The sequence below is a fragment of the Tritonibacter mobilis genome (assembly GCF_001681715.1).
GTDB classification, from domain to species: Bacteria; Pseudomonadota; Alphaproteobacteria; order Rhodobacterales; family Rhodobacteraceae; genus Epibacterium; species Epibacterium mobile.
The window spans coordinates 110,743-166,867 of the sequence record NZ_LNWY01000019.1; the positions used below are offsets into that span (position 1 = coordinate 110,743).

General features: G+C 60.4%; 54 protein-coding genes (1 of these 54 cut by a window edge). 26 read left to right on the forward strand and 28 right to left on the reverse strand.

Going from position 1 to position 56,125, the window contains the following annotated elements; all coding sequences use genetic code 11:
* Positions 1-2,580: the 3' portion of a TIGR02302 family protein gene (locus UB90_RS18510; protein ID WP_065324986.1), read on the forward strand. 84 nt of this gene lie to the left of the window's left edge; the window shows 2,580 of its 2,664 coding nt (coding positions 85-2,664); its start codon lies off the left edge, out of view; it ends in the stop codon at positions 2,578-2,580.
* A 182-nt stretch (positions 2,581-2,762) separates the two neighbouring features.
* On the opposite strand, the gene UB90_RS18515 is transcribed toward UB90_RS18510, so the two are convergent.
* Positions 2,763-3,797 carry a zinc-ribbon domain-containing protein gene (locus UB90_RS18515; protein WP_065324985.1) on the reverse strand — a complete coding sequence of 345 codons (1,035 nt, stop codon included), beginning with the start codon at positions 3,795-3,797 and terminating at the stop codon, positions 2,763-2,765.
* 226 nt (positions 3,798-4,023) lie between these two features.
* Between UB90_RS18515 and UB90_RS18520 the strand changes: the two genes are divergently transcribed.
* The 4 genes from UB90_RS18520 to UB90_RS18535 are packed head-to-tail and all read left to right on the forward strand — an operon-like array spanning position 4,024 to position 6,920.
* Positions 4,024-4,701 carry a cell division ATP-binding protein FtsE gene (locus UB90_RS18520; RefSeq protein ID WP_009175666.1) on the forward strand — a complete coding sequence of 226 codons (678 nt, stop codon included), beginning with the start codon at positions 4,024-4,026 and terminating at the stop codon, positions 4,699-4,701.
* A complete protein-coding gene (locus UB90_RS18525) occupies positions 4,698-5,591 on the forward strand; it encodes a cell division protein FtsX (protein WP_065324984.1) in 894 nt (297 codons plus the stop codon). The genes UB90_RS18520 and UB90_RS18525 overlap by 4 nt, the downstream gene beginning before the upstream one ends.
* Complete coding sequence (locus UB90_RS18530; protein ID WP_065324983.1) at positions 5,588-6,337, forward strand: lysophospholipid acyltransferase family protein; 750 nt, start codon at positions 5,588-5,590, stop codon at positions 6,335-6,337. Before UB90_RS18525 ends, UB90_RS18530 begins: the two co-directional genes overlap by 4 nt.
* A complete protein-coding gene (locus UB90_RS18535) occupies positions 6,315-6,920 on the forward strand; it encodes a pyridoxamine 5'-phosphate oxidase family protein (RefSeq protein WP_065324982.1) in 606 nt (201 codons plus the stop codon). Before UB90_RS18530 ends, UB90_RS18535 begins: the two co-directional genes overlap by 23 nt.
* Positions 6,921-6,941: 21 nt before the next feature.
* On the opposite strand, the gene UB90_RS18540 is transcribed toward UB90_RS18535, so the two are convergent.
* The 11 genes from UB90_RS18540 to sucC all read right to left on the reverse strand — a co-directional run bounded on the left by UB90_RS18540 (position 6,942) and on the right by sucC (position 18,595).
* Complete coding sequence (locus UB90_RS18540) at positions 6,942-7,475, reverse strand: hypothetical protein (protein ID WP_227512127.1); 534 nt, start codon at positions 7,473-7,475, stop codon at positions 6,942-6,944.
* Positions 7,476-7,530: 55 nt separating this feature from the next.
* Complete coding sequence (locus tag UB90_RS18545) at positions 7,531-7,845, reverse strand: EthD family reductase (RefSeq protein WP_009175624.1); 315 nt, start codon at positions 7,843-7,845, stop codon at positions 7,531-7,533.
* 91 nt (positions 7,846-7,936) lie between these two features.
* Positions 7,937-9,334: a dihydrolipoyl dehydrogenase gene (gene lpdA, locus UB90_RS18550; RefSeq protein WP_065324980.1), complete on the reverse strand. Its 1,398-nt coding sequence runs from the start codon at positions 9,332-9,334 to the stop codon at positions 7,937-7,939.
* Positions 9,335-9,475: 141 nt separating this feature from the next.
* Positions 9,476-10,036, reverse strand: a complete 561-nt coding sequence (locus UB90_RS18555; protein WP_065324979.1) for a L,D-transpeptidase family protein — start codon at positions 10,034-10,036, stop codon at positions 9,476-9,478.
* Positions 10,033-10,443, reverse strand: a complete 411-nt coding sequence (locus tag UB90_RS18560; protein WP_065324978.1) for an MAPEG family protein — start codon at positions 10,441-10,443, stop codon at positions 10,033-10,035. Before UB90_RS18560 ends, UB90_RS18555 begins: the two co-directional genes overlap by 4 nt.
* On the reverse strand, positions 10,440-10,832 hold the full coding sequence (locus tag UB90_RS18565) for a hypothetical protein (RefSeq protein ID WP_065324977.1): 393 nt from the start codon (positions 10,830-10,832) through the stop codon (positions 10,440-10,442). The genes UB90_RS18560 and UB90_RS18565 overlap by 4 nt, the downstream gene beginning before the upstream one ends.
* A 50-nt stretch (positions 10,833-10,882) precedes the next feature.
* On the reverse strand, positions 10,883-12,388 hold the full coding sequence (gene odhB, locus UB90_RS18570; RefSeq protein ID WP_065324976.1) for a 2-oxoglutarate dehydrogenase complex dihydrolipoyllysine-residue succinyltransferase: 1,506 nt from the start codon (positions 12,386-12,388) through the stop codon (positions 10,883-10,885).
* A gap of 14 nt (positions 12,389-12,402) precedes the next feature.
* Positions 12,403-15,357, reverse strand: coding sequence for a 2-oxoglutarate dehydrogenase E1 component (locus UB90_RS18575; RefSeq protein WP_065324975.1), 2,955 nt, complete (start codon positions 15,355-15,357; stop codon positions 12,403-12,405).
* Between the two features lie 241 nt (positions 15,358-15,598).
* Complete coding sequence (sucD, locus tag UB90_RS18580; RefSeq protein WP_005623893.1) at positions 15,599-16,486, reverse strand: succinate--CoA ligase subunit alpha; 888 nt, start codon at positions 16,484-16,486, stop codon at positions 15,599-15,601.
* A gap of 18 nt (positions 16,487-16,504) precedes the next feature.
* Positions 16,505-17,344: a glycosyltransferase family 25 protein gene (locus tag UB90_RS18585; RefSeq protein ID WP_065324974.1), complete on the reverse strand. Its 840-nt coding sequence runs from the start codon at positions 17,342-17,344 to the stop codon at positions 16,505-16,507.
* 57 nt (positions 17,345-17,401) lie between these two features.
* Complete coding sequence (gene sucC, locus UB90_RS18590) at positions 17,402-18,595, reverse strand: ADP-forming succinate--CoA ligase subunit beta (protein WP_005623885.1); 1,194 nt, start codon at positions 18,593-18,595, stop codon at positions 17,402-17,404.
* Between the two features lie 355 nt (positions 18,596-18,950).
* Between sucC and UB90_RS18595 the strand changes: the two genes are divergently transcribed.
* Entirely contained in the window at positions 18,951-20,099 is a 1,149-nt protein-coding gene (locus UB90_RS18595; protein WP_065324973.1) for a glycosyltransferase family 2 protein, read from the forward strand.
* Positions 20,100-20,137: 38 nt separating this feature from the next.
* Here the strand turns inward: UB90_RS18595 and mdh are convergent, their stop codons facing one another.
* Together mdh and UB90_RS18605 are read right to left on the reverse strand one after the other, a co-directional pair.
* Positions 20,138-21,100 (reverse strand): malate dehydrogenase, encoded by a 963-nt coding sequence (gene mdh, locus UB90_RS18600; RefSeq protein WP_009175577.1) that lies wholly within the window; start codon positions 21,098-21,100, stop codon positions 20,138-20,140.
* 597 nt (positions 21,101-21,697) lie between these two features.
* Positions 21,698-22,009, reverse strand: coding sequence for a hypothetical protein (locus tag UB90_RS18605; protein ID WP_005623876.1), 312 nt, complete (start codon positions 22,007-22,009; stop codon positions 21,698-21,700).
* A gap of 353 nt (positions 22,010-22,362) precedes the next feature.
* On the opposite strand from UB90_RS18605, the gene UB90_RS18610 reads away from it, so the two are divergent.
* From UB90_RS18610 to UB90_RS18690, 15 genes are all read left to right on the forward strand, one after another.
* Positions 22,363-23,217 (forward strand): HpcH/HpaI aldolase/citrate lyase family protein, encoded by an 855-nt coding sequence (locus UB90_RS18610; RefSeq protein WP_065324972.1) that lies wholly within the window; start codon positions 22,363-22,365, stop codon positions 23,215-23,217.
* Between the two features lie 65 nt (positions 23,218-23,282).
* Positions 23,283-23,831, forward strand: coding sequence for an NnrU family protein (locus UB90_RS18615; protein WP_065324971.1), 549 nt, complete (start codon positions 23,283-23,285; stop codon positions 23,829-23,831).
* A gap of 4 nt (positions 23,832-23,835) precedes the next feature.
* Complete coding sequence (locus UB90_RS18620) at positions 23,836-24,039, forward strand: DUF1737 domain-containing protein (protein WP_005623868.1); 204 nt, start codon at positions 23,836-23,838, stop codon at positions 24,037-24,039.
* A gap of 1 nt (position 24,040) precedes the next feature.
* Positions 24,041-25,081, forward strand: a complete 1,041-nt coding sequence (locus tag UB90_RS18625) for a MaoC family dehydratase (protein ID WP_065324970.1) — start codon at positions 24,041-24,043, stop codon at positions 25,079-25,081.
* Between the two features lie 91 nt (positions 25,082-25,172).
* Positions 25,173-25,748, forward strand: a complete 576-nt coding sequence (locus tag UB90_RS18630; protein ID WP_065324969.1) for a histidine phosphatase family protein — start codon at positions 25,173-25,175, stop codon at positions 25,746-25,748.
* 222 nt (positions 25,749-25,970) lie between these two features.
* Positions 25,971-26,354 carry a succinate dehydrogenase, cytochrome b556 subunit gene (gene sdhC, locus UB90_RS18635; RefSeq protein WP_005680101.1) on the forward strand — a complete coding sequence of 128 codons (384 nt, stop codon included), beginning with the start codon at positions 25,971-25,973 and terminating at the stop codon, positions 26,352-26,354.
* Between the two features lie 13 nt (positions 26,355-26,367).
* Positions 26,368-26,739 (forward strand): succinate dehydrogenase, hydrophobic membrane anchor protein, encoded by a 372-nt coding sequence (locus UB90_RS18640; RefSeq protein WP_005680103.1) that lies wholly within the window; start codon positions 26,368-26,370, stop codon positions 26,737-26,739.
* 24 nt (positions 26,740-26,763) lie between these two features.
* Positions 26,764-28,572, forward strand: a complete 1,809-nt coding sequence (gene sdhA / locus UB90_RS18645; RefSeq protein ID WP_009175752.1) for a succinate dehydrogenase flavoprotein subunit — start codon at positions 26,764-26,766, stop codon at positions 28,570-28,572.
* On the forward strand, positions 28,573-29,415 hold the full coding sequence (locus UB90_RS18650) for a sulfotransferase family protein (protein ID WP_227512128.1): 843 nt from the start codon (positions 28,573-28,575) through the stop codon (positions 29,413-29,415).
* A complete protein-coding gene (locus UB90_RS18655; protein ID WP_065324966.1) occupies positions 29,412-30,278 on the forward strand; it encodes a hypothetical protein in 867 nt (288 codons plus the stop codon). The genes UB90_RS18650 and UB90_RS18655 overlap by 4 nt, the downstream gene beginning before the upstream one ends.
* 129 nt (positions 30,279-30,407) lie before the next feature.
* Complete coding sequence (locus tag UB90_RS18660; protein ID WP_005651340.1) at positions 30,408-31,187, forward strand: succinate dehydrogenase iron-sulfur subunit; 780 nt, start codon at positions 30,408-30,410, stop codon at positions 31,185-31,187.
* Positions 31,188-31,711: 524 nt separating this feature from the next.
* Positions 31,712-31,897, forward strand: coding sequence for a hypothetical protein (locus tag UB90_RS18670; RefSeq protein ID WP_065324964.1), 186 nt, complete (start codon positions 31,712-31,714; stop codon positions 31,895-31,897).
* A 678-nt stretch (positions 31,898-32,575) separates the two neighbouring features.
* A complete protein-coding gene (locus UB90_RS18680) occupies positions 32,576-34,093 on the forward strand; it encodes an ABC-F family ATP-binding cassette domain-containing protein (RefSeq protein WP_065324962.1) in 1,518 nt (505 codons plus the stop codon).
* 229 nt (positions 34,094-34,322) lie between these two features.
* Positions 34,323-35,540 (forward strand): type III PLP-dependent enzyme, encoded by a 1,218-nt coding sequence (locus UB90_RS18685; RefSeq protein ID WP_009175646.1) that lies wholly within the window; start codon positions 34,323-34,325, stop codon positions 35,538-35,540.
* A gap of 149 nt (positions 35,541-35,689) precedes the next feature.
* Positions 35,690-36,547, forward strand: a complete 858-nt coding sequence (locus tag UB90_RS18690; RefSeq protein ID WP_065324961.1) for an urea carboxylase-associated family protein — start codon at positions 35,690-35,692, stop codon at positions 36,545-36,547.
* 121 nt (positions 36,548-36,668) lie between these two features.
* Here the strand turns inward: UB90_RS18690 and deoD are convergent, their stop codons facing one another.
* The 3 genes from deoD to UB90_RS18705 all read right to left on the reverse strand — a co-directional run bounded on the left by deoD (position 36,669) and on the right by UB90_RS18705 (position 39,828).
* Entirely contained in the window at positions 36,669-37,373 is a 705-nt protein-coding gene (deoD, locus tag UB90_RS18695; protein ID WP_009175579.1) for a purine-nucleoside phosphorylase, read from the reverse strand.
* An 18-nt stretch (positions 37,374-37,391) separates the two neighbouring features.
* On the reverse strand, positions 37,392-37,712 hold the full coding sequence (locus tag UB90_RS18700; protein WP_005634757.1) for an H-NS histone family protein: 321 nt from the start codon (positions 37,710-37,712) through the stop codon (positions 37,392-37,394).
* A 130-nt stretch (positions 37,713-37,842) separates the two neighbouring features.
* A complete protein-coding gene (locus UB90_RS18705) occupies positions 37,843-39,828 on the reverse strand; it encodes a protein meaA (protein ID WP_065324960.1) in 1,986 nt (661 codons plus the stop codon).
* Between the two features lie 177 nt (positions 39,829-40,005).
* Between UB90_RS18705 and UB90_RS18710 the strand changes: the two genes are divergently transcribed.
* The 5 genes from UB90_RS18710 to UB90_RS18730 all read left to right on the forward strand — a co-directional run bounded on the left by UB90_RS18710 (position 40,006) and on the right by UB90_RS18730 (position 46,333).
* Positions 40,006-41,436: a 1-acyl-sn-glycerol-3-phosphate acyltransferase gene (locus UB90_RS18710; RefSeq protein ID WP_009175610.1), complete on the forward strand. Its 1,431-nt coding sequence runs from the start codon at positions 40,006-40,008 to the stop codon at positions 41,434-41,436.
* A gap of 125 nt (positions 41,437-41,561) precedes the next feature.
* Positions 41,562-42,842: a crotonyl-CoA carboxylase/reductase gene (gene ccrA, locus UB90_RS18715; RefSeq protein WP_065324959.1), complete on the forward strand. Its 1,281-nt coding sequence runs from the start codon at positions 41,562-41,564 to the stop codon at positions 42,840-42,842.
* A 442-nt stretch (positions 42,843-43,284) separates the two neighbouring features.
* Entirely contained in the window at positions 43,285-44,004 is a 720-nt protein-coding gene (locus UB90_RS18720) for a helix-turn-helix transcriptional regulator (protein WP_065332051.1), read from the forward strand.
* A gap of 41 nt (positions 44,005-44,045) precedes the next feature.
* Complete coding sequence (locus tag UB90_RS18725) at positions 44,046-45,599, forward strand: ATP-dependent DNA helicase (RefSeq protein WP_204161359.1); 1,554 nt, start codon at positions 44,046-44,048, stop codon at positions 45,597-45,599.
* A complete protein-coding gene (locus UB90_RS18730; protein ID WP_065324957.1) occupies positions 45,596-46,333 on the forward strand; it encodes an SDR family oxidoreductase in 738 nt (245 codons plus the stop codon). The genes UB90_RS18725 and UB90_RS18730 overlap by 4 nt, the downstream gene beginning before the upstream one ends.
* Before the next feature lie 138 nt (positions 46,334-46,471).
* Here UB90_RS18730 and UB90_RS18735 read toward each other — a convergent pair whose 3' ends face one another.
* The 11 genes from UB90_RS18735 to UB90_RS18780 all read right to left on the reverse strand — a co-directional run bounded on the left by UB90_RS18735 (position 46,472) and on the right by UB90_RS18780 (position 56,079).
* A complete protein-coding gene (locus tag UB90_RS18735; protein WP_065324956.1) occupies positions 46,472-47,239 on the reverse strand; it encodes a TIGR02186 family protein in 768 nt (255 codons plus the stop codon).
* Positions 47,239-48,156 carry a sulfite exporter TauE/SafE family protein gene (locus tag UB90_RS18740; RefSeq protein ID WP_005640868.1) on the reverse strand — a complete coding sequence of 306 codons (918 nt, stop codon included), beginning with the start codon at positions 48,154-48,156 and terminating at the stop codon, positions 47,239-47,241. The genes UB90_RS18735 and UB90_RS18740 overlap by 1 nt, the downstream gene beginning before the upstream one ends.
* Before the next feature lie 214 nt (positions 48,157-48,370).
* Positions 48,371-49,378, reverse strand: coding sequence for an ABC transporter permease (locus UB90_RS18745; RefSeq protein WP_065324955.1), 1,008 nt, complete (start codon positions 49,376-49,378; stop codon positions 48,371-48,373).
* A complete protein-coding gene (locus tag UB90_RS18750) occupies positions 49,378-50,472 on the reverse strand; it encodes an ABC transporter permease (RefSeq protein WP_065324954.1) in 1,095 nt (364 codons plus the stop codon). The genes UB90_RS18745 and UB90_RS18750 overlap by 1 nt, the downstream gene beginning before the upstream one ends.
* On the reverse strand, positions 50,473-52,002 hold the full coding sequence (locus tag UB90_RS18755; protein ID WP_065324953.1) for an ABC transporter ATP-binding protein: 1,530 nt from the start codon (positions 52,000-52,002) through the stop codon (positions 50,473-50,475). It abuts the gene before it with no gap.
* A 191-nt stretch (positions 52,003-52,193) separates the two neighbouring features.
* Positions 52,194-53,189 (reverse strand): BMP family lipoprotein, encoded by a 996-nt coding sequence (locus tag UB90_RS18760; RefSeq protein WP_005640862.1) that lies wholly within the window; start codon positions 53,187-53,189, stop codon positions 52,194-52,196.
* Positions 53,190-53,325: 136 nt separating this feature from the next.
* A complete protein-coding gene (rimI, locus tag UB90_RS18765) occupies positions 53,326-53,763 on the reverse strand; it encodes a ribosomal protein S18-alanine N-acetyltransferase (RefSeq protein ID WP_009175685.1) in 438 nt (145 codons plus the stop codon).
* Positions 53,756-54,403, reverse strand: coding sequence for a tRNA (adenosine(37)-N6)-threonylcarbamoyltransferase complex dimerization subunit type 1 TsaB (gene tsaB / locus UB90_RS18770; protein ID WP_065324952.1), 648 nt, complete (start codon positions 54,401-54,403; stop codon positions 53,756-53,758). Before tsaB ends, rimI begins: the two co-directional genes overlap by 8 nt.
* Positions 54,404-54,490: 87 nt before the next feature.
* Positions 54,491-54,880, reverse strand: a complete 390-nt coding sequence (locus UB90_RS22600; protein WP_456293455.1) for a GFA family protein — start codon at positions 54,878-54,880, stop codon at positions 54,491-54,493.
* Positions 54,870-55,433: a NifU family protein gene (locus UB90_RS18775; protein WP_005653064.1), complete on the reverse strand. Its 564-nt coding sequence runs from the start codon at positions 55,431-55,433 to the stop codon at positions 54,870-54,872. Before UB90_RS18775 ends, UB90_RS22600 begins: the two co-directional genes overlap by 11 nt.
* Before the next feature lie 328 nt (positions 55,434-55,761).
* Entirely contained in the window at positions 55,762-56,079 is a 318-nt protein-coding gene (locus tag UB90_RS18780; RefSeq protein ID WP_065324951.1) for a hypothetical protein, read from the reverse strand.
* Positions 56,080-56,125: the final 46 nt, after the last annotated feature.

A 56,125-nucleotide genomic window follows, 5' to 3' on the forward strand; every position in this document is an offset into this window, starting at 1 on the left:
CTCTTGCTGACAAGGCTCGGACTGGTCTCAGAGCGGCTGTGGCGCTGTTTCTGGCCGCTTGCAACCATCCTGTTTCTCGCCGCCGGTCTGGTCTTTCTTGGCATCCTTGATTGGATGCTTCTGGAAGCCGCTTGGGCGCTTGCGGTGCTGGTGGTTGTGGGGGCTGCGGCTGCACTTCTCTGGGGCGCTATCCGGTTTCGCTGGCCCAGTCGCCAAGAGGCGCTTATCCGTCTGGATGAGACCCTGCCGGGTCGCCCGATTGCGGCGATTCTGGACACGCAGGTCTCCGGTGCGCAAGATTCCGCCTCTGTTGTCCTGTGGCAAGCCCATCAGGATCGCATGGCCGCTCGCGCCGCTCAGGCCGAAGCGCCCGCGCCCAATCTGCGCATTGCGGACCGCGACCCATATGCGCTGCGCTATGTGGCGTTGCTGGTGCTGGTGACGGGGTTGTTGTTCGGCACCGCATGGCGGGCTGGTACTGTGGCGGATCTGATGCCGGGCAGTGGGACAGCTGGGCTCACCGGCCCCACTTGGGAGGGCTGGGTGGAGCCACCACGCTACACCGGTCTGCCGACGCTCTATTTGGGGGACATGTCCGATGACACCCTGCGCGTGCCGGAAAACAGCCGCATCACATTGCGGTTTTATGGCGATGTCGGCGATCTGACGCTTGCCGAAACCGTCTCTGGTCGCACCGGAGAACTGCCCTCCGCCTCGACGCCCGAACAGAGTTTTAGCGTCATGCAGGCGGGCGATCTGACCATTCACGGTACCGGCGGGCGCAGCTGGAGTGTCGAGGTGATCCGCGACACCCCCCCGCGTGTGTCGCTTGCGGGTGAGCCTGATCTCTCTGCCGATGGCACGCTGACATTGCCCTTTAGCGCCTCTGACGACTATGGCGTGGTGGGCGGCACCGTGACGATTTCACTGGATGAAGAGGCGCTGGACCGCCGCTACGGGCTTGCGACACCGCCAGATGCACGCGCGCCGATTGAATTGCCGCTGCCGCTGTCACTGACCGGGGATCGCCGCCTGTTCTCAGAGGTTCTGGAAGAGGAATTCTCCGCCCACCCTTGGGCCAATATGCCAGTGACCTACAGTTTCCGCGCGGATGATGCCGCAGGCCAGCACAGCCAGCCCGCCACCCTTCAGGGGCCGCTCACGGCGCGGCGGTTCTTTGATCCGATGGCAGCCGCTCTGATCGAGCAGCGCCGCGATCTCCTCTGGGCACGGGCCAACGGCCCTCGCGTCGCGCAAATTCTGCGCACCCTCAGCCACCGGCCCGAGGATGTGTTCCCCGATATGGGCAACTATCTGCAATTGCGCACTATTCTGAAGCGGCTTGAAGCCTACAACACTGCGGGTCTCAGCCCTGAACATCAGGAGGAAGTGGCCACCGCCCTTTGGGATCTGGCTCTGCAACTCGAAGAGGGCGACGTCGGCGATGCACTTGAACGGATGCGACAAGCGCAGGAGCGGCTCAGTCAGGCGATGCGCGACGGGGCCAGCGACGAAGAGATTGCCCGCCTGATGCAAGAACTGCGTGAGGCGACGCAGGATTACATGCGTCAGCTGTCGCGACAGGCTCAGCAGCAAAACGAAGATGAGGACGGCAGCGAAAGCCGCGACAACGCCATTCAACTGAGTCAGCAGGATTTGCAGTCGATGATGGACCGCATCCAAGAGCTGATGGAGCAAGGCCGCATGGCCGAAGCCGAACAGGCTCTGCGCGAGTTCCAGCAAATGATGGAAAACATGCAGGTCACTCAAGGTGAAGGCGGGCAGGGCGATAGCCCCGGTCAGCAGGCCATGGATGGGCTTGCGGATACGCTGCGCGAGCAGCAGGGCCTGTCGGATCAGGCCTTCCGCGACCTGCAGGAACAGTTCAACCCCAATGCGCAGCGTGGTGAAAGCCGAGGCAATGAGGGCCGCGATGGCGGTCTTGGCCGAGGGCAGAGCCACGAGGGCGGCGGTGAGGGCGGTGAGGGCGAAAGCCCCGGTCAGCAAGGCGGGCAACAACAGGGCCAGCAGCAGGGCAACGGTGGGCAGCCACAAACCGGCCAGTCACAAGACGGCCAAGGCGGCACCGGTGATCTGGCGCAACGTCAGCAAACCCTGCGCAATGAGCTGCAGCGCCAGCGGGACGGCCTGCCCTTGGGTGGACCCGAGGGCGAAGCGGCGCGGGACTCGCTCGATCAGGCCGGTCGCGCCATGGAAGGGGCAGAAGACGCCCTGCGCGACGGCGATTACGCCGAAGCGATCGACCGTCAGTCAGAAGCCATGGAGGCGCTGCGCGACGGTATGCGCGCCTTGGGCGAGGCGATGGCCGAACAGCAGCAACAAGGCCAGCAACCGGGTGGCCAACAGGGTCAAAGCAACCGTCAGGGCAACGCGCTTGATCCACTGGGACGTGATCGTGGCGGGCAAGGCAGCGATTATCTGAGCCGCGACAGCATCGGCGACGGTCAGGCCTATCGCCGCGCATGGGATCTCTTGGAGGAAATCCGCCGCCGCGCTGGCGAACGCGAGCGCAGCGAAAGCGAACGCAACTATTTGCAGCGGTTGCTGGACCGGTTTTGATCAGCCCATCTGATGTTGCCCATTAAAGCGTTCCGCTCAATTTAGTGATTCATGGTTTGGGCGGAACGCATTAAAAAACCGCGCGGGCCTCTGCCATCGCGCGGTTCTTTTCCAAAATTAGCTTGAACATCAGCAAAACCTGCACAACACGCGCGCAGCCTGATGTCTCAGTGTGGCGTGTTTTATTCGGCCGCCAGCGCCTTGGCCTGTTCATCAAGCCAGAACCGCCATTGATCGACCCAAGCCACATAAGAGCTGATGTAGGGATCGGCCTGCGGTAGTCGCTCTGCAATGACCGGAGCTTTGGAATAGGCGAGGATCGCCACCACCATCAGCAAGATCACCAATATGAACCCGCGTGAAAACCCGCTCTTGCGGGGGGCGGGGGCGGCGACATCGACAGGGGGCGGCGTGGCGGATTTGGGTTCGCCCGGCGCGTCGGTGGCCACTTCCTCGATGTCGGGCAACAGCCCTCGACGTGATCCGGGGTGTGGCGCGGGGCGTTCCGCCGCCGCTGGTCTATCCGCCGCAGGTTCCGCGACGGGTTCTGCGGTGGCGGCGGGCTCTTCGCCGCGCATCCGGGCAACGCGCTCTTGGGATTGGCGCGCACGGCGGGTGGTCTCATCCTCCGAGAGATCATCCAGACCCATTTCGGTCTGCGTCTCCAGCCCATCCCGACCCGACCGCAGCGCCTCTTCGCGCATGGCTTCCTCACGCAAAACGCGCGAGATTTCAGGGTCAAGGCGGCGCTTGGCAGGGGCCGCTGCATGTGCCTCTACTGGCTCAGGCTCAGGCTCAGGCGTGTCGTCGTACGCAGGCGCGTCCTCGGGGTGCTCCGGCGCGTCGGGATCTTCGTGCCACTGCTCTTGCGCCTCTGCGGCTTCTGGCGCAGGGGAGCGGGGCCAAGTCTCTTCGGCGGGTTCCGGTTCCGGCTCAGCTACGGGGGCAGGTTCAGGGGCCGGGTCTGCAGGCCCAGCACGCGGCTCTGGCACCGGATCAGGCTCCGGCTCAACATATTCTGGTTCTGGTTCTGGTTCTGGCTGTCGCGCGGGCGCGGCTGGAGCGGTCTCCGCCTCGTCTTGATCCGCCAGCATCTGGGCGGAGGGTTGAAACCAAGTGTCGCCGCAATTTGAACATTGCACATCGCGCCCGTTTTCCGGAATCACATCCTCGGGCACTTCATACTGTGCGCCGCAATTGGGGCATATCAGTCTCATCCGGTCTCCTTGGCGGGCGATCTCGCCGCGAAAAGGGTGAATTTCCCTCTAATCATAGTAACTTCCTGAAAGGCAAGAAAGAGCCAATCCCCGCTGAGCCTCACAATGAGCGCGCGGCTGGCCCTTGTGCACCATTGAAACTGGCGCAGGGGTCGTGCAAAACACCGCGACAAACGGCGGGACCGCTATAAGAACACCGAATGACACGTCGGGCTGGGATGTTACTGTGATCGAACTTGAAAATGTGGGTTACAATTATGGCGGAGGTGAGCTCTTTAGCGATCTCTCCGTGCAACTGGCCCCCGGCTCCTTTCACTTTCTGACTGGCCCCTCTGGTGCAGGCAAAACCACCCTGCTGAAACTCTGCTATGGTGCGCTGACGCCGACGGCGGGGCGGGTGCGTGCCTTTAACATGGATGTCAAAGGGCTGGACCGCGACCAGATGGCCTATCTGCGCCGCCGCGTCGGGGTTGTGCATCAGGACTGCCGCTTTCTCGATCACCTGCCGGTGGTGGAAAACATCGCTTTGCCACTGACCGTCTCGGGCCGGGGTCTTTCTGAAGAACAGGCCAACCTGCAAGAGTTGATGAACTGGGTGGGTTTGTCGGAACGGATGGATGCGCTGCCGCCTGAGCTTTCGGGCGGGGAGCGTCAACGCGCCGCTCTGGCGCGCGCCGTGATCCTCAGCCCCGACGTGATTATCGCGGATGAACCCACCGGCAACGTCGATTGGGAAATGTCGCAGCGCCTGTTGCGCCTGCTCGTTGAGTTGAACCACATGGGCAAGACCATCCTCGTGGCGACCCATGATCTGCCGCTTATTCGCGCCGCCAAGAACCAGGTGCAGGCACGGGTGCTCAGGATCTCCAACCGGCAACTGATCTCGGCAGGAGCAGACCTATGAACGCACTGCGTAAACTCATTATCGGGGATGCTCAGGCCGACCGCGTGGTGCCGCCTTCTGGTTTCACCGCGCAGCTGACGCTCTTTGTGTCGGGCGCGATGGCCTTTCTCTGTGTCTTTGCGCTGGCGCTGTCGCTGGCCTCGGGCCGGGTCGCCAACCGCTGGTCCGATGAACTCGCCCGTGCGGCAACCCTGCGCATCAATGCCCCCGCCGAACAGCGCGAGGCCCAGACCGAAGCGGCGCTCAAGATCCTGCGCCAGACCCCCGGCGTGGCCAATGCCCGCGCCCTCACCAAGGACGAACAGGCCGCTCTGTTGCGGCCATGGTTCGGGGCGGGAATACCGCTTGATACGCTGCCAGTGCCCCAACTTATCGAAGTCACAGAAGACGACCCCGGCTATGACGCGCAGGGGCTGCGGCTTAGGCTTCAGGCTGAGGTGCCCGGCGCGGTGCTCGATGATCATGCGCGCTGGCGGCGCCCGTTGGTCGATGCCGCCATTGCGCTGCGCAGGCTCGGTGTGGTGTCGATCCTGCTGATCGGCGGGGCGATGGCGGCGATGATTACGCTTGCGGCCAATGCAGCCCTTGCCGCCAACGCCCAGGTTATCGAGGTGCTGCGCCTTGTGGGCGCGCAAGACGGCTATATCGCGCAGGCCTTTGTGCGCCGCTTTACTCTGCGGGCACTTTCTGGCGCTGCGGTGGGCGTTGTCCTTGGTATGATCGGCGTATTCCTGATGCCCGAAGCCTCTGAAGAAGGCGGCTTCCTCACCGGGCTGGGGTTCCAGAACTGGCGCTGGCTCTTGCCCCTTATCATCCCGCCATTGGCGGCGCTTGTGGCCTTTTTTGCCACCACCCGCGCTGCCCGCAAACGTCTCGGAGAACTCGCGTGACCCTAGCTTTTCAATATCTGCGCTCGCTTCTCTATATGATCCAGATCTATGTGGCGATGCTGGTGCTGGGGATCGTCTTTGCCCCCTATGCGCTCATGTCGAAGAACGGCGCGCGCCAAGCGTGCAAGACCTATGCTCGCTGGGCGATCTGGTCGGCGCGCTGGATGGTTGGCATCCGCTGCGAGGTACGCGGCCCGGTGCCCAAAGGTGAGGTCATCGTGGCCGCCAAGCATCAGAGCTTTTTGGATATCCTTGTGATTTTCAATGCGCTGCCGCAGGCCAAATTCATCATGAAGCGTGAACTGATGTGGACGCCGATCATTGGCGTCTATTCCAAACGTCTGGGTTGTATCCCGGTGAACCGTGGCAAACGTGGTGCGGCGATTGCCCAGATGGTCAAAGATGTGGCGCGCGAATTCTCCGAACCCGGCCAGTTGGTGATCTACCCGCAGGGCACGCGCGTCGCACCGGGGGTACAAAAACCTTACAAAGTCGGCAGCGGTGTGCTCTATGAAGAGTTGAAACAGCCCTGCGTTCCGGTCGCCACCAATGTTGGCATGCTCTGGCCTCGCACCGGGCTTTTGCGCAAACCCGGACTGGGCGTGGTCGAATTCCTCGAACCGATCCCACAAGGAAAGCCGCGCGACATATTTATGGCCGAGCTAGAAAGCCAGATTGAAGCCCGGTCGGATGCATTGATGGCAGAACTGGGATTTGACAAAGATGAACTTCGTCGCATCGATTGAAGACTTAGAGGCGCTTTACGGGACACCGGGAGCGCCTTCTTTACGTAAAGTGGCGCGGCAAATGACGCCGCTTTATCGCAAGTGGATCATGGCGTCTCGGCTGTGCATGCTGGCCACGGTCGGCCCCGAGGGCACCGACGACAGCCCGCGCGGCGATGATGGCCCGGTGGTGCTGGAACTCGATCCCGGCACCTTGGCGCTGCCGGATTGGTACGGCAACAACCGCATCGATTCCTTGCGCAATATCGTGCGCGACGGTCGGGTATCGCTGATGTTTCTGGTGCCCGGTTCAAACAATGTGGTGCGGGTGAATGGCACCGCCAAAGTGACCGCCGACCCTGACCTGCTGCAGCGGTTTGACAAAGCGGGCAAACTGCCGCGCACGGTCATCGTGATCAAGATCAACGAGATCTACAGCCAATGCGCCCGCGCCCTGATGCGGTCGCGGATCTGGACCTCTGGGAACGAGGCCGAGGGCCTGCCTTCCATGGGAGAGATCCTCGCCGAGCAAACCGCAGGCGAAGAAGGCGGTCGCGCCTATGATGAGGAATGGGCCCCCCGCGCCGCCAAAACCATGTGGTGAGGGGTTACTACAGGAGCGGCGCTAGCGCAGCAAAGGGCGATCTGGCGCTGCGAACATGAGAATACTGCCTGCGCTATCACCCCAATCGGGATATGCGAAATGCGCAATCCCCCACCGCTCGGGGGATTGTGACGCCCCCAAGAACCACCCTTTGGACAGGGCGGCATCGCCCATTTTGGCCCTAGGATCATAAGCCAGCTGCGGGAAATCTACGCTGACGATCTCCTCAATCAGTGGCAGTAGGGCCGCTGCATCTTGGTAAAGAAGGGGGTGTGGGGCGAAGGTGGAAATCTCACACCGCCGCTTTTCGCGTTCAACTAAGCTCATAGATTGAGGATCAATCCAAGCTTTTCCACCCAAAATATCATGTGTCCTTGTCAGCCCCGACAGCAGCGTGTCTGGACTGTCTCCGGTCAGTATGGGGGCAAGACAGATACCATAAAACAGTTCTGCAATACGTTCCGCGCGTGAGTGCTTTGGCCAGATCTGCGATGCCGCGCCAAGCCCCAACGCAAAACCTGCGACGACGATTCCGAACAGAATGCGTTTCTTCAAAACACAGGCCCCAGATATCCGCCGGTGACCTGTTTTGGTCACCGCTGCGCTTGCCTCAGCTCATCAACAACTCGCCCACGAGGATCTGCGGACGGATGTTGGTGAAATTGGCCACATCATCAATAATCACGCCGCCTTTTTCACCCATAGCGGTGTTGAGCGCGTCTTGATCGGCAAAGGTGATGGTCGCGATCAACAGATAGGGCGGCGGCACATCCGGCCCCCCGGCCAGCCCACGCGACGCCTCGACCGTTTCAATCAAGTCACCCCAATGCTCCTCAATCAGGGGGAGGTGGGTCTCAACATAGTAGTCATAATCAAACGTCGCCTCATCGGAAGCGGGGTAGAGCACTTGCAGGCTGATGGTCATTGGCATGTCTCCTGTTGAGGACGCAAACGGCCCGCCAAGAGGCGGGCCGCTGGTGATGGATGCGCCGCGGGGCGCGTTGCCCGAGTTGGGCTTAACTGTGGATCGCGCCGTCGCCGCAGGCAAGGGCGGCTTCGCGCACGGCCTCGGAATAGGTCGGGTGCGCGTGGCAAGTGAGGGCAATGTCTTCGGCGGAGGCACCAAATTCCATCGCCACGCAGATCTCGTGGATCAGATCGCCTGCGCCGGGGCCGATGATGGCTGCGCCGAGGATACGGTCGGTTTCCTTGTCCGCGATCAGTTTCACAAAACCGCCCTCGGCCTGATGCACGGCCTTGGCGCGCGCATTGCCCATGAACATGAACTTGCCGGTCTTGATCTTGCGGCCCTCGGCCTTCAGCGCGTCCTCGGTGGCACCCACGGTCGCAACCTCGGGTGTGGTGTAGACCACACCGGGGATGACGCCGTAATTCACGTGGCCATGTTTGCCCGCGATCACCTCGGCGACGGCCATGCCCTCGTCCTCGGCCTTATGCGCGAGCATCGGACCCTCGATGACGTCGCCGATGGCATAGATGCCTTTGACGTTGGTGGCCCATTGCGCGTCGGTGGCGATCTGGCCACGTTCGGTCATCTTGACGCCAAGCGCGTCAAGGCCAAGGCCCTCGGCATAGGGTTTGCGCCCCGTGGCGACCAGCACCACATCGGCCTCGATGACCTCGGCGTCGCCGCCTTTTTTCGGCTCATAAGAGACTTTGGCCTTGGATTTGGTGGTTTCCACGCCCTTGACGGCGGCCCCCATGATGAAGCTGAGGCCCTGCTTTTCGAGGATGCGTTTGAAGCCGCGCTGGACGTCTTTGTCCATGCCGGGGCAGACCGCGTCCATATATTCGACCACGGTGACCTCTGCGCCGAGACGCGTATAAACCGAGCCCAGCTCGAGGCCAATGACGCCAGCGCCGATCACGACCATTTTCTTGGGTACCTTGGGCAGTTCCAGCGCGCCGGTGCTGTCGACCACGATCCCCTTGTCGTTGTCGACCTCGACACCCGGCAGGGCAGAGGGCACGGAGCCAGAGGCAATCACGATGTTCTTGGCGTCATGGGTGTCGTCGCCCACTTTGACCTTGCCCGCCTCGGGGATCGACGCCCAGCCCTTGAGCCAGTCGATCTTGTTCTTCTTCATGAGGAACTCAACACCGCCGGTGTTCTGGCCGATGACTTCATCCTTGTAGGATTTCATCTGGTTCCAGTCGACCGAGGGGCTTTTGCCCTTCAGGCCCATGGAGGCGAAGTTATGTTCTGCCTCATGCAGCATATGCGTCGCGTGCAACAGCGCCTTGGAGGGGATGCAGCCCACGTTGAGGCAGGTGCCGCCGAGGGTCTCGCGGCCCTCTACGATGGCGGTCTTCAGGCCCAGCTGGGCGCAGCGGATGGCGCTGACATAGCCGCCGGGGCCGGCGCCGATGATGATGACGTCATAGGATGCCATGGGTCATGTGCTCCTTTGGAGTTGAGCGGGGAAGGGGGCGCTGCCCCCGGCCCTTATGGGCCTCCCCCGGGATATTTTGGGTTAGAAGATGAAGATGCGCTCGGCAATGTCCAGAGCGAATTTGTTCGATCTGAAGGATCATCAGAGCGCCTCCTTGATGGTGATTGGAGTTCCGTTTGGGACAAGCGACCAAATTTCGCGCATCTCGGCGTTGGTCACCGCGATACAGCCGTCGGTCCAGTCCCGCATCAGGTGCAATGCACCCAAGGCCCCCCAGCCGTTGGGCAGGCCGTGGATCATGATATTGCCGCCAGGATCGCGCGCGGCGGCCTCGGCTGCGGCCTGGTCTGCGGCATTGGGGTAGGAGATATGCAGGCTCAGATGCGCGACGGAGTTTGGATTGCGCCAGTCGATTTTATAGCGCCCTTCGGGTGTACGCTCGTCGCCCTCGGACTGTTTGTGGCCTTCGGGTGCGGCCCCAAGCGAGATGTCGTAGCTGCGGATGGTTTCTCCGTCGCGCAGTAGATGCAATGCGCGGGAGGATTTGATGACGAGGATCTCATCCGCCTGTGCGTGGGCTTCGGCCATTGGCGGCGGTGTGCCGGACCCCGTGCGCGCCATCACTTTGGTATAGGCGAAGATGGCGACGCCGAGCCCCAGCCCCAGAAGGCCCAAGCGCAGGATATGTCTGGTGATGCTCATATCAGGGCGGCCAACAGCATCGCCGCAGTCGCGAGATAGCCCACGGCCCAGATCAGGCTGCGCCACGGCACCCAGCCAAAGGCATAGGCCGGGATGTAAAGCACCCGCGCGCCAAGGTAAGCAAAAGCGCAGACGGTGGTGAACAGCGAGGATTGCCCCGCAAAGGTGACGACCACGCAGGCGATCGAGAAGAGGATCAGCCCCTCAAAGTGGTTGTTCATCGCCCTGAAGAGCCGCGCGGTGCGTTTGGAGACCTGATCTTGCAGGTCCCCACCCATGCGGTCCCGGTCACGGGGCCCCATGGTCTGGCCTGACTTCAGCTCAAGGTTTGCCGGCACCGCCATCAAGGCGATCTGAAAAACCTGAAGCAGGGCAGCAAGGGTGAGGGCGGTGAGTTCGGGGGTCATTTTGCAGTCATCCCTGTAAGCGCGATGAATACGCCCACGACAAAAAAAACAAAGGCCAAGAGCAACGGCCCTGCCTGAATGACCAAGAGCCAGTTAGAATGATCGAGCTTCGATGGAGCGTCTCGACCTAGGCGCGCCTGGCTGATGGCAAATGATGCAAAGAGGGTGATGACGCAGAAGACAAGTCCGCCAAGTAGGCTCATAAGAGCAAGCTTGATTTGTGGTACACTCACTGCAACCGGGCTGGTTGTGCTGATTCCACTAAGAAATGTCAGGATTACAATGAAGCCACCAGAGCATAGTGTCACCATGGTCTTGATGGAGAACATGCCAATTTCTTTAACAAGATCGGCTTCATGCTTTCGATCTATACCCGGCTGATCGTCCATATCGCGCTCCGAAGAAACGCGGCTGCCCAAGCGGCAGCCGCGTTCTGAATTTACAGATCCATCAACAACCGGCGGGGATCTTCCAGCGCTTCTTTGACGCGCACGAGGAAGGTCACAGCGCCTTTGCCGTCGACGATACGGTGGTCATAGGACAGCGCCAGATACATCATCGGGCGGATTTCCACTTTGCCGTTGATCGCCATCGGGCGGTCCTGGATCTTGTGCATGCCGAGGATACCGGACTGCGGTGGGTTCAGGATCGGCGAGGACATCAGCGAGCCATAGACACCACCGTTGGAGATGGTGAAGGTGCCGCCCTGCATTTCCGCCATGGAGAGCTTGCCGTCACGGGCGCGCGCGCCTTTCTCGGCAATCGCTTTTTCGATATCGGCAAAGGACATCGCATCGGCGTCGCGGATGACCGGAACCACCAGACCCGTGGGCGTGCCCGCGGCGATGCCCATGTGGACGAAGTTCTTGTAGACGATGTCGGTGCCGTCGATCTCGGCGTTGACCTCGGGGACCTCTTTCAACGCGTGGCAGCAGGCCTTGGTGAAGAAGGACATAAAGCCCAGTTTCACGCCGTGTTTCTTCAGGAACAGGTCTTTGTACTCGTTGCGCAGCGCCATCACCTCGGTCATGTCGACCTCGTTGTAGGTGGTGAGCATGGCCGCAGTGTTCTGGCTGTCCTTCAGACGCTTGGCGATGGTCTGGCGCAGACGGGTCATCTTCACGCGTTCTTCGCGCGAGGCATCATCGGCAGACACCGGCGCGCGCGGGGCCGCGGGGGCCGCAGCAGGGGCGGGCGCGGATTTTGCGGCGGCGATTGCGGCAGAGACGTCTTCTTTCATGATGCGTCCGTCGCGGCCTGTGCCTTTGACATCCGATGCGGAGAGACCGGCCTCGGCCATCGCCTTTTCCGCCGATGGCGCATTGGCGACGTCCTTAGAGGCGGCGGCAGGGGCCTCCGCCGCAGCGGGCGCTGCAGCCGGGGCCGCCGCTACCGCTGCACCGTCACCGGAGATCACGCCCAGTTTGGCAGAGGCATCGACCGTGGTGCCTTCGGGAGCGGTAATCTCGGCCAGCACACCAGCGGCAGGCGCGGGCACCTCGACGGAAACCTTGTCGGTTTCCAGCTCGCAGAGCATTTCGTCCTGCGCGACGCTGTCGCCGACCTTCTTGAACCATGTGGAGACGGTCGCCTCAGAGACACTCTCGCCCAGCGTCGGCACCATCACGTCAACGGAGGCCCCACCCGAGGAGGCAGGCGCCTCAGCCGGGGCGGATTTCGCTGCCGGGGCCTCTGCCGCAGCAGAACCGCCTTCGGAGATATTGGCCAAGAGCGCATCAACGCCCACGGTCTCGCCTTCCTTGGCAACGATCTCGGCAAGGGTGCCAGCCGCCGGGGCGGGCACTTCGACAGTCACCTTGTCGGTTTCCAGCTCACAGAGCATCTCGTCTGCGGCAACAGTGTCGCCCGGCTTTTTGAACCAGGTGGCGACGGTGGCTTCGGTCACGGATTCGCCCAGAGTGGGCACGCGCACTTCGGTGGTCATGATCTCAATCTTCCTCAGATGCTCAGCGCTTCGTTCACGAGCGCAGCTTGTTGGGCTTTGTGTTCGCTGGCCAGGCCGGTTGCAGGCGAGGCCGAGGTGGCGCGTCCGACGTAAACCGGACGGGTATTCTTGGCTTTGATGCGGGTCAGGACCCACTCGATATTGGGCTCGATAAAGGTCCATGCCCCTTGGTTCTTGGGCTCTTCCTGACACCAGACCATCTCCGCATCCTTAAAGCGCTCCAGCTCTTTAACGAGGCTGATCGCCGGGAACGGGTAATATTGCTCGATCCGCATGATGTAGACATCATCAATGCCACGGGCGTCGCGTTCTTCCAGCAGGTCGTAGTAGACCTTGCCGGAACACAGGACGACCCGTTTGATCTTCTTATCCTCGACCAGTTTGGTTTCGGATGCGCCGGTTTCCGCGTCATCCCACAGAACCCGGTGGAATGACGAACCGCTGGTGAACTCATGCGCCTTACTGACCGCAAGCTTGTGACGCAGCAGCGACTTCGGTGTCACCAGAATAAGCGGTTTGCGGAAGGTGCGGTGCAGCTGACGGCGCAGGATGTGGAAGTAGTTCGCAGGCGTTGTACAGTTCGCCACGATCCAGTTGTCCTGACCGCACATTTGCAAGAACCGCTCCAGACGCGCCGAAGAGTGCTCCGGCCCTTGGCCCTCAAACCCATGCGGCAACAGGCACACCAGACCGGACATCCTGAGCCACTTTGATTCACCCGAAGAGATGAACTGGTCGAACATGATTTGCGCGCCGTTGGCAAAATCGCCAAACTGCGCTTCCCACAGTGTCAGCGCATTGGGTTCCGCCAGCGAGTAGCCATATTCAAAGCCCAGCACCGCGTATTCCGACAGCGCAGAGTCGATGACCTCGTACTGCGCCTGACCCTCGCGGATGTGGTTCAGCGGGTAGTAGCGGTCCTCATTGTCCTGATTGACGATGCCGGAGTGGCGCTGCGAGAAGGTGCCGCGGGTGGAATCCTGACCCGCCAGACGCACCGGATAGCCCTCGGTGAGGAGCGAGCCGAATGCCAGCGCTTCGCCGGTGGCCCAGTCAAAGCCCTCGCCGCTCTCGAACATCTTTTTACGCGCATCCAAGAACCGACCGATGGTCTTATGCACCGGATAGCCCTCGGGCAGGGTGGTCAGACCCTTGCCAACTTCCTCAAGTGTCTCGGGCTTGATGGCGGTTTCGCCACGCTGGTAATCCTCGTCCTTGCTGTCGAGATGCGACCAGCGCCCATCCAGCCAGTCGGCTTTGTTGGGCTTATAGGTCTTGCCGGTTTCAAACTCCTCATTGAGGTGCGCCTGAAACGCCGCTTTCATGTCCTCGATCTCGCCCTCGGGGATCAGACCGTCCTTGACCAGACGTTCCGTGTAGAGGCTCAGGGTGGTCTTGTGGCCCTTGATCTTCTTGTACATCAACGGGTTGGTGAACATCGGCTCATCGCCTTCGTTGTGACCAAACCGGCGGTAGCAGAAGATGTCGATGACCACATCCTTGTGGAACTTCTGGCGGAACTCGGTTGCGACCTTGGCCGCATGCACCACGGCCTCCGGGTCGTCACCGTTGACGTGGAAGATCGGTGCTTCGACCACCAGCGCGTTGTCGGTGGGATAGGGCGACGAGCGCGAGAAATGCGGTGCCGTGGTGAACCCGATCTGGTTGTTCACAACGATATGCATGGTGCCGCCGGTGCGGTGGCCGCGCAGACCAGAGAGCGCAAAACACTCCGCCACAACGCCCTGACCCGCAAAGGCCGCGTCGCCGTGCAGCAGGATCGGCAGAACTGCCGTGCGTTCGGCGCGGTCATTGAGCTGGTCCTGCTTGGCGCGGACCTTGCCCAGCACAACCGGGTTCACCGCCTCAAGGTGCGAGGGGTTCGCGGTCAGCGACAGGTGGACCTTGTTGCCGTCAAATTCGCGGTCCGAGGACGCCCCGAGGTGATATTTCACATCGCCCGAGCCATCCACATCTTCGGGCTTGAACGACCCGCCCTGAAATTCGTTGAAGATCGCGCGGTAGGGCTTTTGCATCACATTGGCCAGAACCGACAGACGGCCCCGGTGCGGCATGCCGATGACGATATCCTTAACGCCCAGATTGCCGCCGCGCTTGATGATCTGCTCCATCGCAGGGATCAGGCTCTCGCCACCATCGAGACCAAACCGCTTGGTGCCCATGTATTTGACGTGCAGGAATTTTTCGAACCCTTCGGCCTCAACCATCTTGTTGAGGATCGCCTTGCGGCCCTCACGGGTAAAGGTGATTTCCTTGTCGTAGCCCTCGATGCGCTCTTTCAGCCATGCAGATTGCTCCGGGTCGGAGATATGCATGTACTGCAGCGCAAAAGTGCCGCAATAGGTCCGCTTCACGATGTCCACGATCTGACGCATGGAGGCCACCTGCAGCCCCAATACGTTATCGATAAAGATCGGACGGTCCAGATCAGCGCCGCTAAAGCCATAGGTCTTGGGGTCAAGCTCCGGGTGCGCGGTGCTGGCGCGCATGCCCAAGGGGTCGAGATCGGCCGCCAGATGGCCCCGGATACGGTAGGCCCGGATCAGCATGATGGCGCGGATCGAGTCGAGCACCGCACGCTGGATCGCCTCGTCAGAGACCTCAACGCCCTTTTCTTTCGCCTTGTCTGCGATCTTCTTGCCTGCAGCCTTTGCCTCAACGGGGGCGGGCCACTCACCGGTCAGCGCCGCTGTGAGGTCGTCAGCAGGTGCGGGCGGCCAGTCGTTGCGCGCCCAGCTTGGGCCTGCGGCTTCGGCTTTCACATCCGGTTCAGCATCGCCCATGGCGCGAAAGAACTCGGCCCATGCAGCATCTACCGCATTGGGATCATTGGCGTATTGGGCATAAAGCTGCTCCAGATACTCCGCGTTGTGCCCCTGCATAAAGGAGGACGCATGGAAGATGTCGTTGGGGCTCTGTTCGGTCATTTGAGTGCCTCGTATGGGTTTGGACCGTAAGCGATCAGCCGGTTCTGAAAGGCTGAAAGCCCGAAAGGGCGAAATGTTCCGTATCAAGTTCCGGGTGGATCTTGCGGCGAAGGCGGCCACAAGGCCGCATCAGCAACAGGATCCGTATGCCTGCAAAGCAAGCGCAGGAAGGGGGCGGGCACATGATGCCCACCCCGAAGATCATCAGATGATCTTTCGCTATATGCTGAATGCAGTCGCATCAGCCGTTTGCGATCGCTTTCTGAACCGCTTCGCCCAGAGTGGCCGGGCTGTCGGCAACAACGATACCTGCGGATTTCATCGCTTCGATCTTGTCTTCTGCGCCACCTTTGCCGCCGGCGACAATTGCGCCCGCGTGGCCCATGCGGCGGCCCGGAGGGGCGGTGCGGCCTGCGATGAAGCCCGCAATCGGCTTCCAGCGGCCTTTTTTCTTCTGCTCGGCGATGAATTCCGCCGCTTCTTCTTCGGCAGAGCCACCGATCTCACCGATCATGATGATGGACTGTGTCTCAGGATCGTCGAGGAACATGTCGAGGACGTCGATATGCTCGGTACCCTTGATCGGGTCGCCGCCGATGCCCACAGCCGAAGACTGGCCCAGACCGATATCAGAGGTCTGCTTCACGGCCTCATAGGTCAGGGTGCCGGAACGGGACACAACACCAACCGAGCCACGCTTGTGGATGTGGCCGGGCATAATGCCGATCTTGCACGCGTCGGGGGTGATCACGCCGGGGCAGTTGGGGCCGATCAGGCGCGATTTTGATGTCTCCAGCGCGCGCTTCACCTTCATCATGTCCAGAACCGGAATGCCTTCGGTGATGCAGACAATCAGTTCCATTTCGGCGTCGATCGCCTCAAGGATGGAGTCGGCTGCAAACGGCGGCGGCACGTAGATCACCGAGGCATTGGCTTCGGTCACATGTTTTGCTTCATGCACGGAGTTGAAAACCGGCAGGTCGAGGTGCTTTTGACCGCCTTTGCCGGGGGTCACGCCGCCGACCATCTTGGTGCCATAAGCGATGGCCTGTTCGGTGTGGAAGGTGCCCTGAGAGCCGGTGAGGCCCTGACAGATAACTTTGGTGTTTTCGTCGATGAGGACTGCCATGATGTCCTTTCCTTTCGATTATACGGGTTGTGCCTCGGCGGCACGCGCCGCGCTGTCGTCGGTGAGCGCCCGATCCGCGTAGATGACCCGCACAAGCCGTGCGCGTCCCGAGATCAGGCGAAGGAGATGCAGGGGCAGAGCGCGCAACTCGGCCATGCCCCGCAGGCGTTTTTGTTTACGGTAGAGCGCACCTTGAGGCTTGCGCTGCGCATGCCCCAGAAAAGTGCCCTCGTCAGGAGGGGTGTTGCCCTGTGTCACAAGCGCAGGGGTGATCTGATGCGGCTTCAGGCTCCGAGCGGGCCCGGACACCATCGGATTGAACAGAAGCGAGTCCACGGTCTGGTCGAAGGGTGCCTGTGCCAGCAGCACCTCGGCCCCGCGCCGGGTCAGCATGTAGCCCGCCGCGCCGGGATAGCGCGACAACATCGGCGCCACGTCGCGGCGAAGATGCCTGTAGGGTTTGGTGCCCAGCATCACTTTCATGGTCTCGCTGCGCCAAAACTCCAGACTGAGCAGATCGCAGCCTTGCGGCCACCAGCTCAGATCCGCGATCCATTGGCGCAACTCCGTCGAGATAAAGACATCATCCTCAAAAATGAGGGCAACATCCGCATCCGACGCCAGAAACTGCTCCCAAACCTTGGCGTGGCTCAGGGTGCAGGCCATGTTGCCATGGGCAAACACCCCCCAGGGGCCAAAGCTCTTGCACTGCTGCAACAGCTCTGCCTCTGAGGTTTCAGCCAGATCCACGGCGGACACGAATTCGACCTCCAGACCGGCATCCCTCAGGGCGACCTGCATCGCTGCATGCCGGCCGGTCGCCCGGTCCAGAGAGATCATGTATGTCGCCAGCTTCATGCCCGGAAACCATTCAGATCCTGCGTTCCCCGAACCTGTTGGTTCGGGGAAGGCGGGTCAGCCCTTCACCGCTTTCACGATTTTCTGAGCGCCATCGCTAAGGTCATCCGCCGCAATCACGTTGAGGCCGGAGTTTGCGATGATCTCTTTGCCCTTCTCGACGTTGGTGCCTTCCAGACGCACAACCAGCGGCACCTCAAGGCCCACTTCTTTCACGGCTGCGATCACGCCTTCTGCGATCACGTCGCAGCGCATGATGCCGCCAAAGATGTTCACCAGAATGCCTTTGACGTTCTTGTCAGAGGTGATGATCTTGAACGCTTCGGTCACTTTCTCTTTGGTGGCGCCGCCGCCCACATCGAGGAAGTTCGCAGGCTCGGCACCATACAGCTTGATGATGTCCATGGTGGCCATCGCAAGACCCGCGCCGTTCACCATGCAGCCGATCTCACCGTCGAGCGCGATGTAGTTCAGGTCGTACTTGGAGGCTTCGAGCTCTTTGGGGTCTTCTTCGGTCTCGTCGCGCAGCGCGGCGATATCGGCGTGGCGATAGATCGCGTTGCCGTCAAAGCCGAGTTTCGCGTCCAGAACTTTCAGATCGCCGGTGTCGGTTACGATCAGCGGGTTGATCTCCAGCATCTCCATGTCTTTGTCGATGAAGGCTTGGTAGAGCTGACCCATCAGCTTGACGCACTGCTTCACCTGCGCGCCTTCAAGGCCGAGCGAGAAGGCAATGCGGCGGCCGTGATAGGGCTGATAGCCGGTGGCCGGATCGACGGAGAACGACAGGATCTTTTCCGGGGTCTCTGCGGCGACCTCTTCGATGTCCATGCCGCCCTCGGTGGAGCACACAAACGACACGCGCGAGGTCACGCGGTCCACCAGCAGCGCCAGATAGAGTTCGGTCTGAATGCCGGAACCTGCTTCGATGTAGATGCGGTTGACCTGTTTGCCCGCCGGGCCGGTCTGGTGGGTCACAAGGGTGCGGCCCAGCATCTTCTTCGCTTCTTCAGCCGCTTCTTCGACCGATTTGGTCAGGCGCACGCCGCCTTTTTCACCGGCGTCGGCTTCCTTGAAGGAGCCCTTGCCGCGACCACCTGCGTGGATCTGGGCCTTCACGACCCATAGCGGGCCGTCAAGCTCGCCTGCTGCGGTTTTGGCTTCGTCTGCTTTCAGCACCACGCGCCCGTCCGATACCGGAGCGCCGTAGCTGCTAAGAAGGGCCTTGGCCTGATATTCGTGGATGTTCATGAGAAACTGTCCCGTCTGGCTGCAATTGTCCCTTCCTAGTACGCCTGTATCAAACAGGAGGTTAAAGCCTTTTCTGTCCGGTGAGCGCTAAATGATGAAGTTTTTTTGTATTTGTGATCACAGGTTTGAGGCGTGTGATCACATATCGAAAACGACTAAAATTACGCGATTCGCGCTATGTGGGCTGAGTGTGATCCTGCTGTTTGGTCTCACGTCAAGAGCCTTCCAGAAGCTGGAAGTCCCCGATCTGCCGCTTTGAATCATTCTTGAGCGGGGTGTCGGCTGCGTTTGCATATGAACGCGCATGTGCTAGGGAATAGATGCAATTTATTGGAAATTTTATTTGGTCCCCTGAATGATGAGTGCCTCTCCGACCTGGGCCGTGGTCGCAACTGTTGCGGAGCCGATCGAGCTCATTGCAGCCTTCGCCGCCTATCATATCGAGATGGGCGCGGCGCAGGTGTTTCTTTTCCTTGATGCGCCCCGACCCGGTGACGCGGATATACTCGAAAAATTGCCCGGTGTTCAGGCCATCTGCTGTGACGCGGCCTATTGGCAAGAACGGTTGCAGAGGGCGCGTCCGGACAGTCTGACTCGGGTGCAGCGTGTGAACGCGAATTACGCATATGAGCAGACCTCGGCAGATTGGCTGTTTCATATCGACGCGGATGAATACCTCGTCTCTGAACGTGGCATTTCGGATGTGCTGGCTGATGTGTCAGAGCAGGTGGACTATCTCCGGGTGCAAAATCTGGAACGCGTCTATCGTCCGCATCAGCAGGACCAGACCTTCACCACCTTGTTCAGAGTGCCCTTCGAGGGGCTTCGCTGGCAGGAGCGGGATTTGTTCGGATCTGCCACGGTGTTCACTCACAAGGGCTTTGCGGGATATACCGCTGGCAAAGGGGCCGGACGCACGGACCGAGAGTTGAAACTGGCGTTACACAAGGCCAATTTCCAAGAGGGAGCGGCGCGCACAGGTCCACCCAATGAGACGCAGTGCTCAGAAATTCTGCTGGCGCATTTTGACGGCTTCACACCGCTAAGCTGGATGGCCAAATTGTTGCGGTATGCCGATCTTGGCACATATGATTGGCAGCCGGGAAAAGGGCGCGGTAAAGGGCAGCGCAAACGGGCGAAACAGATCGATTTTGCGCGCTATTACGGCGGTGAACTGCGGCGTCTGGTTGAACTGCACATGCTGCTCAAGGTGGTGTTGCCGGATCAGGAACAAGATCTGACACAGCACGGCTGGCTGTTGGAGCTTCCGGTTGATCCTGTCGCGGCACTGCGCAAACTGCTGCCGGACCATGCGTGGAGCTTTAGCGCGGATAGCATCAATGCATCCCTGCGTGCGCGCGCCGCACCGCAGCGCCAGATCGCGCTGAACGCCCTGCAGCAGGAAATTGATGCAGGTTTGCCTCTGGAGATCCCTGATGTTCCGACCACGTTTCCGGATGGGATTCAACAGAACTTGCGCGAAAAAGAAAAAGCGCCCCAGTAAGAGGGGCGCTTTGATCATTGCGACACGCGGGCCGTGACTTAGGCCAACGAGTTGTCGATGCCTTTGCAGGCGTCCACGAGACCTTTGACCGCGTTGACGGAGGTGTCGAACATGGCCTGCTCTTCTGCGTTCAGCTTGATGTCGACCACACGCTCGATGCCGCCAGCACCGATCACGGTTGGCACACCGACATACATGCCGTTGAGACCCAGAGCGCCGTCCACATAGGCCGCACAGGGCAGGACGCGTTTTTGGTCTTTGAGGTAAGCCTCGGCCATCTCAATTGCAGAGGTCGCCGGCGCATAATAGGCAGAGCCGGTTTTCAACAGGCCAACGATTTCGGCGCCGCCATCACGGGTGCGCTGCACGATCGCGTCCAGTTTGTCCTGCGTGGTCCAGCCCATCTCGACCAGATCGGGGAGCGGAATACCTGCCACGGTGGAGTAGCGTACCGACGGCACCATGGTGTCGCCGTGGCCACCCAGCACAAACGCGGTGACGTCTTTCATGGAGACGTTGAATTCCTCGGCGAGGAAGTGGCGGAAACGGGCGCTGTCCAGCACACCTGCCATGCCGCAGACTTTTTCATGCGGCAGGCCGGAGAATTCGCGCAGCGCCCAGACCATCGCGTCGAGTGGGTTGGTGATGCAGATCACGAATGCGTCCGGTGCGTTGTCGCGGATGCCTTCGCCGACGGATTTCATAACCTTGAGGTTGATGCCCAGAAGGTCGTCACGGGACATGCCGGGCTTGCGCGGCACACCTGCGGTCACGATGCAGACGTCTGCACCCGCGATGTCGGCGTAGTCCTGCGTGCCCTTGAGGCTGGCGTCAAAGCCTTCGGAAGGACCGGATTCAGCAATGTCCAGCGCTTTGCCTTCGGGGGTGCCTTCTGCGATGTCGAACAAAACGACGTCGCCGAGTTCTTTGAGGGCTACAAGATGCGCGAGGGTGCCACCGATCTGACCTGCGCCGATAAGGGCGATTTTGGGTCGTGCCATGGGATAATCTCTCCGGTCCGGTTGATTTCTGCCCAGATGCCTACGGCGTTCGCCTCCGCTTCGCAAGTGTTCTGCGTTGCGGCATGGGCTTCCTGCCGATGCGGTCGGCGTTTGTGGGCACCTCTTAAATGTCGGATTTATGAAGCGAGAGGCGAAAATCGACCGATCTCGGTGCCCTTGAGCGCCATGAGCCCCTGCATGGCAAATGTGTGCGAAGGTATGCAAATACGCGGCGGATCAGTCGTAAATCGCGCTCCCTGCGTGAGCGTTTGCGCCCGATTTGCGAAAGATATCATCGCTCAGCCCGAATCAAGTGGCGGATGATTTCCGCTGTAACGTCCGCAGCAAAACCTGTCTTCATCGTGCATCGAAACCGCGCATCAAACGTATAAACGCACGCCTCAATCCGCGGTCACGGTGCGTCATCGCGGCGGCGTGGAGGTGGCGCGGCGCTGTGATGCGGCGAGCCGTGCGGGCGGCCATGCGAAGCGATCATATTAAGGTGCAACACTATGGCGCCAAGCGGCGCATCGCGGGGTGCGCCAACTGTGATGCGGGCAGTGACTGTGGGCAAGGTGCCGGTGGTCAGACCCGTGATCAGGCGTCCTTATCCATCACGGGCAGGGCCTCAGCCAGAACCTCATAAGATTGCCCCGAGGCCACCAGACAGGTCATGCCATTAGGGGTCGTCACCGTAATGGTCCAAGAGCCGGTCTCATTGGAGGCGAATGTCTCCATCACCATGCCTTGTTGGCCCATGCCGATGCTCTGGCGGCTTTCGCCGTATTTCTCCGCAAGGCGCTTCACCACCATGTCGCGCGGGGCGCAGTTTTGGCTTTGGGCGGCGGCCATTTGGCTGGAGACCACAAGAGCGAGACCAGCGGCGATTGTAAACAGCGTCTTCTTCATAGGTTTTACCCCTTTCGGAACGGCTTCCCCGTCAGGGGGCCAAAAGGGCACCCCGGCGACCTGGGACGGACCGGTTTTCTGGTGACGTAATCATGACTGCAGACCTAAGGTCCGCGTGGCGCCAGAGCGGGAAACGACCGCCAGAGAAGAGCGCCGGTATGAGTCAGAATGACACAGAGGTCCAAAGAACTGGTTAACCCTGAGTTCTCTATATTTATCAGCTGTATAGCTGAATAAGCCCGGCCGGATGGACGTAAGTTTCTGCATCGCAGAAGGATTTTCCTTGAAATCAACCGCCCTCAAAGGTAGCCATTTCGGTAACTTTATAACTCTGACAATCTTGGAGAGCCCTCATGGACTCGCGCGCGCGCCCTTATCGTTCCGTCCTTTATATCCCTGGCTCAAAGCCCCGCGCGCTGGAGAAAGCACGGGGCCTGCCGGTAGATGCGATCATCTTTGATCTGGAGGACGCGGTTTCGGTCGAAGAAAAGGAAAACGCCCGCGCCACGTTGGCAGAGGCGCTGGCGCAGGGGGGCTATGGCGCACGGGTCAAGATTGTCCGCATCAACGGGCTCGACACCGCATGGGGGCGTGCGGATGCAGAGGCCGCCGCAAACATGGGATGTGACGCGATCCTTCTGCCGAAGGTGTCTTCGCCCGCTGATCTGGACGCACTGGCTGCAATCACCAAGGACGTGCCGCTCTGGGCGATGATGGAAACGCCGCGCGGCATGCTCAACGCCGCAGAAATCGCCGCGCACCCCAGGTTGCAAGGCATGGTCATGGGCACCAATGATCTGGCCAAGGAGATGCAGACCCGCTTTCGTGCCGACCGTTTGCCGCTGATGTCTGGTCTTGGCCTCTGTCTGCTCGCCGCCAAGGCGGAAGCGAAGATCATCGTCGATGGGGTCTATAATGCCTTTAAGGATGACGCAGGTCTGGCGGCGGAATGCGAGCAGGGCCGCGACATGGGATTTGACGGCAAAACCCTGATCCACCCGGCGCAGGTCGAGGTCACCAATCAGGCCTTTGCGCCCTCCGAGGCGGAGGTTGATCTGGCGCAGCGTCAGATCGCCGCGTTTGAGGCGGCTGAGGCCAGCGGACAAGGTGTGGCAGTTGTTGACGGCAAGATCGTCGAGAACCTCCATGTGGTCACCGCGCGCGAGATTCTTGCAAAAGCGGATGCAATTGCGGCGATCTCCGGCTAGGGCTGTGATGGGGTCAGGGAGACTGGGCCCTGACACTCGGCACCCGTCTGACGTTGGAGAAAGACATGGCACTTCTGATACTTGGCATCATTTTATGGTGGGGCGCCCACCTGTTTAAACGTCTGGCCCCGGCGCAGCGCGCAAGCTTCGGCGACAAGGGCAAGGGGCTTGTGGCCCTTCTGTTGGTGCTGAGCGTTATTTTGATGGTCCTTGGCTATCGTGGCATGGATTACATCCACGTCTGGGCGCCGATGCCGTTCATGGTGCACATCAACAATACGCTGATGCTGTTTGCGCTTTATTTTACCAGTCCGGGACCCAAGAAGGGCGCGCTGTTTTACAAGATGCGCCACCCGATGCTGACCGGGTTCAAGATCTGGGCGGTCGCGCATCTCTTGGTCAACGGCGATCTGGCCTCGGTGATCCTCTTTGGCTCCATGCTGGCATGGGCCGTGGTCGAGGTGATCACCATCAATAAATCTGAACCGAACTGGCAGCCAAATCCAAAGGGCAGCATTGCCAAGGATGCCATGTTCTTTGTCGCTTCGATCGTGCTTTTGGGTGTGATCGGCTATATTCACGGGCTGATCGGGCCCTCACCATTTCCGGGGTAACATCATGAAACTCTACCGTTTTCTAAGCGAGGACGACACGTCTGCCTTTTGCCATAAGGTGACCGATGCGCTGAACAAGGGCTGGGAGCTCTATGGCAGCCCGACCCAGACCTTTGATCCCGTAAAGGGGATCATGCGCTGCGGCCAGTCGGTGGTGAAAGAGGTGGACGGCACCTACACCCCAGAGACCAAGCTGGGGGCACACTGATATGGGCAAGACCAACCACGGGCGTTTCTTTGAGGACTACAAACTGGGCGAGGTGATCCGCCACGCGGTGCCGCGTACGGTATCGGGTGGAGAGCGGGCATTGTATCATGCGCTCTATCCGGCGCGCCATGCGCTTTATTCCTCGGATGAGTTTGCCCGTTCGGTTGGTCTTGCACATGACAAAGGCGCGCCGCTGGATGATCTGGCGGCGTTCCATATCGTCTTTGGCAAGACGGTGCCCGATATCTCGCTCAATGCGGTGGCGAACCTTGGGTATGCCGAGGGGCGCTGGCATCTGCCGGTCTATGCGGGTGACACGCTGCGGGCCGAGAGCGAGGTGATCGGGCTGAAGCAGAATTCCAACGGCAAGACCGGCGTGGTCTGGGTGCGCACGCGCGGACTCAATCAGCGTGATGAGGTGGTGCTGGAATATGTGCGCTGGGTCATGGTGCGCAAGGGCAACATCGACGCCGATGCACCGGAGACGCAGGTGCCGGATCTAAAGCCGGTTCTGGCAGCGGAAGATCTGGCGCTGCCGGTTGGGCTTGATTTCACCTCTTATGATTTTGCGCTGGCAGGAGAGCCGCATCGCTGGGGAGACTACGCCGTTGGCGAGCAGATCGACCATGTGGATGGGGTCACCATTGAAGAGGCCGAGCATATGCTGGCCACGCGCTTGTGGCAAAACACGGCCAAAGTGCATTTCGACAGCACCGCGCGCCCGGATGGCACCCGGTTGATTTACGGCGGCCACGTGATCTCCATGGCGCGGGCGCTGTCATTTAATGGGCTGGCGAATGCGCAGATGATCGTCGGGCTCAATGGCGGCGCGCATGCAAACCCCTGTGTGTCGGGCACGACAATCCGGGCATGGTCCGAGGTTCTGGATAAGGCGCAGACCGCAGCCCCCGGTGTTGGCGCGATCCGCTTGCGTCTGGTGGCGACATCCGGTGGTGCGTCGTTCGCGCTGAAGGGCGCGGATGGGAAATATCTGCCAGAGGTGCTGCTTGATCTGGATTACTGGGCGTTGATGCCGCTGTGATGCGGGCGGGGGTCAGGGGGCGCTGCCCCCTCTTGCCCGGTCCGGGCAATTCACCCCCGGGATATTTCTCGTTAGAAGAGGAGGGGCCTCTGTGGCGCAGGTTCTGTATCTGACGCATCCCGAGGTGGGTATTGATCCGGCGGTGGCGGTTCCTGATTGGAGGTTGAGCGCCCATGGTGCGGCGCGGGTGGCGGATCTGGCCAAGCGCGGCGCGTGGAATGGCTGGCATGTGGTGACAAGTGCGGAGCGTAAGGCGCTGGAGACGTCATGGCCGCTTGCTGCCGCAGCGGGCTCCGCCGTTGAGGTGCGTCCTGACATGCATGAAAATGACCGCTCGGCCACGGGGTTTCTGCCGGGTGCCGAGTTCGAGGCCGTGGCGGATGCGTTTTTTGCCGCCCCTGAGGTCTCGGTGCGGGGATGGGAGCGGGCGGTGGATGCGCAGGCGCGGATCGTGCGCGAGGTGCAGGCTGTTTTAGCGGCGCAACGCGGGCGGGATGTGATCTTTTGCGGTCATGGCGCTGTGGGCACGCTTTTGTATTGTGCGCTGGCCGGAGAGGCGATCTCGCGCCGCTGGGATCAGACCGGGGGTGGGCATTATTTTTCATTCGATCCTGAGCATATGACACCTGAGACGCATTGGCAGGCGCTGGAGGCACTCTGGCGTTAAGCGGATATGCAAGGATCGCGGGATAGCCTTCGGCGACTCAGTGATTGATTCTGACTGTTATACTTGGGATTTGACTTTGTGATCACAGCAATCTGGCTTGTGATCACAACTTGTAGAAATTGCGACAAACGGCAGCGATAACAGGTGATTTTTACCACTCGTTTGCGTGACAGTGCGCAAAAATAGGCTAAAACGTCGTCAGCTAACCGGAAAGGAGCCAACATGGCCGATGTCAATCGGGGCAATCGCCCGCTTTCGCCGCATTTGACCATCTACCGCCCGCAGCTCACCTCTATGTCGTCGATCATGGTGCGGATCACCGGAATCGCGGCGCTTGGGGTGGCGCTTCTGGTGGTGTGGTGGCTCTTGGCCGCTGCAACCTCCGAGAGCGCATTTGCGTTCATCGACGGATTGATGCGCAGCTGGCTGGGAGATCTGGTCATGCTCGGCGCGGCTTGGGCCATCTTTTATCACATGCTCGGACGCCTGCGTCACGTGGTCTGGGACTTCGGCTACTGCCTTGAGGTTGAGACCTCGGAGAAGCTGGGCATCGGCATGTTCATCGGTGCAACCGTACTGACCGTCCTTGCGGCGATCGTGGTCTGAGGGGGCAGAGTTCATGAATTATCTCACCGACCGTAAACGCGCAGAAGGCCTTGGGGCCGGGGGCGCAGGGACGCATCATCACTGGCAGATGATGGTCAGCTCCATCTTGCTGGTGTTTCTGGTTCCGGCCTTCGTGATCACCTTTGGGCTTGGTCTGGGTGGCACCTATGAAGAGGTGCTGGCCTATTATGGACGCCCGGTACCTGCGATCATCACCGGCCTCACGCTGGTGGTTGGCATCATCCATCTGATGCGCGAGGCGCAGGTCGCGGTGGAGGATTATATGCACGGGCTGGCGGAAAAACTGACGCTGATCGCCGTTGCGGCCTTCTCCTACACGATGATTGCCGCGGGTCTCTTTGCCCTCGTCAAGCTCGCCCTGTGATCCGCGCGGTAAGGAACAAAGACGATGACAGCAGCATATGAATATGAAACCCACGAATATGACGTGGTGGTTGTGGGCGCCGGTGGCGCGGGTCTGCGTGCGACGCTTGGCATGGCTGAGCAAGGCCTGCGCACGGCCTGTGTAACCAAGGTGTTCCCGACCCGCTCGCACACCGTGGCAGCGCAGGGTGGTATCGCGGCGTCCTTGGGCAACATGGGGCCCGACAGCTGGCAGTGGCACATGTATGACACCGTCAAGGGCTCCGACTGGCTGGGTGACACGGATGCGATGGAATATCTCGCCCGTGAAGCGCCCAAGGCGGTTTATGAGCTTGAACACTACGGTGTGCCTTTCTCGCGGACTGAGGAAGGCAAGATCTACCAGCGTCCCTTTGGGGGCCACACCACCGAGTTTGGCGAAGGCCCGCCCGTGCAGCGTACCTGTGCGGCGGCTGACCGGACCGGCCACGCGATCCTGCACACGCTTTATGGTCAGAGCCTCAAGAATAACGCGGAATTCTACATCGAATATTTCGCCATCGACCTGATCATGTCCGACGACGGGCAGTGTCAGGGTGTGGTGTGCTGGAAGCTCGATGATGGCACCATGCATGTCTTTAACGCCAAGATGGTGGTGCTGGCGACCGGCGGTTATGGCCGGGCCTATTTCTCCGCGACCTCGGCCCATACCTGCACCGGCGACGGTGGCGGCATGGTGGCGCGCGCAGGTCTGCCGCTTCAGGATATGGAGTTTGTGCAGTTCCACCCGACCGGTATCTACGGCTCCGGCTGTCTGATCACCGAAGGCGCACGCGGCGAAGGCGGTTACCTGACGAACTCCGAGGGTGAGCGTTTTATGGAGCGCTATGCGCCCAACTATAAAGACCTCGCACCGCGCGACTATGTCTCGCGCTCCATGACCATGGAGATCCGCGAAGGTCGTGGTGTCGGCGAACACGGCGATCACATCCACCTGAACCTCTCCCACCTGCCGGCAGAGGCACTGGCGGAGCGTCTGCCGGGCATCTCCGAGTCTGCAAAGATTTTCGCGGGCGTCGACGTCACCAAAGAGCCGATCCCGGTTCTGCCCACCGTTCACTACAACATGGGCGGTATCCCGACGAACTATTGGGGCGAGGTGCTGAACCCGACCGAGGACAACCCGACCGGCGTCGTGCCGGGTCTGATGGCCGTGGGTGAGGCGGGCTGTGCATCGGTGCATGGTGCCAACCGTCTCGGCTCCAACTCTTTGATTGACCTTGTGGTCTTTGGTCGTGCGTCGGCTATTCGCGCAGGCAAGGTTGTGGACCCAGAGGCGCCCAACCCGGTGCTCAATCAGGCGTCGATTGACAAGGCGTTTGACCGCTTTGACGGGCTGCGCAACGCCAAGGGCGGCACGCCCACCGCAGAGCTGCGCCTTGAGATGCAGCGGACCATGCAGGCGGATGCGGCGGTGTTCCGCACCGACAAAACCCTGAAAGAAGGCGTCGAGAAGATGGAGGTGATCGCGCAAAAACTCGACGATCTCCACGTCACCGATACCTCGCTGGTGTGGAACTCCGACCTGATGGAAACGCTGGAGCTCACCAACCTGATGCCCAACGCGTTGGCCACTATTGTTGGCGCTGAGGCGCGCAAGGAAAGCCGTGGCGCGCATGCGCATGAGGATTACGCTGAGCGTGACGATAACGCATGGCGCGTGCACACTGTGGCGCGGGTTGAGGGCAACAAGACCACCCTCAGCTATCGTCCGGTGATCGTTGATCCGCTAACCAATGAGGACGAAGGCGGCATCAGCCTCAAGACCATCGCGCCGAAGGCACGGACCTTCTAAATGAGCGTTGCGCCTCCTCGAATCTTGTGCGTCGGCACGCATCACAAGACGGGTACCGTCTGGATGCGGCGTGTCTGGCGTTTGATTGGGGAGGCGCTCGATATTCCTTTTGTGCCGGTTCACAACCCGGCCAGATGGAAAAAAATCCCGCAGACAGGGCGTGCGATTGTGGTGAACTGGGCCGGGGCCTTTGCGCCGGAGCTGTTCGACAATCCAGAAGCCCGTTTCCTGCACATCATCCGCGATCCGCGCGATGTGTTGTTGTCCGGGGCGCGGTACCACGAAAACAGTCCCGGCCGCCAAGAGCGGTTCCTGCATGGCCCGCGCGAGGACCTTGGTGGCAAGAGCTATCAGGAACACCTGCAGGCGCTGCCTGATCCGGCGGCTAAGCTGGATTTCGAGATGCAGAATATGCATCTGAAAACACTGAATGAAATGCTCGCGTGGCCCTATGGGCATGACCGCGCGATGGATCTGCGCTACGAGGATCTGATTGCGGATCAGGACTGCGCGATCTTTGTGGGCGTGTTGCGTTTCTTTGGCTTCAGCGGGGCCGAAATCGAAACCGCGCGGCAGATCTACTATGACAATTCTCTGTTTGGCGGCCTGAGTTCTGAGAGCGGCGTTGGGCGCACGGCGACCCATGTCTCCTCGGGCAAGGCGCGCCAGTGGCCTTCCAAGCTGCCGCGCGCTGCCGCAGAGCGCTATCTGGAGTGTCATGGCGATGATCTGATCACGCTGGGCTATGAGAGCGACAAGGACTGGCTGTCGCGGCTGGAAACCGACCAGCAGGCAGATGCCGCAAGCCCCCCTTTCGCACAGGCGGCAGGGGGGACGGCATGACCTCTGTCGCAGCCCTCGCCACCGCAGAAAATGTCTGGAGCGCGCTTGGCATTGCGCCCGCATCGGTGTTGCGGATGACCGGCATGCGCCGATCCGGTAATCATGCGATTGCCAATTGGCTGCAACGCAACGCGGATCATGCGTTGTTTTTGAACAATTGCCGCCCCGGTCATGACCCGCTGCGCAACCACAATGGCATCGAGGTCTCGGGCCAGCGATATGATGGCAGCCTGCAGGATGCGGCGGCCGCCGCGGGCGAGGGCGCGCTGTTGCTGCTTTCTTACGAGGACACGCTGCATCTGCGCTTTGACAGCAAGGACAACCTGTCTGGCCCCTATAAAAGCACCAGTTTCGACGGCGATCTGCTGATTTACCGCAGCTTCCTCAATTGGAGCGCGTCGCTGCTGAAAAAGCTGCAACGCAATGAAAGCTATCGCTCGGCGGATCGTATGGCGGTGATGGCACGGGCGCTGGCAACCTATGGCGATCTGCTGGTTGAGGTGCGCGAGGCGCAAGACAGCGGTCGGATCGCGATTTGTTATGACGCATGGTCTCGCGATGAGCTTTACCGCGCGCGCGTACTGGCGGATTTGGGGCTGACGCTTCGGGACAACAGTCTAGGTGCGGTGCAGCCCTATGGCGGCGGATCGAGCTTTCAGCTTGATGTGGCGGCTGCCGAGGATCTGCACTCGCAGGAGCGCTGGCACGCGATGATTGGTGATCCGGAATATCAGATGCTGCTGCGTCTGGCGGCATTGGACCGCGCGTTTATGGATCGCGTTGAGGCACTGTTTCCTGCGGATGCGGCGCTGATGACGCGCCTTCCCGTATTGCCCGAACTTGACGCGGAGGTCTTCTCATGACCCCGCGCCCGACTGAAATGCGCAGGTTCTGCGCCCAAGATGACGCCCGGATCTGTCCGGGCCCAGCCCTCTCTCCGCGTGCGCTGCCTTTGGCAGTGGTCGCGGGCAGCTAAGCAAGGAGACACGATCATGGTCGAATTCGCACTTCCGAAAAACTCCAGGATCACCACTGGCAAGACGTGGCCCAAGCCAGAAGGCGCAACCAATGTCCGCAAGTTCCAGATCTACCGCTGGAATCCGGACGATGGCAAAAACCCGCAGGTCGATACCTATTTCCTCGATATGGATAAATGCGGCCCGATGGTTCTGGACGCGCTGATCAAGATCAAGAATGAGGTCGACCCGACGCTGACCTTCCGCCGCTCCTGCCGTGAGGGCATCTGTGGGTCCTGTGCGATGAACATCGACGGGATCAACACGCTGGCCTGTATCTATGGTCTTGATGAGGTAAAGGGCGACGTAAAAATCTACCCTCTGCCGCATATGCCGGTGGTGAAGGACCTGATCCCCGATCTGACGCATTTCTATGCCCAGCATGCCTCGATCATGCCGTGGCTGGAAACCAAGACCAACCGCCCCGCCAAAGAGTGGAAACAGTCCATCGAGGACCGCAAGAAACTCGACGGTCTCTATGAATGCGTGATGTGCGCGTCCTGCTCCACCTCCTGCCCGAGCTACTGGTGGAACGGCGATCGCTACCTCGGCCCCGCCGCGTTGCTGCATGCCTATCGCTGGATCATCGACAGCCGCGATGAGGCCACCGGAGAGCGTCTGAACCAGCTGGAAGACCCCTTCAAGCTCTACCGTTGCCACACCATCATGAACTGCGCCAAGACCTGCCCCAAGGGTCTCAATCCCGCTAAGGCGATTGCGCATATCAAGAAAATGATGGTCGAACGCACCGTTTGATTAATCAGGACTGAAAGGTCGCATGAATTGCCCCGTAGCCCAGAGCGGCTGCGGGGTTTTTGTTTGCCTGACCTCACGGGATCAAGCTGAGAACGGCCCCCGAGCCTGGGTGGGGGTGAAGCCCCCTCCCGGGGGGAGGGTCGGGGGCTGTTCGGCCTATCGGCCAAACGGGTCCTCCCGTGAAGGAAGAATAGGCGGCCGCCCATCAAGGCGGAGGATTGGAAGGGGGTGAAAGCCCCATGTCCGAAAATGAGCTCGGATCGGACCCAGCCTGCACCCAATGAGGGGGTGGTCTTTGGCGGGCCAGTCTCCTGTTCGTCTTTGTGTCGCGACGCATTGATCCTGACAGATCCGGGTGAAACACCGCTCAACAGGGCGCGCGGCGGGGGCGCAACGGGTCTGGGAGAGCTTTGCTTGCAAGGGGTGCATAACCCCCTTGCAAAACTGTCTGATGCGGCAGTGCAGCATTGAGCCTAGATTACCCGCGAGGGAGGCGCTGATACTGACATGACGAAAGACACCCGATGACCAATCTGATCTCCGCCCCGATCGCTCAAGCCCAAGTTGAAGCCGACAAAACTGCTGCTGCTGCTGTGGCTGCGCTGGCAGTGCTTGAGGACGCATGGTCCTATTACACCCCCGAAGCCCCTGTTGCGACCCGTGAGGTCGAGGCACAGGACGGTGTGATCGCCTACTACGAGGCGGCCTGAGGCCACCTCGCTTGAACCGGCGCGCGCCACCGTGTAGGTCGCGAGCATGCCGGTTCTTCTGATCCTTTTGTTGCTGGGGGTGCTCAGCTACCTTTATTGGCGCCGTCACACCACGACGCTGACACGCGATTGTCGCTGGCGGCGTGCGCGCAGCGGTCCGGGCTGGCACTGCGCTTTTTGTGGCGCCGTTGATGACGATGCACGGCCACCGCGCTACTGCAGCCGCCGCGCCCCGCACTAACATCGCCACATGCGCCGCGCCGACCCGTCAGGGGCGGCGCCGGGCCCAAGGCTTTGCCCGGCATCTGTGATGCAGGGTCAAAGGGGCGGGAGCCCTCCTCGCGCGTTGCATGAACCTATCTGGCGATGCCGCCGTTCGTTCCGGGTGAGGCGGGGGGCGCTGCAGAGCCCCGTTGAACGATTTTCAACGATGCGGCTCACGTGTTCTTCGCTATTATGAGACTCTTGCTGAAACGAGATTTGTTTTCTAAGCTCGGTTCAGACAGTCACGATCTACAACAGGAGGGCACAAGCTGAACATGCGTATCATCCGCCGACTTCAGCATGGTCCCCGTTACGCCCTGTAAATTCGTTTGCAGGGCAGGCCCGAGGCATAACATCTCAATCGGTCTGCCAGAAGCCGCGCTGCGGCACCTCAATCTATGACCTGAGATTCCAATGACTGTTATGAACATCAACGCCTTGAGCGTGATCCTTGGTGCCCCCCTTTTTGAAGACCTGAATCTAACGATATCCAAAGGCGACCGCATCGGACTGGTTGCTGCAAATGGGTGTGGAAAAACCACCCTCTTGGAATGTTTGTCTGGCGCTTTTGAGCCTACAAACGGCAATATCGTTCGGGCGCGTGGTTTGCGCGTTGGATATGTAGCGCAATACGTTCCAGAGCACGCATACGCCCAGACCCTGTACGACTGGGTTTTGAACGCTTTGCCTGCTGAGCAGGCGGAGTTCGAAAGCTGGCGTGTGGATGTCGTTCTGGGAGACCTTAGTGTCCCTTATGAACTGCAGCACCTTCCACTGCGCGAGCTAAGCGGCGGGTGGCAACGAACAGCGCTGTTGGCTGCCGAGTGGATTAAGGAACCCGATGTATTATTGCTAGATGAGCCAACCAACCATCTGGACCTGTATCGCATCGGGATGTTGCAAGACTGGTTGTCGCGCCTGCCACGCGATGTGGCGGTTGTGATTACCTCTCATGATCGGGCATTTCTGGATGCCACGACCAATCGAACAGTTTTCTTGCGTGCGGAAAGCGCGCGCGTGTTTTCGCTGCCTTTCACAGCGGCCCGCGCAGCGCTCGATGACGCTGACGCAGCTGACCAGCGGCGCTTTGCGAATGACTTGAACAAGGCCCAACAATTGCGCAGACAAGCTATGAAGTTGAAGAACATCGGTATCAACTCCGGCTCTGATCTTCTGGTGACCAAGACAAAGCAGCTCAACGAGCGGGCGGCGAAAATTGAGGCCGCCGCCAAGCCTGCGCACCAAGACCGCAGCGCCGGTGACATCAAGTTGGCAAACAGCGGCACCAATGCCAAAGCGTTGGTGACATTGGAGGACGTGCCGGTAGAAACACCGGATGGTCGATTGCTCTACAAAACGGGGCAGAAGTGGATTCTTCCAGGGGACCGCATCGTGCTTCTCGGTGCCAACGGCGCTGGAAAAACACAACTCGTCAAGATGATCCAGCGTGCTCTGGCCGAAAACGAGGGGCCAGTGAAATGCGCGCCGTCTGTTGTGCACGCCTATTCCGATCAGCATCTTAGTCAGTTCTTGAATCACCACACTCCCATGTCCGCAGTTACTGGAGAATTTGACATTGGCGATCAGCGCGCACGTAGCGTTTTGGCCGGGGCGGGTGTGCAGATGCAGATGCAAGATACCAAAATCGACGCCTTGTCTGGTGGACAGAAAGCGCGACTGGCAATGTTGATTTTGCGGCTGAAGAACCCAAACTTCTACTTGCTTGATGAGCCGACCAACCACCTTGATATCGAAGGACAAGAGGCGCTTGAGTCTGAATTGATAGCGCACAATGTGTCGTGTCTGCTGGTAAGTCACGACCGCAGTTTCCTGCGCAGTGTGGGTAATCGGTTTTGGTGGATCAACAGGAAAAAGCTGGAAGAGGTGGAAAGCCCTGAACTGTTCCTCAAGGGAGAAATTGGCGGCCAGTAAGTCTATTGGGCCGAAGCATGTGCGCATCCGGGCGCGTCACCCAGGCCCGCTCTCTGTGGCGCGCACGCCCGCGCGCGGAGCTATGCAGAAAAGAAATATCTTCCTTGCAGAAATTGGTGCTTGATCGACTCGAAGTTTTGCCCGATATGCGCGCTTAAGACGCCAACGCACGCGCCTCTGTCGAAAGGGTTCACAGCCCTAGGGTTACGTAGCGACGGTAACGTCTCTGATGGAACTGAGCGGCCATAGATGGCCGGGTCTTTTGGAGATGACCATGACTGTATTCGTGACCGGGTCTGCAACCCGCGACGACGTGACTCTTGTCCCCCGCCACCTGCAATATATCGCCAACACCCGGTTCGAGCGTCCGACGCTGGTGATCGACAGCGAAGCTGTGGCGCGCCAGTACATGGGCCTTGCCCGTGGTCTGGGGCGTGCGCGTATCCACTACGCCGTCAAAGCCAACCCGGCACCGGAAATCCTGCGTCGTCTCTGCGCGCTGGGGTCGAATTTCGATGCGGCCAGCCGCGCCGAGATCGAGATGTGCCGTGCCGCCGGTGCCTCTGCTGCGCGCATCACCTTTGGCAACACCATCAAGAAACCCGCAGACATCGCATTCGCGCATGCGCTGGGGATCACCCATTATGCGGCGGACGCGGTGGAAGAGCTGGAGAAACTTGCCGAGCATGCGCCGGGCGCACATATCTGCATTCGTATCCTCGTTGAGGCATCTTCTGCCGATTGGCCGCTGAGCCGCAAATTCGGCTGCGCGCCGGATATGGCGGTGGGGCTGATGGATCGCTGTGTTGCGCTTGGTCTGGTGCCACATGGGCTGTCGTTCCATGTGGGCTCGCAGACCCGCGAACCTCAGATGTGGGAGCCGATCCTCGATCAGGTTGCCGACGTCTGGCAAGCGGCCCGCGCGGCAGGCCATGACCTGAAACTCCTGAACATCGGTGGGGGTTTCCCGGCAGGCTATCGCAATGCGGTGATGGCGCCTGAGGTCTATGCCACTGAAGTGATGAAGCGCGTCAATGCACGCTTCCCCGATGCTGCCGAGGTGATGGCGGAGCCGGGTCGCGGACTGGTGGCCGAAGCCGGTGCAATCGCCGCCGAGGTGATGCTGGTGTCGCGCAAACACGACAGTGATCTGCACCGCTGGGTTTATCTCGACATCGGCAAGTTCTCCGGTCTTGCGGAAACCATGGACGAGGCGATCCGCTACAAGATCACCACCGACCGCGACCATGAGACCATGGGCGCCTGTGTGCTGGCCGGGCCGTCCTGTGACAGTGCCGATGTGCTCTATGAAAAGCAGCCCGTTCAGCTGCCGTTGGGGTTGAAATCTGGCGACCGCGTGGTGATCCACTCTTGTGGGGCCTATACCACCACCTATGCGTCGATTGGCTTCAACGGCTTCCCGCCGCTGGATGTTGTGGTGCTCTGAGGTCACCAGGACGCTGAAACGCCCCTAGGCGCGTGAACAATCGTCCGGCTGCAAGGCCGGACAGCACTCACTCACCCAAGGTCGGGCGCTATCCTTGTTCTGTTAAGCCATGTATCAGGTAGAAAACAGAACAGGGAGACCCGCGCAGAATGTCCGACACCCAATTCCCCATCCCCGCCGACGCAGACACCCGCCGCGCGGTGCCGCCGGTGATTTGCTATCCAAACGAGACCCTGCCAAAGCCCGATCTGGCGCTCTATCGCGCGGCACGCGATGGCGCGGAAAAGGTCGCAGAGGTCACCGTGCCGCCGCGCGAAGCCGCCACCTTTGAGGTCACCGCCGGGCAGTTTTTCCGTATCTCCTCCATTGAGGGGCCGCAGGTGGGGGATCTGAACCTGTGGAACCGGAATGACATTTCCGAGCGGTTCTTTTCCGGCAAGACCCGCGCCCTGCATGGCACCCATGTCACCACAGGCGAGCGGCTGTGGTCGAACCTGCCTTATATGCGCCCGATGGCGACGATCATTGCCGATACGTTGGAATGGTACGGCATCGATGCCTATGGCGGCTCCGTACATGATGTGATTGGCACGCGATGTGATCCCTACACCGGCAATCTGCTGCAAGGCAGCCAGTATCACCATTGCTGCCATTCAAACCTGACCCGGGCGCTGGCCGATCACCTTGGCCTGTCGCTGGCGGAGGCGGAACCGCATGTGCATGACGTGCTGAACGTCTTTATGTGCACTGGTTTTACCCGCGACACCGGCCAGTATTTTATGAAAGCAAGCCCGGTGCGTCCGGGCGATTATCTGGAGTTTTTTGCCGAGATCGACCTCTTGGGCGCGATGAGCGCCTGCCCGGGTGGCGATTGCTCGGCCGAGCATTCCAGCGATACGGCAGCCTGCTATCCGATGCTGGTGGAGGTCTTTGCCCCGAAAGAAGGCAGCCTTGCCGCGTGGCAAAGCCCTGCTCTCAATGGCTATGACCGCAGTCACGGGTGCTGAGCGGCTGCGATAGAGCGGTGATTAAAAAGGGCCGTTCCTATACTGGGGACGGCCCTTTTTGGTGATACCCTGCATCCATCAACTCCCTTACACGGAGAGAATGGATACCGGGAAACGCGGCTTAAGTGAAAGCCGCAGCGAGGGCGATTTCCACCATCTCACCAAAGCTGCGTTCGCGTTCCTCAGACGGGAGAGCTTCGCCGGTTTGCAGATGGTCGGATACTGTCAGCACCGCGAGGGCGCGGCGACCGTAGCGCGCGGCGAGCGTGTAAAGCTCTGCCGCTTCCATCTCCACTCCGAGGACACCATGGCGGACCATCTGTTCATTGAGGTCGGGGCGCTCGTCATAAAAGGTGTCGGAAGAATAGATCCCGCCCACATGGGGCGACAGACCCTGTGCTTCAGCAGCCTGCACCGCATTGCGCAGCAGGCTCCAGTCGGCACTTGGCGCGAAGTTCACGTCTTTGAATATGGTACGGGAGGGCGTGTTGACGCTGGTGGCGGTCATCGCGATGATCACATCGCGCACCTTTACATGCGGTTGCATGCCGCCACAGGATCCGATGCGGATCAATGTCTGAACGTCGAAATCCCGGATCAGTTCGTTGGTGTAGATCGACAAGGACGGCATCCCCATGCCGCTGCCCTGGATCGAGACCCGGTGTCCGTTCCACATGCCCGTATATCCAAGCATTCCGCGCACTTCATTTACGAGGCGCACATCACTTAGAAATGTTTCCGCTGCCCATTTGGCGCGATAAGGATCGCCCGGAAGTAGGACGGTTTCGGCGTAATCACCTTTTTGTGATCCAATATGCACAGTCACTTAATCGCGCCTTCCGTATCAAATTTCCAGATCGGATATATCGACACCATTGCTGAGTGCCGTATGGACCCAATGCGGTTTACGGCCACGGCCTGTCCACGTTTCGTCCGGATTTTCAGGGTTGCGGTATTTCGGGCTTGCTTTTGATTTCCGTGCGGCACCTTTTGCCGAGTTGGAAAGGACTTCATCGAGGGAGAAGCCATATTCAGCAGCTGCCTGCTCTGCAGCTTTCAATGCTTCGGTGCGTTCGCGCTGTTCGGCATCTTTCAGTGCCTTTTCAACGTCTTTGCGCAACTGAAGCAGGTCCTTTCGGGACATTTGGTTCAGATCGAGGGACATAAGTTTTACTCCGTAGAATTTAGCCACGACAAAAACTTCGGGCTAATGCACTTAATGCCCGAATTCTCAGTGCAGTTCAGCACTTAATTTTCGTTTTTAGCGTTTTTCGGCGAAATTCGTCTGAGTGGAATTAAACTGATGTGTTTGTTTTTGCGAGCTCGACTATATCTTTCATGATTGAATTTAGTTCGAAATTCTTTGGTGTGTAGACTCTCGCAACGCCCATATCGAGGAGCATATTTGCGTCGTCTTCGGGAATAATTCCCCCCACAACAACAGGCACATTTTCCAGTCCTGCGTCGCGAAGTTGGGCCAATGTGTCCTTTACCAATGGCAAATGACTGCCCGAAAGAATGGATAGACCGATGACATGGGCTGAGTCGCGTTGCGCACTGCTGACCAGTTCCTGCGGCGTGAGGCGGATGCCGTCATAAGTAATGTCCATGCCGCAATCCCGGGCGCGGAATGCGATCTGCTCGGCACCATTGGAATGGCCATCAAGGCCGGGCTTGCCCACCACGAATTTCAACCGACGGCCAAGCTGATCCGATACGGCGTTCACCGCGTCGCGCAGATCATCAAGCCCTTCTGTCTTGTTAGACATGGACGCAGAGACGCCAGTGGGGCCGCGATAGGTGCCATAGGTCTTGCGCATCTCCTCGGCCCATTCGCCGGTGGTGACGCCTGCGCGGGCGGCGCGGATGGAGGCTGGCATGATGTTTTCGCCTTCGCGCGCGGCCTTGCGCAGCCCTTCAAGTGCCGCGGCCACCTCGGCGTCATCGCGCGCATCGCGCCATGCATTGAGACGTGCGATCTGGTCGGCCTCAACCGCCGGGTCGACGGTCATAATGCCGCCATCCTCGGTTTGCAGCGGCGAGGGCTCGCCCTCGGTCCATTTGTTGACGCCGACCACCACAGTCTCGCCGGCCTCGATGCGGTTCAGACGTTCGGCGTTGGATTCTACAAGGCGGGATTTCATGTATTCAATGGAGGCAACCGCACCTCCCATACCCTCCAGCGTGGCAAGCTCGGCGCGCGCGCCGGCCTTCAGCGCCTCGACTTTGCCATCCACCACCGGGTTGCCATCAAAGAGGTCGCCGTATTCCAACAGGTCGGTCTCATAGGCGAGGATCTGTTGCATCCGCATCGACCATTGCTGATCCCAAGGGCGGGGCAGGCCAAGCGCCTCGTTCCACGCAGGCAGTTGCACCGCGCGGGCGCGGGCCTTTTTTGAGAGCGTCACGGCGAGCATCTCAATCAGGATGCGATAGACGTTGTTTTCTGGCTGTTGTTCGGTCAGCCCGAGAGAGTTCACCTGCACGCCATAGCGGAAGCGGCGGAACTTTGGGTTGTCGATCCCGTAGCGTGTCAGGCAAATCTCGTCCCAGAGGTCCACAAAGGCGCGCATCTTGCACATTTCGGTCACGAAGCGGATGCCTGCGTTTACAAAGAACGAGATACGCCCGACCATCGCCGGGAAATCCTCGGCGGGCACGCGGGGTTTCAGCTCGTCCAGCACCGCCTGCGCGGTGGCCAGCGCAAAGGCCAGTTCCTGTTCCGGCGTCGCGCCGGCCTCTTGCAGGTGGTAGGAACACACATTCATCGGGTTCCATTTGGGCACGTTTGTATAGCAGTACTCCGCCACATCCGCGATCATCTTGAGGCTGGGGGCCGGGGGGCAGATGTAGGTGCCGCGGCTGAGATATTCCTTGATCAGGTCGTTTTGCACCGTGCCCTGAAGTTTTGACACATCTGCGCCCTGTTCTTCGGCCACCGCAATATAAAGGCTAAGGAGCCACGGCGCGGTGGCGTTGATGGTCATTGAAGTGTTCATCTGCTCCAGCGGGATCTGATCGAACAGCTCCCGCATGTCGCCAAGATGCCCTACGGGTACGCCGACCTTGCCCACCTCGCCCCGCGCCAGCACGTGATCGCTGTCATAGCCGGTCTGGGTCGGCAGATCGAAGGCCACGGACAGGCCAGTCTGACCCTTGGCGAGATTTGCGCGGTAAAGCGCGTTGGAGGCAGAGGCGGTGGAGTGGCCCGCATAGGTGCGGATCAGCCAGGGCCGGTCCCGGCTGGGGGCTTCGGGGCGTTCATTCTGCGCGAGCGACATGGCGGGCCTCGTGAATCGTCGTGTGAGCAATAAAGTTACGTTGAGGTGATCTAAACTGGAATTATGATACTTTGTCAATTCGCCGCGTTGCGGCAATTGTTGCGCTGCGACTTTTGCACCTGCAGAAGATGTACGGTTACAGTTGTGCCGCAGAGTGGGCACAGTAAGAGTGCGGGTATGACGCAGACTGTTGAACTTCCTCTTTGGGCTTTTGTGCTGATCCTGCTGTTTGCAGCGGTGACATTTGCGTCGCATTTCCTGTTTCCCTCGGTGCGCTGGTTCTTTCGCCGTCGGCTGGAGAGGGCAGTTGCGCGGCTCAATCAGCGGTTGGAGCGTCCGATCGAGCCGTTCAAGCTGGCACGCCGCTACGACATGATCCAGCGGCTGATCTATGACCCGCAGGTGGCGCAGGCGGTCTCGGACCATGCGGCGGCAAAGGGCATCCCGGAAAACGTCGCCTTTGAGGAGGCCCGGCGCTACGCGCGCGAGATCGTGCCGTCCTTTTCGGCGTTCACCTATTTCAGCTTTGCGATCCGGGCGGCGCGGCTCCTGTCGAACGCAATCTACCGGGTGCGGTTGGGCAGCTACGATGAGGGGCTTTTGAAGGCCATCGACCGTGACGCCACCGTGGTTTTTGTGATGAACCATCGCTCCAATATGGATTACGTGCTGGTGACCTATCTGGTCGCCAAACGCTCGGCCCTGTCCTACGCGGTGGGCGAATGGGCGCGGGTCTGGCCGCTGAGCCGTTTGATCCGGGCGATGGGAGCCTATTTTATTCGGCGCAAATCGCAAAATGCGCTCTACCGGGCTGTGCTGGCGGCTTATGTGCGGCTCGCCACGCGGGCAGGGGTGACGCAGGCGATGTTCCCCGAGGGGGGCCTCAGCCTCACGGGGGCGATGGCACCGCCCAAGCATGGCTTGCTCAAATACATCGTGGATGGCAGCGCCGAGGTCGGCAAGGACGTGGTCTTTGTGCCGGTGGCGCTGAATTATGACCGGGTGCTGGAAGACAAGATCCTGATCCGGGCCGCACAGACCGGCGACCGGCGATTCCGGGCACGGATCGGGGCGGTGATGCTGCGTTTGCTGCGGCAATTCTGGCTCTGGGTGACCGGGCGGTATCAGCATGCGGGGCAGGCGGCGGTGAGCTTTGGCCGCCCGCTCAGCGTTAGCGAGCTGCCGCAGACCTCTCGCGAAGATCGCGCGCGGATGCTGTCGACCGAGCTGATGCGCCGGATCGGAGAGGTGGTGCCGGTGCTGCCAGTGCCGATGGTCAGCTACCTGTTGTTGCAACGCGGCGCGATGAGTGAGGCGGCATTGCTGCAGGCGTTGCGCGACACCGTGGCGCGTATGCCGCTGGCGAGCATCCATTTGCCCGAACACGCACATGATGCCGCCATTCAGAGCGCGATATTGCAGATGCGCAGGCGCAAGCTGATCCGCACCTCTGGTGGCGTTGTCACGCCGGACCGGAGCCAGATCGATATGCTGCGGTATTACGCCAACTCCATTGCGCATCTGGTGCCTGCTGCCTTGGAACCACCTTCGGAGACGGAGGTGATTTCTGCGACCGCAAAAGAAAATTCTGCATCCGCTGGGTCATAAAATTACAAACAGTGATTGATTGGGGTTGCTTTGTTACTCCGTCGTTCGTACTCCTTGGGGGAGAACGGCGCGATTCTGCGTTGCAGAACCACTGCGCCGACAGATCGAGACCAAGGGAGGCCGACATGGCTCTGGACACTCAGGACGGCATGATGACCTACGACGCACCGCAAAAAGACCTCTATGAAATGGGGGAAATCCCCCCGATGGGCTATGTGCCCAAGCAGATGTACGCATGGGCGATCCGCAAGGAACGCCATGGCGAGCCGGATACTGCGATGCAGCAGGAAGTGGTCGATGTCCCCACACTCGACAGCAACGAAGTGCTGGTTCTGGTGATGGCGGCGGGCGTGAACTACAATGGCGTCTGGGCGGCACTGGGCCAGCCGATCAGCCCCTTTGACGGCCATAAGGCCCCCTACCATATCGCCGGTTCCGATGCCTCGGGTATTGTCTGGGCCGTGGGAGACAAGGTGAAGCGCTGGAAGGTCGGCGACGAGGTGGTGATCCACTGCAATCAGGATGATGGCGACGATGAGGAATGCAACGGCGGTGATCCGATGTACTCCACCAGCCAGCGGATCTGGGGCTATGAGACGCCGGATGGCTCTTTCAGCCAGTTCACCCGTGTGCAGGCGCAGCAGTTGATGCCGCGTCCCAAACATCTGACGTGGGAGGAAAGCGCCTGTTATACGCTGACGCTGGCCACCGCCTATCGGATGTTGTTCGGCCATGAGCCGCACGACCTGAAACCGGGCCAGAACGTGCTGGTCTGGGGCGCCTCGGGCGGGCTGGGGTCTTATGCGATCCAGCTGATCAATACGGCGGGTGCAAATGCGATTGGCGTGATCTCGGACGAAAGCAAACGCGATTTTGTCATGAGCCTTGGCGCCAAGGGTGTGCTCAATCGCAGAGATTTCAACTGCTGGGGGCAATTGCCCACCGTGAATACACCGGAATATGCGCAGTGGTTCACGGAGGCGCGTAAATTCGGCAAAGCGATCTGGGAGATCACCGGCAAGGGCAATAATGTCGATATGGTGTTTGAACACCCCGGTGAAGCGACCTTCCCGGTGTCGACCTTTGTGGTGAAAAAAGGCGGCATGGTGGTGATCTGCGCGGGCACGTCCGGGTTCAACTGCACCTTTGATGTGCGCTACATGTGGATGCACCAGAAACGCCTGCAAGGCAGCCATTTTGCGCACCTCAAACAAGCGTCGGCGGCCAATAAGCTGATGATTGAACGCCGTCTGGACCCTTGTATGTCTGAGGTCTTTACCTGGGCGGACCTGCCGGCAGCACATATGAAGATGCTGCGCAACGAACATAAGCCCGGCAATATGTCGGTGCTGGTTCAAGCGCCCATAACTGGCTTGCGCACACTTGGTGAAGTGCTGGACGGGTAACCCCAGCTTTTGCTGAACGCTCAAACATCCGCCCCTAGGGGCGGGTGTTTTTGTTTGAGACGTGGGGTGGCCACCCTATTGCCAAGCGGCCTTTTCGTGGGTTGACTGGTTCGCAGGCGAGAACTGCGCTATTTGGTCAAGCAAGGTGACAGTGCAATGCAACCCCAGATAGAATGATCGATGTCGATGACATATCTCATAAGTTGGGATGGTTTAAGCGCCTCAGAAATTTATAGTAGGAGAATAGATCTAAAAGATCTAATGTAGGGCACGCGAAAAGACTCAGGCCCGCAGCAACGCTCTGAAACAGACACGACAGACTTTCTAAGAACCAGCGTCAGGTCCGACCTGAGCGGGGGTCGACTTAATGGACCAGCGCGTTATATGCAGCGTGGTCCCGGCATCGTCGGACGCAAAGCGCCGACAGCAAGTGCGAGATAGAATGGTACGACGTCAAAACCTGAACGCGATTCTCGAAATGATCGAGAGTTCAGCCAATCTTGAAGAGATTGGTGAGGTTCTGGCGCAGTTTCGAAACCTCCTTGAGGTGGATCACGCCTTCTATCGCTGGGTGGACCGTTCGGGCAGCATCAGCGGATGCTCGACCTTGCCGGTGGCGTGGCAGGACCGTTATTCCGCCATGGGCTATCACCGCATCGACCCGGTTGTGATCGGCTGCTACACGACGTTTCACCCTGTCGATTGGCGCGATCTGGACTGGTCGGCGCGGCTGGCGGCAGCGTTTCGCAAGGATTCACTGGCCTTTGGGGTCGGCAGTCAGGGCTATAGCGTGCCCGTGCGCGGACCTGCCGGACAATATGCGGTGTTTAGTATCACCAAGACCTGCAAGGGCGAAGTGTGGGATAAATTTACGCGCAAACACAGCCGTGATCTCATTCTTGTGGCCCATTACGTGAACCGTCGGGCACTGGATTTTGAGATGTCCTTCTATCCGCTGCCGGAACAACCGCTGTCTATGCGCGAATCCGAGGCCCTCAGCCTGCTCGCCGAAGGCATGAGCCGCGCGCGTGCGGCGGAGGCGATGGATATCTCCGAACATACGCTCCGCGTCTACATCGAGGGTGCGCGCAGCAAGCTGCAGGCGCAGAATACGACCCATGCGGTGGCAGGGGCCGTGACGATGGGGCTGATCGGGGCCTGATGCCACTGGTGTGCCCCGGCGCACGCCTGTAATGTCGCGCCATGACACAGGCCATATCTCCAGCGCCCGCGCTGCAATTTTCTGACGATCAGGCACAAGCCTTTGATGCCCTTACGGAACAGCTGCGCAAAGCGGGTGTCGATCTGGGCGAGGACTTGCTGCATCCGCCGCGGGGCGAAACCGGTGTCAGCGCGGTGATCGGCAAGGCCGGATCTGGCAAGACGCTATTGCTGGCGGAGTTTTACAAAGCCTTGGCTGCGGCCGGTGTCGATGTGGTTTCCGGGGACTATGAAAGCCGCAAGAAAGCCGACAAACGCACCTTGGCCATTCTGGCGCCCACCAACAAGGCGGCAAGCGTGCTGCGCCTGCGCGGTGTGCCGGCCACCACCATCCACCGCATTCTTTATACCCCGGTTTATGACCCCGAATATGAGCGCATTGCCGAGTGGCTGGCGGGCGAGGGGGAGCGACCCGAGATTGAGGGGCTGAGCGAGGAGGCGCTGGCGCGCGCCGAAGCCTTTTATGCCACCAACAAATCCATGCCGGGTGCATTGGCGGCGGCAGGGCTGCGGGGTTCGGATTTCATCACGGGTTGGAAACGGCGCGAAGAGCCGCTGGACATCGGCTTTGTCGACGAGGCCTCGATGCTGGACAACCGCCAGTTCGAGGATCTGAAGGAGATTTTCCCGACGCTTGTGCTGTTTGGCGACCCGGCGCAGCTGGCACCGGTGAACCAATCGGGGTCAATGGTGTTTGAGGACCTGCCCGAAGAGCACAAGCTGATCCTCAACCGCATTCACCGACAGGAGGCCGACAACCCGATCCTCGATCTGGCCCATGCGCTGGCGGACCCGCAACTGGGGTTCGAAGATTTCGAGCGTATGGTGGAGGACAAGGCCCGTCAGGACGAGCGCGTGGTCTGGGGACAGCGGGTCGAAGTCGATCTGATGGCACGCTCGCCGGTGCTGGTCTGGCGCAACAACACGCGCATCCGGCTGATCAACGCGTTTCGCGCGGTGCATGGCGCGCCCGAAGATCAACTCCTTGAGGGTGAACCGCTGATCTGTGACGGGTTGGAGCTGCCGCTGAAACACCGCAAGAAACGATTGGATCTGGAGGCGCGTGGCCTGATCAAGGGCGCGCAGGTGATCTACCTCGGCCCCGGCCGCAAACCCGGCTTTTCGCGCCTGCATGTGATGGGGGCAGAAGACCCGCAGGTCTCTGCCGCCTCCATCGTGAAGATCGAAAAACCCGAGGAAGAAGAACCGTTTATTCCCTTTGCCGCGCGCATGGGGGCCACGTTTTTGCATGGCGCGGCGGTCACGATCCACAAGGCGCAGGGTTCGCAATGGGATACGGCACAGGTCTTTGCCCCCGATATTTACGCAGCCGCCCGGATGGGGCGGGTGGAGGCGGGCCAGCCCCTGTGGAAGCGGCTGGCCTATGTGGCCATCACCCGCGCGCAGGAGCGGCTGATCTGGGTGGTGCGCAATCGGTTGGCGAAGCCCACAGGCCCGCTGCCGGTTGATGACTTGCGGCAGGTGGCGGCCCCGACATTGACGCTTGAGGCTCAGGGTGAGGAGGCCCCGGTATGACAAAATCTATTCTGGTCACAGGTGCCAGTTCCGGGATCGGCCGCGCGGTGGCGGAGCTGTTCCTGGGGCGCGGCTGGACGGTTGGTCTGTTGGCACGGCGGGCGGAAAAGCTGGCGCAGATCGCCGAGGGGCAACGCCGTGCCGTGGTGCTGCCTGCGGATGTGACCGACCCTGCCGCGGTGGAGGCCGCGTTTGATCGGTTCTGCACCGAGGCCGGGCGGATTGATGTGGTGTTCAATAACGCTGGTATCTTTACCCCGCCGGGCACCATTGACGAGATCGCGCTGGAGGATTGGTTTGCGGCGGTGAACGTCAACCTCAATGGCATGTTCTTATGCGCGCGGGCGGGGTTTGCCCGGATGCGCCACCAGAACCCACGGGGCGGGCGGATCATCAACAACGGCTCTATCGCCGCGCATGTGCCGCGCCCTAATAGTGTGCCCTATGCGGCGACTAAGGCGGCGATCACCGGGCTGACCAAATCGCTGTCGCTAGATGGGCGTGCCTATGACATCGCCTGCGGGCAGATCGACATTGGCAATGCCCGCACGCCGATGGTGGCGGATCTGGCGCAGCGACAGGCCGAGGCGCAGCCGGACGCGCCGCCGATGGACACCTTTGATGTGGCGGATGCGGCGCGCTCGGTTCTGCATATGGCGGAGCTGCCGTTAGAGGCCAATGTTCAGTTCATGACCGTGATGGCAACAAAAATGCCCTATATCGGGCGCGGCTGAGAGGCACCGGCTGAGAGACACCGAAGAGGGCGAAACCCGGGGCGGGGGCGCTCCCGCCCATATGCCCCGCGCCTTTTCGGCACGTGGCCTCTGGTTGGGCCGGGCGCCGCGCTGACGCGCGGCGCGGGTGCGCCAAGTTCAGCGGTCGCGCAGAAGTTGGAAACCGGCTGCCGCGCCCCAACCTGAAATCACCGCTATCAGCAGCGCCAATAGGCCATAAATCGCGGGTTGTTCGCGTGAGAGATTGAACAAAAAGCGCTCCATCCCCACCTTGTTGACCTCGATCACCGTTTCGTATTGGGACACCACCCGGCCTGCGCGGGTCAGGAAGATACGCGTGCGATAATGGCCTTCGATCAGATCTGCGGGCATACGCAGAGCGGTGCGAAACAGTGTCTGTTCGTCCAAGGCAACGGCGTTTTCCTGTAGCGAATAGAACCCCTTTTCCTCGCGGATACGCATTAGGGCTTCGGTGAAGGTTTGCGCGCCTTCAACGGTGGAGCCAACGGAACGGATCGCCCGATGGATCGAGACCTTATGGCGCAGATCTTCCGTGTCGCTGAGTGCCTCTGAAAACGGTGCAGAGGTGGCAACGGCGTAAAAGCTCGGCGCGGAGTCGACGGTGACGGCGTCTGTATTCACCCAGATCCCAAATTCGCGATCCTTGCGACGCACCATCACTGGCTCGCTGGGGCCAGAGACGGTGACCACAACCTCAAGAGGGGCATCGGTGGCAATGGGGGATTCGCGTTTTACCGCGCCGAAGATCAGGATTTCAGAGCCGTCAAAAGTCGCAGTGATGGCAACGCGGTCCTGGCTGAGGCCGAGGACGACTTCTTCGGCAGCGGCGATGCTGGCTGTGAGGGCAGCCCAACACGTCAGGGCAATCAGGCGCAAGAGGGGCATCAGTGCACCTCCCGGATTGGGGTCACAGAGAAGACTTCGCTGGGTTCCAGCAGCAGATCAAGCGCCAGTTTGGCGCAGACCAGAATGACGAGTAGGGCGAGCAGAATGCGCAGCTGTTCGGCCTTTAGCAATGTGCCAATACGGGTGCCGAACTGCGCCCCCACAACGCCGCCAATCAGCAACAGAACGGCAAGGACAATATCCACGGTCTGGTTGGTGATCGCATGCATCATCGTGGTGGCCGCCGTCACGGTGATGATCTGAAACAGCGAGGTGCCGACCACGACTTTTGTGGGCATGCCCAAGAGGTAGATCATCGCGGGCACCATGATGAAGCCTCCGCCAACCCCCATGATCGCGGTGAGCATCCCGACAAAAAGCCCAACCGCAACCGGCGGCAATACCGAGATATAAAGACCCGAGGTGCGAAAGCGCATCTTGAGCGGCAGGCTATGAACCCAACCGCGTTGGCGTCGTTTGGGTGGTCCGCCGCGTTTGGATTTGCGCAGGGCATTGACGCTCTCGATGAACATCAAACCACCGACAATGCCGAGGAAGACCACGTAGCAGAGCGTCACAAACAGGTCGATCTGCCCGAGGGATTTCAGATAGTTAAAGATCGCAACGCCAAGGGCTGCGCCGATGAGGCCTCCGGCTTGCAGGACGGCCCCCATCTTGAGGTCGACGGTGCGGCGGCGCAGATGCGCAAGCACGCCGGAGACGGAGGAGGCGACGATCTGATTGGCACCAGTGGCCACCGCCACCGCCGGAGGGATGCCGATAAAGAACAAGAGCGGCGTCAGAAGGAAACCACCGCCGACGCCGAACATGCCTGAAAGCACCCCGACCATGCCGCCAAGTCCCAGAATAAGGAATGCATTCACGGCCACTTCGGCGATGGGGAGGTAAATGTTCATATCGCTGAGGCGTCTTCTGCTGGCGAGTGGGCGTGGGAATGACACCCACGGGCTGTGTGTGGTTCGACCATAGAACAGGCTGATATTGAAAGCGACAGCCCGCGACAGAAAAACGCCCCCGCGCTCAGGACTGAGGCGGGGGCGCTACAGCGCGTGCTAAGGCGTGCGGCGTTTGCCCGGAGTTTCGTCACCAAGCTGGGCAGTGACGTTTGCTTTAGCGTTCCTTCACATAGGGCTGACCACCGGCGCGCGGCGGGATTGCTTTGCCGACAAAGCCTGCGAGGATCACCACGGTCAGTACATAGGGCAGGGCGTCCATCACCTGCACCGGGATCGACACACCGCCGAGCTGGATGCTCTGGAACCGCAGGGCGACCGCTTGCAACAGACCAAACAGCAGACAGGCCCCAAGCGCGTGCCAGGGGCGCCATTTTGCAAAGATCAGGGCTGCCAGCGCGATATAGCCGCGACCGGAGGTCATTTCCTTGACAAAGCCCGCCTGAAGGCCGGTGGCGAGATAGGCACCGGCGATGCCACAGAGCACGCCCGCAATGCCGATTGCGGCAAAGCGCAGCCCGCGCACGGAAACACCGGCGGTGTCCACGGCGGCTGGGTTTTCCCCCACGGCGCGCAGGCGCAGGCCAAAGCGGGTGCGAAACAACACCCACCATGTCAGCGGCACCATCAGGGCGGCGACATAGACCAGAATGGAATGGCCGGAGATCAGCTCGGACCAGATCTGCTGGATTACGTTGGCCTCGCCAATCAACTCGCTGAGGGGGCGGCCTGCGGCTTCGGCTTCGGAAGGTCCAATGGCGAAAGGCAGTTCAATCCCGTTGAAGCGCCCCTCGGTCAGCAGCGAGGGCGTGCGCCCGCCCTGACGAAACCAGCTCTCGGCAATCAAGACCGTGAGACCGGAGGCCAGAAAGTTGAGCGCCACGCCCGAGATCAGCTGATTGCCACGGAAGGTGATCGAGGCCAGACCGTGCAGGCCAGAGAGCAGCATGGATGCGCCGATCCCGGCGAGAAGGCCAAGCCAGACATTCCCGGTGACGGCGGCGACGGCGGCAGAGAAAAACGCCGCCATCAGCATTTTGCCCTCAAGGCCGATGTCGAAGATGCCCGCGCGTTCCGAAAACAGACCGGCCAGACAGGCCAGCAGAAGCGGCGTCGCCATGCGCACGGTGCTGTCGAGCACCTGAATGAGTGTCAGGAAATCCATCAGGCGTTCTCCTTCCGGAAGGCGAGGAAGATCTTTTCAATCGGCATCCGCACCATATTGTCGAGCGCGCCGGTGAACAGGATCACGAGCGCCTGAATGACCACGATCAGCTCGGACGGGATATTGGTCCAGAGCGCCAGCTCCGCGCCGCCCTGATAGAGGAACCCAAAGAGGATCGCGGCGAGGAAGACACCAAACGGGTGGTTGCGGCCCATCAGGGCCACGGCAATGCCGATGAAGCCCGCGCCTTCGGTGGCGTTCAGCACCAGACGCTCGGCCTCGCCCATGACGTTGTTGGTGGCCATCAACCCGCAGAGCGCGCCGGAGATCAGCATGGTGATCATCACCGTGCGCACCGGCGAAATACCTGCGTAGACCGCACCGCGCTCGGATTTGCCCAAGGCGCGGATTTCGTGGCCCAGCGGCGTGTGCCAAATGAGGCCCCAGACCACGATACAAGCGGCGATGCCGACAAAGAGCGTGACATTGGCGGGCGCGGATTTGGAGAACTCAATACCGATTGGCGCGAGAATCTCATGCAGGGAGGGCAGTTGCGTGCTTTCGGGGAACTTGGCGGTGGCCGGGTCCATCGCGCCCTTGGGCTTGAGGACGCTCACCAGCATGTAGTTCAGCACCGCTGCCGCGATAAAGTTGAACATGATGGTGGTGATGACGATATGGCTGCCGCGTTTGGCTTGCAGGTAGGCGGGGATCGCGGCCCATGCGGCACCAAAGATCCCGGCCCCCACTGCGGCGACAAGCAATGCAATCGACCAATGCGGGAAGGGAATATAGAGGCAGACTAGCGCCAGTCCCAGCCCGCCGATCATCGCCTGACCTTCACCACCGATGTTGAACAGACCGGCATGGGCGGCGACCGCCACCGCGAGGCCGGTAAAGAGGAAATTGGTGGCATAATAGAGCGTGTAGCCCCAGCCATAGGTGGACCCCAGCGCGCCATTGACCATCAGGTTCAGCGCCTCCATCGGGTTTTCGCCGATCAGCAGGATCACGATTGCGGAAATTACGGCGGCCAGCAGCAGACTGATCACCGGGATCAGCACCACATCGGCCCATTTTGGCATCTTTTCCATTTACGCGGCCTCCCCCGCGACGCCGGCCATCAGGAGGCCGAGTTCTTTTTCATCGGTTTGATCTGCGGGGCGTTCGCCCATGATCTTACCGTCAAACATCACCGCAACCCGGTCGCTCAGCGACAGGATTTCCTCAAGCTCCACCGAGACCAGCAGGATCGCCTTGCCTTGGTCGCGCAGCTCCATGATCTGCTGGTGGATAAACTCGATCGCGCCGATATCGACGCCGCGGGTGGGCTGGCCGATTAGCAGGAGGTCGGGGTTGCGCTCAATCTCGCGCGCCACGACGATCTTCTGCTGGTTGCCGCCGGAAAAGCTCTTGGCGGCGAGCCAAGGATTGGGGGGGCGGACGTCGAATTTCTCCATCTTGGCCTCGGTGTCGGCGCGCAGGGCGGCGTTGTCGAGGAACAAGCCCTTTTTATAGATGTCCTCGCGGTGATAGCCGAAGGCGACGTTTTCCCAAGCATGGAAGTCCATGATGAGACCCTCGCGCTGGCGATCCTCGGGCACATGGGCGATGCCTGCGTGACGGCGGGCGCGTGCGTCCGAGCCCTTGCCCGAAAGTGGCAGTGGCTGGCCGTTGATACGGATGCTACCGGTGCCGTCGCGCATACCGCCAAGCACCTCCAGCAGTTCCGACTGTCCGTTGCCCGCAACACCCGCAATGCCAAGGATTTCGCCCGCACGCACGGTGAGGTCAATGTCTTTCACGCGCTGCACACCGGCACTGTCGACGACCGAGAGCTTTTCGATCTCAAGGATCGGCTTACCGGGGGTGGCGGGAACTTTATCGACGCGCAACAAGACCTTACGGCCCACCATCAGCTCTGCGAGCTGCTCGGGGCTGCTTTCGGCGGTCTTTACGGTGGCGGTCATCTGGCCGCGCCGCATCACCGAGACGGTGTCGGTATATTCCATGATCTCGCGCAGCTTATGCGTGATCAGGATGATGGTTTTACCTTCCGAGCGCAGCCGGTCGAGAATGCGAAACAGCTGGTCGGCCTCGGCCGGGGTCAGCACCCCGGTGGGTTCGTCCAGAATGAGGATCTCGGCCTTGCGGTAGAGCGCTTTGAGGATCTCAACCCGCTGCTGCATGCCAACGCCGATTTCGTCGATGCGTTTGTCGGGATCGACATAAAGCTCGTATTCTTCCTCCAGCTCCTTCAGCTCCTTGCGGGCACGAGAGAGCGAGGGCATCAGCAGGCCGGAATCCTCGGCGCCGAGCACGATGTTTTCAAGCACGGTGAAATTCTCAACCAGCTTAAAGTGCTGAAAGACCATGCCAATCCCGGCGGCGATAGCGGCCTGACTGTCGGGGATCTCGGTTTTGGTGCCCTTGATCCAGATCTCGCCTTTGTCGGCCTTATAAAATCCGTAGAGAATGCTCATCAGCGTGGATTTACCCGCGCCGTTTTCGCCGATGATCCCATGGATCGTACCGGGCTGGACGCTGATGGAAATGTCCTTGTTCGCCTGGACGGGGCCAAAGGCCTTGGAAATGCCTTTGAGTTCGATTGCTGGTGCCGTCATCGGGGCTCCCCTGTCATCTCATCGCCGGTTCCCGCGTGCGAATACGCGGGGATTTCATGATCATGTTAAGAAGGACCGGGACGGGAAAAACCAAACCCGGAGGGCACGCGGGACGCGACCTCCGGGCCATATGCAAACGCCCCGTCCGCCGGGCAATCAGCCATGGGCGGAGCGGGGCGCGGATCATGTGATCAGAAGTTCAGAACCGGGCAGCTGTCGTCGCTGGTGTAGTTGTGAACCTTGATGTCGCCGGCGATGATCTGTGCCTTCGCCTCTTCGACAGAGGCCTGCATCTCATCGGTGATCAGCTCTGCGTTATACTCGTCCATTGCATAGCCAACGCCGTCGTCAGACAGATCGAGGGTGACTTTGCCGACTTCGAGATCGTCGCCAGCCATCAGGATGTTGTAGACCGCAACGTCCACGCGTTTCAGCATGGAGGTCAGCACCTTGCCCGGATGCAGGTGGTTTTGGTTGCTGTCGACGCCGATGGAGAGGATGCCTTCATCGGCAGCAGTTTGCAGAACGCCCACGCCGGTGCCGCCAGCCGCTGCGTAGATCACATCCGCGCCCTGAGAGATTTGCGCCTTGGTCAGCTCGGAGCCTTTAACCGGGTCGTTCCAAGCTGCCGGGGTGGTGCCGGTCATGTTGGAAATGACGGTCGCATCCGGGTTCACAGCTTTGACACCCTGCGCGTAGCCGCAGGCGAATTTGCGGATCAGTGGAACATCCATACCACCGATAAAGCCGACGGTGCCGGATTTGGAGGCTTCAGCCGCCAGCATGCCCACGAGGAAGGAGCCTTCGTGCTCGGAGAAGCTCACAACATGGACGTTGGGGGCATCGACCCAGCCGTCGATGGTGACAAATTTGGTGTCGGGGTAGTCACCGGCCACGTCTTCCAGCGGCGCGCTCATGGCGAAACCGGTGGTGATGATCGGGTTGGCGCCGGATTCCGCGAAACGACGCAGCGCCTGTTCACGCTGGGCTTCGGACTTCATCTCAATCTCGAGGTACTTGCCGCCAGTCTCATCCGCCCAACGCTTGGCACCGTTGTAGGCCGCCTCGTTGAAGGATTTGTCGAACTTGCCGCCGAGGTCGAAGATGACAGCCGGGTTTGCCAGTGCGGTACCCGCGGTCAGCGCGACTGCCGCAGCTGCGCCCATGAGCGATTTCATCAGGGTCATTCAGTTACTCCCAGTTTTTTCTTTTTTGCCCCGCGTGGCGGGCGTGTCCGTTCAAAAAGGTGGAGCGATTTAGCCTGTTGCGCATGCCCGGGGTCAACATTTTTTTGACCATCCGGTCTAAAAATATGCACTTCCGTCAAGGAAGGCTCCGTTTCATGAGCATGGCATCCGCCGCTGCAGCCTGTGGTCGCGGATAATAGGCCTTTCGAATCCCAACAAGGCCGAATCCGCAGGCTGAGTATAGCGCCTGTGCGGCGGTATTGTCTTGTGCGACCTCAAGAAAAGCCTCCTCTGCCCCGCGCGTCGCCGCGTCATGCATCCATTGTTGCATGATCTTGAGGCCAAGGCCCTGCCGCTGATGTGCCGGGTGGGTGGCAATGGTGAGCAATTCGGCCTCACCTGCGATTTCGCGAACAACTGCAAAGGCGCGGGCATCGCCGGTCAGAGTGGTGAAACGATCTGCCAGAAGCTCTGCAAATTCCTGCGCGGACCACGGTCGGGACTGGGTAAAGGCCGCCTTATGCGTGGCCGCGAGTGCTTCTGGGGTGGTGTGCGGAGGGACCGGATCAGTCATCGAGCAGGGCAGGCGGCTGCTCGCGCGAGGGGGCGGCATCGGCCTCGCGTAGATAGAGCGGTGCTGGTGCGGGCAAATCCGGTTGTGCTAAGCGGGTGGCCGCAACACGGGCGATGGCCTCGGCTGTGGGGTAGCGTGCCTCCGCCACGGTGCCACCACATCGCGCGGCGATCTCATCCGCGCGGTGGCCAATGCAACGGGCACCGGTCGCCAGTGGCGGCAGGTTGTCTGTGGTGAACAGGCCGGGGTGCTCAGAGTCAATTTGCAGATACAGGTGGTCGCGGCGCGCATCGAGGCTGGAGATCACCGGTTTTTCTTGCCCAAAGGCTTGCGCCTCAAGACTGGAGACACCGATCGCGGGCACATCAAGTCCCAGCGCAAGGCCGCGTGCGGCAGAGACTGAAATACGGATGCCGGTGAAATTGCCCGGGCCTATGCCAACCGCGATGGCGTCCAGATCCGCCCATGTCACGCCGCCTTCGGTCAGGAGTTCCTCGAGCAGTGGCATCAAGCGTTCCGCCTGACCCTTGGCCATTTCTTCGCGGCGCTGCGCCAGAACGCTGTCGCCGCGCAACAAGGCCGCCGCGCAATGGGCCGATGAGGTGTCAAAACCCAGGATCAGGGGGGCGTCGGTTGGCATCTCGAATTAGTCTCTGTCGTCTGTGGCTGCGTTCAACCGGTCTCTGGCAGAGCTGCCGGCCCGTGGCAAGCCATCCGCCACATGGAGTCACGGCAGAGCGCTGTCTGCATGGCTGTGCAGACGTGGTGCGAGCTCAGCCGCTTGCGCCTGATCGAGAATACCGAGGGGAATATAGGTCTGGCCGGGTAAGTAGTCGAACCGTGCCGCCAGTGGTGAGCCGCAATCCGTGCAGTTCCAGCGCCAGACACCGGGATTGACACAGGTGGCCTTGTCGACAGGCAAGGGCGTTGCGATTGCATTGTCGCAAAAGGCCGCAAAAGCCGCAAGCGGCGCTCCGGTCCAACGTCTGCAATCTATGCAGTGGCAGTAGGAGGAAGTCGTTGGCGGGGCATGAAACAAGAGCCGCGTCCCGCCACAGTAACAGCGCGCCGAGTAGGGCGCTTGGGGTGTTTCAGCCGGGGTTGCCTCAGACGGCAACCGGGCGGACCTCGGTCACTTCGGGGATGTAATGGCGCAAGAGGTTCTCGATCCCCATCTTGAGCGTCAGGGTCGAGGACGGGCAGCCCGCGCAGGCGCCCTGCATGTGCAGATAGACAACGCCGCGATCAAAGCCGTGGAAGGTGATGTCGCCGCCATCTTGTGCCACCGCAGGGCGCACGCGGCTGTCCAGCAGCTCTTTGATTTGACTGACGATTTCGCCATCTTCACCGGTGTGTTCGGCGTGTCCGGAGGCTTGTTGCTGACCTTCGTCGATCACAGGCTGGCCGGATTGGTAATGCTCCATCACCGCGCCCAGAACGGCGGGTTTGATGTGGTCCCATTCGACCGAGTCGTCCTTGGTCACGGTGACAAAATCATTGCCAAAGAAAACGCCAGTCACACCGCTCACAGCAAAGATGCGCTGCGCCAGCGGCGATTTTGATGCGGCCTCTGCGGAGGGGAAGTCGGCGGTGCCTGCATCCAGAACGGTCTGGCCGGGCAGGAATTTCAGGGTCGCCGGGTTCGGCGTGGATTCGGTCTGGATAAACATCTCGGCTCTCCGTCAGGTTGACCCGGCACTCAGGGATGTCCGGGGCCTGTTTCGTTTTGGAATGGTTCTAAATTAGAGGCTGCGGCGCAAATTGCAAGGGCTGATGATACCTGAGAAAACAAATGAGCGCGCTCAAGAGAGCATAAGTTTGCGCAAGACTTGTCAAGGGTGAAACATGCTGCCTGACGCGCCGTGGGGTGGTGGTTGTCCTGATCATCAGCACGGCGCGCGGGTGTGGTCTTGCTCGGTTATAACCTGCTTCGGCGGGCAATGCTATTGCGGAAGGCACACAGAGGCTGCTCAGATGTGGCGACATCTAAGGAATGGGTTATTTTGCCAAGCGTTTTAGCGCCTTAACCCCGGTGACACTCTCTGTGTTGTCAAAGTGAATTAAGAGCTGGACGCGCAAATTTGGCTGCCAGATCCGCCTGCGGAGGCCAAATGTCAGCAATGCCGCTCGATCTCCGGCGCGTAGCCCACCAAGATCGGTTCCTGCGGGAAGGCCTCGTGCGCGCATATCCACCAGCATCGGTTCATGCGCACCCGTTGCTCTCAGGGTTTTGTTCACGTCCTGCAGGGGCAATCCAATCAGGATTTCGCGCAGTTGGGCCTCCAGGTCTTGTGGAGCGGTCGCAGCTTTTAGCATCCAGATCTACCTCCGCTGGGGTGTTATCTAGGTCATGTTGACAAAT

What these genes read in the sequence shown, in the direction of transcription:
- UB90_RS18515 (WP_065324985.1), bottom strand. Translation starts at nt 3,797, where the DNA reads ATGAGACTGATATGCCCCAATTGCGGCGCACAGTATGAAGTGCCCGAG.
- UB90_RS18525 (WP_065324984.1), top strand. Translation starts at nt 4,698, where the DNA reads ATGAACGCACTGCGTAAACTCATTATCGGGGATGCTCAGGCCGACCGC.
- UB90_RS18535 (WP_065324982.1), top strand. Translation starts at nt 6,315, where the DNA reads ATGAACTTCGTCGCATCGATTGAAGACTTAGAGGCGCTTTACGGGACA.
- UB90_RS18545 (WP_009175624.1), bottom strand. Translation starts at nt 7,845, where the DNA reads ATGACCATCAGCCTGCAAGTGCTCTACCCCGCTTCCGATGAGGCGACG.
- lpdA (WP_065324980.1), bottom strand. Translation starts at nt 9,334, where the DNA reads ATGGCATCCTATGACGTCATCATCATCGGCGCCGGCCCCGGCGGCTAT.
- UB90_RS18555 (WP_065324979.1), bottom strand. Translation starts at nt 10,036, where the DNA reads ATGAGCATCACCAGACATATCCTGCGCTTGGGCCTTCTGGGGCTGGGG.
- UB90_RS18560 (WP_065324978.1), bottom strand. Translation starts at nt 10,443, where the DNA reads ATGACCCCCGAACTCACCGCCCTCACCCTTGCTGCCCTGCTTCAGGTT.
- UB90_RS18565 (WP_065324977.1), bottom strand. Translation starts at nt 10,832, where the DNA reads ATGGACGATCAGCCGGGTATAGATCGAAAGCATGAAGCCGATCTTGTT.
- odhB (WP_065324976.1), bottom strand. Translation starts at nt 12,388, where the DNA reads ATGACCACCGAAGTGCGCGTGCCCACTCTGGGCGAATCCGTGACCGAA.
- UB90_RS18575 (WP_065324975.1), bottom strand. Translation starts at nt 15,357, where the DNA reads ATGACCGAACAGAGCCCCAACGACATCTTCCATGCGTCCTCCTTTATG.
- sucD (WP_005623893.1), bottom strand. Translation starts at nt 16,486, where the DNA reads ATGGCAGTCCTCATCGACGAAAACACCAAAGTTATCTGTCAGGGCCTC.
- UB90_RS18585 (WP_065324974.1), bottom strand. Translation starts at nt 17,344, where the DNA reads ATGAAGCTGGCGACATACATGATCTCTCTGGACCGGGCGACCGGCCGG.
- sucC (WP_005623885.1), bottom strand. Translation starts at nt 18,595, where the DNA reads ATGAACATCCACGAATATCAGGCCAAGGCCCTTCTTAGCAGCTACGGC.
- UB90_RS18595 (WP_065324973.1), top strand. Translation starts at nt 18,951, where the DNA reads ATGATGAGTGCCTCTCCGACCTGGGCCGTGGTCGCAACTGTTGCGGAG.
- mdh (WP_009175577.1), bottom strand. Translation starts at nt 21,100, where the DNA reads ATGGCACGACCCAAAATCGCCCTTATCGGCGCAGGTCAGATCGGTGGC.
- UB90_RS18605 (WP_005623876.1), bottom strand. Translation starts at nt 22,009, where the DNA reads ATGAAGAAGACGCTGTTTACAATCGCCGCTGGTCTCGCTCTTGTGGTC.
- UB90_RS18610 (WP_065324972.1), top strand. Translation starts at nt 22,363, where the DNA reads ATGGACTCGCGCGCGCGCCCTTATCGTTCCGTCCTTTATATCCCTGGC.
- UB90_RS18615 (WP_065324971.1), top strand. Translation starts at nt 23,283, where the DNA reads ATGGCACTTCTGATACTTGGCATCATTTTATGGTGGGGCGCCCACCTG.
- UB90_RS18620 (WP_005623868.1), top strand. Translation starts at nt 23,836, where the DNA reads ATGAAACTCTACCGTTTTCTAAGCGAGGACGACACGTCTGCCTTTTGC.
- UB90_RS18625 (WP_065324970.1), top strand. Translation starts at nt 24,041, where the DNA reads ATGGGCAAGACCAACCACGGGCGTTTCTTTGAGGACTACAAACTGGGC.
- sdhC (WP_005680101.1), top strand. Translation starts at nt 25,971, where the DNA reads ATGGCCGATGTCAATCGGGGCAATCGCCCGCTTTCGCCGCATTTGACC.
- UB90_RS18640 (WP_005680103.1), top strand. Translation starts at nt 26,368, where the DNA reads ATGAATTATCTCACCGACCGTAAACGCGCAGAAGGCCTTGGGGCCGGG.
- sdhA (WP_009175752.1), top strand. Translation starts at nt 26,764, where the DNA reads ATGACAGCAGCATATGAATATGAAACCCACGAATATGACGTGGTGGTT.
- UB90_RS18650 (WP_227512128.1), top strand. Translation starts at nt 28,573, where the DNA reads ATGAGCGTTGCGCCTCCTCGAATCTTGTGCGTCGGCACGCATCACAAG.
- UB90_RS18655 (WP_065324966.1), top strand. Translation starts at nt 29,412, where the DNA reads ATGACCTCTGTCGCAGCCCTCGCCACCGCAGAAAATGTCTGGAGCGCG.
- UB90_RS18660 (WP_005651340.1), top strand. Translation starts at nt 30,408, where the DNA reads ATGGTCGAATTCGCACTTCCGAAAAACTCCAGGATCACCACTGGCAAG.
- UB90_RS18670 (WP_065324964.1), top strand. Translation starts at nt 31,712, where the DNA reads ATGACCAATCTGATCTCCGCCCCGATCGCTCAAGCCCAAGTTGAAGCC.
- UB90_RS18680 (WP_065324962.1), top strand. Translation starts at nt 32,576, where the DNA reads ATGACTGTTATGAACATCAACGCCTTGAGCGTGATCCTTGGTGCCCCC.
- UB90_RS18685 (WP_009175646.1), top strand. Translation starts at nt 34,323, where the DNA reads ATGGAACTGAGCGGCCATAGATGGCCGGGTCTTTTGGAGATGACCATG.
- UB90_RS18690 (WP_065324961.1), top strand. Translation starts at nt 35,690, where the DNA reads ATGTCCGACACCCAATTCCCCATCCCCGCCGACGCAGACACCCGCCGC.
- UB90_RS18700 (WP_005634757.1), bottom strand. Translation starts at nt 37,712, where the DNA reads ATGTCCCTCGATCTGAACCAAATGTCCCGAAAGGACCTGCTTCAGTTG.
- UB90_RS18705 (WP_065324960.1), bottom strand. Translation starts at nt 39,828, where the DNA reads ATGTCGCTCGCGCAGAATGAACGCCCCGAAGCCCCCAGCCGGGACCGG.
- UB90_RS18710 (WP_009175610.1), top strand. Translation starts at nt 40,006, where the DNA reads ATGACGCAGACTGTTGAACTTCCTCTTTGGGCTTTTGTGCTGATCCTG.
- ccrA (WP_065324959.1), top strand. Translation starts at nt 41,562, where the DNA reads ATGGCTCTGGACACTCAGGACGGCATGATGACCTACGACGCACCGCAA.
- UB90_RS18720 (WP_065332051.1), top strand. Translation starts at nt 43,285, where the DNA reads ATGGTACGACGTCAAAACCTGAACGCGATTCTCGAAATGATCGAGAGT.
- UB90_RS18725 (WP_204161359.1), top strand. Translation starts at nt 44,046, where the DNA reads ATGACACAGGCCATATCTCCAGCGCCCGCGCTGCAATTTTCTGACGAT.
- UB90_RS18730 (WP_065324957.1), top strand. Translation starts at nt 45,596, where the DNA reads ATGACAAAATCTATTCTGGTCACAGGTGCCAGTTCCGGGATCGGCCGC.
- UB90_RS18735 (WP_065324956.1), bottom strand. Translation starts at nt 47,239, where the DNA reads ATGCCCCTCTTGCGCCTGATTGCCCTGACGTGTTGGGCTGCCCTCACA.
- UB90_RS18740 (WP_005640868.1), bottom strand. Translation starts at nt 48,156, where the DNA reads ATGAACATTTACCTCCCCATCGCCGAAGTGGCCGTGAATGCATTCCTT.
- UB90_RS18745 (WP_065324955.1), bottom strand. Translation starts at nt 49,378, where the DNA reads ATGGATTTCCTGACACTCATTCAGGTGCTCGACAGCACCGTGCGCATG.
- UB90_RS18750 (WP_065324954.1), bottom strand. Translation starts at nt 50,472, where the DNA reads ATGGAAAAGATGCCAAAATGGGCCGATGTGGTGCTGATCCCGGTGATC.
- UB90_RS18755 (WP_065324953.1), bottom strand. Translation starts at nt 52,002, where the DNA reads ATGACGGCACCAGCAATCGAACTCAAAGGCATTTCCAAGGCCTTTGGC.
- UB90_RS18760 (WP_005640862.1), bottom strand. Translation starts at nt 53,189, where the DNA reads ATGACCCTGATGAAATCGCTCATGGGCGCAGCTGCGGCAGTCGCGCTG.
- rimI (WP_009175685.1), bottom strand. Translation starts at nt 53,763, where the DNA reads ATGACTGATCCGGTCCCTCCGCACACCACCCCAGAAGCACTCGCGGCC.
- tsaB (WP_065324952.1), bottom strand. Translation starts at nt 54,403, where the DNA reads ATGCCAACCGACGCCCCCCTGATCCTGGGTTTTGACACCTCATCGGCC.
- UB90_RS18775 (WP_005653064.1), bottom strand. Translation starts at nt 55,433, where the DNA reads ATGTTTATCCAGACCGAATCCACGCCGAACCCGGCGACCCTGAAATTC.
- UB90_RS18780 (WP_065324951.1), bottom strand. Translation starts at nt 56,079, where the DNA reads ATGCTAAAAGCTGCGACCGCTCCACAAGACCTGGAGGCCCAACTGCGC.